The following is a 57,425-nucleotide window of genomic DNA, read 5'->3' as shown; positions in this document are numbered from 1 at the left end:
AGTGAGGTGGAAGAGCCGCACCAGGCCCTCCTGGGTGATCCGCTTGGGGACCTGGGACAAGGCGCAATGTATGGTGGCCAGGACCACCCGAAATTCGCCCCCGGCCAGCATCATGGCAAACTCGGGGGTCTGGGTTTTCTCCGCCAAAAGTTCGGTGTGGCCCGGATAGTCGTAGCCCGACAGCTTCATGGAAATCTTGCTGATGGGCGCGGTGACCAGGCCGGACACTTTTTGCGCCATCGCCAGATCAATGGCAGTGAGGAAATAACCCACCATGGCCTTGCCGGAAGCCGGGGTGGGGCGTCCATATTCCAGGTCGTGAGGCTTCAGTTGGGACAGGGCCATGAGGTCCAGGGTCCCCGACTGAAAGCGCCCAGCCCCCGGACGGTCTGCCAGGTGGATTTTCAGGGCCGGGTCAAGGGCCAGGCGGGCCCGTTCCAAGGCGGGCAGGTCGCCGATGACGAGGGGTCGGCATACCTGGTAAATCCCGGAGTCAGCCAGGGTCTTGACGATGATTTCCGGCCCCACTCCCACCGGATCACCCATGGTCAGGGCCAGAATTGGTCTTGCAAGCGAATCAGTCATGGCGTTATGAAGGTCCTTTCCCGGCAAGGCGCTGCACCTCAATGTGGACTTTATCATCCTTGAGGGTGACCTTGAGGTAGTGATAGAAGTAATGCTGGGGATCGGTGCCATATAACGGCGCTCCGGCCCCGGCGGTTATGGTATATGGGACACCGTCCCAATTGCCCGCAAAGTAGCTGTGAATATGACCCGCAAAGACGTGAGTGACGTGATAGCGCCGAAACAGGGCAGCCAGCCGGCGTCCGGTATTCTCCGATAGGGCGTGGTGATTCTCGCCTCCCCGGGGGTCAAAGAGGGGGATATGGAGAAATACCAGGCGGGTTTTATAGCCCTGGGATTTTTTGAGTTCACTTTCCAGCCAGCGCCATTGCGCTTCGCCTAATCCGGTTTTCTCTGCGTCATTGACGACGATGAAATAGTTGTCTTTGATCTGAAAGGCATAGTGATCAGGTCCGAAGATCCGCCGGTAAAGGCGGGCGCCATGTTCTTTTTCCAAGTCGTGGTTGCCCAGCACCGTGAGGAGGGGCAGGCGCAGGTTTTGGCGGACCTGGTCCAGAAAATTGCGAAAGTTGTCCACGGTTCCGGTCTCTACCAGGTCGCCCAGATCGATGGCGAAGGCCAGGCTCGGATCGCGGTTCATCCGTTGGAGAATTTGTTGAAAGACCGGGGGATTGCCGCGGTTGTCTCCCAGGACCGCGAAAGTCAGGCTGTCGCCTGGAGGAACCTGGATCCGTTTTAGATTGCTCAGGTTCCAATCTTGAGCGGGCAATCCAGCATCGGCCCCTAGCCCTGCACCCACCCAGGCCAGAAGCAACAGGATAACCAACGCGAAAGTGAAAGCGGGTAGTTTCTCCAGGCGTCCCTTACGAAGGTTCATCAAGTTGTCCTTAGTCGTCGGTCTTGGCCAGGTTTTGACTTTTTTTCATGTAATCTTCAAGGGTAGTATGGCACAATAAACATTACCTAAAAATATGACGAGAGTTGAGGTCCGTGTCAATGACAGAACCGGATAAAGGGTGGTTGGCGGAAATAAAACTTGGTTTTATCGGCGTTGGCAACATGGGCGGGGCTATCATTCAGGGGCTGGTGGGGGGCGGCCGCGTGGCCCCGGAGAATCTGATCTGCTACGATCCGGACCCGGGCCGCCAGGCCCAGATGGCTGGGCTGGGGGTGGAGGCTGCCCTGGATAACGCTGAAGTGATGCACTCGCCGGTGGTGGTCCTGGCGGTCAAGCCTCAAATATTGCCTGCCGTTTTGGCCGGAGTCAAAGAATTTGCCCGGCCCTGGCATCTCATCATTTCCATTGCTGCGGGAGTCCCCCTGAAAGTCCTGGAAGAAACTTTTCCTGAATCCCGGGTAATTAGAGTCATGCCCAATACCCCCACTCTGGTGAGCGCGGGGATGGCAGCCCTGGCCCCGGGGAGCCGCGCGACCCCGGACGATCTAGCCCTGGCTCTGGAGCTCTTCCAGGCTATGGGGCAGGCCGTAGTGGTAGAAGAAAGACTCATGGACGCGGTCACGGGCTTAAGCGGCAGCGGCCCGGCCTTCGTGGCTATCTTCATCGAGGCCCTGGCGGACGGCGGCGTGAAGATGGGTCTGCCCCGGCCTCTGGCCCACACCATGGCGGTGCAGACCGTCCTGGGGACGGCAAAACTCTGCCTGGAAGAAGACCTTCACCCCGCTAAACTCAAGGACATGGTGACCTCCCCGGGAGGTACCACCATCGCCGGACTCCACGCCCTGGAATCGGGTGGCTTCCGGGGTTTGATCATGGACGCGGTAAGCGCCGCCGCGGCCCGGTCGAAGGAGCTGGGGAAAGGATAATTGAGGCGAGGGGGAAAGCGCGGGTCCCCTTTGCCCCATCTTCCAAAAACCTAACGCCAGGTCTTAATCAGCCGCAGGTGAACATCCACGGCAGGGGCGCTGTGGGTGAGAGCGCCCATGGAGATAAAGTTAACCCCGGTAGCCGCCACGTGCGGTAGGCGGTCTTTGGTCATGGAACCGGAGGCTTCAAGAATTGCTCGGCCTCGGGTCAGTTCCACGGCTTGTTGAAGGGTGGCGTCGTCCATGTTGTCCAGCAAGATGAGGTCGGCGCCCGCGTCCAAGGCTTCTTTAAGCCCCTCCAGGTCGGTCACTTCCACTTCGATCTTGAGCAGGTGATGGGCCCGCTCCCGGGCTTGACGGACTGCCGCACTGATGGAGCCTACCGCGGTTAAGTGGTTGTTTTTAATGAGCACGCCGTCATAGAGGCCGAAGCGATGGTTATGGCCGCCGCCCAGGCGCACGGCGAATTTCTCAAGGACGCGCCAGCCCGGGGTGGTCTTGCGGGTGTCCACCAGACAGGCACCGGTTACCTGGGCCACCATGTTCCGGGTGAAAGTGGCGATGCCCGAGAGGCGCTGGAGAAAATTGAGGGCCACCCGCTCGCCGGTGAGGATCGTGGCCACGGGGCCGGTGAGGCGGGCCAGGACCGTCCCTTTGGACACTTCCTGACCGTCAGCTATTATAGGTTCGAATACCAGCGTCGCATCCAGCTTACGAAAAACTTGGGCGGCGACCGGGAGGCCAGCGACCACCAGAGTTTCCTTGGCCCGGATATGGGCTTCGCCCATTAATTCCAAGGGCACGAGGGCCAGGGTGGTGACATCTCCGGGGCCCAAATCTTCTTCCAGGGCCAGGTCGATGAGGCGGTCAAGGTGAGGCGAAAACATCATAGTTAGCATCCCATTAAAATTTTAATGGCTTTACCGTCAGCGTTGTTCCGGGCTAATTAGCAAAGGCGAATCCCGCGTGGTTTTGTACCATCATATATGTCCAGATCAGTCATCATCCTCACAAAACGAGATAACGCACGGCGCGTCAAGCTCGGGTTTGGAGGTGACGTCGATGGGATCATAGGTAGCGAAGCAGTCGCTGGTGCATTCCTGATGGTCTTCATCCCAGAAATTGCAGCGTTCCCGGACGCAGGGGCCTATACCGGGGAGAGGGCAGATGGGGATAGTGTCGTTTATCATTTTCCAGTTCTCATAGGATGCCACCGCAGAGATTAATCTGCCAGACCCTCAAATAGATGATAGTCTATTCCAGGATTTTTCCCCAAAATCTTATATCCATAAGAAGATAATGGCAAACTGTATGTCTCGGACCCTGATTCCCGTGGGGATTTTGGTTTTTGAACATTCTCTTATCTGTGTCATCATTTTTGCTATGAACAAATTTTTTGATCCCGCCCCCGCCTCGAACTAAAGACAGGGGCCTTTGAGCCGGGGCGGTTTAAGCTTAAAGGCAGGACAAACTAAGGGTCTTCCTTTAACATGATGTGGTGGTAGTGCAACTAGATATAATTATAAAGAATTACTGGACAAAGCTTTATAAAACAATTAAAAATTAATTTAATATAACGCATGATAGAATTATAGGGAGCACTGCATATGGACCAGGGAGGGGGTTTCAGCCATACACATTCAGATACCGGGCAGGTGGAGCGTCTGATGGCCTGCATCGAATTCTCCAAGGTTCTGGCCAGCGTCTATGACATGGAGACCCTCCTCACCGCAGTGCTGGAGCGCATCAATGCTATCATCCCCGCAAAGAATTGGTCGTTGCTCCTCATCGATCCCAAGACCGGGGAGCTTTACTTTGCGGTGGTGGTGGGCGTAGCCCCCGATGCGGTGAAGCATATCCGCCTGAAGCCGGGAGAGGGGATCGCCGGAGCCGTGGTCCAAACGGGGCAACCGATCTTCATCCCGGACGTCAACCGGGATCCCCGGTTTTGCGATCGGGTGGACTCCCTGACCGGCTTCGACACCCGGTCCATCATCGCCCAGCCTCTGGTCGTGCGGGGAGAAGTGATTGGCGTCTTTGAAGTGATCAATGTGGAAGACGAGAGATTTTTCCGGGAAAAATACCTGCACCACCTCACTATCCTGGCGGACTACGTAGCCATTGCCGTGGATAACGTGCACAATCTGCAGAAGCTCAAAACACGCACCTATATCGACGAGGTCACGGGCTTTTATAACACCCGCTATCTTATCCAAAAGATGGACCACCTCATTCCCCAACTCCAAGACCAGAAGGAGCATTTCTCTTTGGTCTTCCTGGACTTGGACAATTTTAAGACTGTGGTGGATGAGCACGGACATCTGCGGGGAACCAAGATTCTGTCGGAGATCGCCTGGGTGTTGCACAAGGAGTTGGGACCGGACGACAGCCTGGTGCGGTACGGCGGGGATGAGTTTATCATTCTCCTGCCTCGACGCTCCCAGCCGGAGGCTTTGGAGATCACCCATCGGCTACGCCACACACTCAACAATACGGCTTTTCTGCAGGATGAGGGACTCGGCATCAGGGTCACAGCCAGTTACGGCATTGCCACCCTGCCGGACGACGCCCAAGACCGGGAGACGTTGCTTGTTATCGCCGACCGGGCTCTGTTCGGTAGTAAGGGACAGGGCCGGGACCGCATCATGCTGGGCCGGGATTTGGCGCCGGTGAAAGAGTAAGGATCACAGGCGGGACGCCTGTGCTACCGGGGGGTGTTGTTGGAGCGACTGGGCCGGGCGCCTATCTGGCCTATTAATTGCGACCTGCCATTACCCCTCTATCCACATCCCAGAATTTTTGCCATTGAATTGCCGTGGGAGGTCAACGAGTCTCTATACCTACCTGATATTATTCAATATTGTCTTTTTTTGCTATGTTATGCCGAGCGCAAAGGATTTGAATATTTTCTGCTACCAGCGAAGACCCGCCCTTGGAGTAAGGAATGATATGGTCGAAATGCAAATTATCTTGACTGCCACATTTGACACATCTTCCTTTATCTCGCTTCCAGACTTCCAACTTTACCGATGTAGGAATTAGCCGATTATGGTCGATGTCCTTAAGATCGGTAATGTTCGAGACAAAATCTTCATCAGCCAATTCTAGTTTGAATTTGAATACCTGTCGATTATTGCTTGTCTCTTGCCAGGCATCGGTTAATTTAAAGCCCCCATTATAAACCCAGATGCCAGGTTTGATCTTTTCATATACTTTAACAAGTTCTGCTTGAACTCCCTGCTTCTTATGTCTTTGAGCTGCTTCGTAAAAAAGGCCGTTCTGGGTTAAACCGCCGCCAGGGTTTCTTTTGGGTTGATCCACTGATTTTGGTTTCGGACCGTCCCTAAAGGATGGAATATCGTGCCCTTCGTAAATCAAGATGTTTCCATTTTCTTCTATACGATCTGCATAAGGGGCACCTGTCCTTAAACTCATCAGGATTACGCTCAAGCCGCCCCTTAAATGGAAGTTCATACCTCTTTGGAGATTTACGTCTTCCTTTCGGCACATTTCCAAATAAGAAATTACATCACCTGGTTGGAACATTTGAAAAGCACCCATGTTACACGGGCTGAAGGTCCCGGCTTCCCCTTATGCGGGTTGTGTAGGGGTTTGGAGGAGGGCAGGGGACGTTGGCTACCTAGCCCTCCCCCAAGAACATCATCCCATCAATTCTCTAATCCGTTCCCGGTGGGTTTTGAGTTTGGTGAGTTTTTCGGTCCAGCCTGCGAGTTTTTCTTTTTCTTTGGCCACCACTTCCACAGGGGCCTTGGCCAGGAAGTCTTCATTGCTCAGTTTGCGTTGGGCCTGGTCCAGGTCTTTGTTGAGTTTCTGTAGTTCCTTTTCGAGGCGGCGCGCTTCTTCGGCGAAGTCGATGATGCCAGTGAGCGGCATGAAGATGTCCACCTGGTCCACCACAGCCTTGGCTGCGGCCGCGGGGGGGCCGCCGTCGGCGTTGCAGTGGAGTTCCTGGACCCGGGCCAGGATTTTGATGGCCTGCTGGTGGCGGCTTAAGGCTTCAACCGCACTGGTCTCGGGGCTGTGGAGGAAGACATCGACCTGGGTGGCCGGGGGCACGTTCATTTCGCCCCGGATGTTGCGGATGGCGGTGATGGTGGCCATGACGAGATTCATTTCCACTTCGGCCTTGGGGTTGCCGAGGGCGGGGTCCGGTTGGGGGTAGGGGGCCACCATGACGCTGCCCTCTTCCCCGGGGAGTTTTTGCCAGATTTCTTCAGTAATAAATGGCACAAAGGGGTGCAGGAGGCGCAGGACGGCGCTGAGCACCTTGAGCAAGACGGATTGGCAGCGGGTTCGGGTGGCCGGGTCGTCTTTATCGTAGAGTTGGGGTTTGATGAGTTCCAGGTACCAGTCGCAGAACTCGTGCCAGATAAACTGGTAGAGTACGTTGGCCGCCTGGTCGAAGGCATAGGAGTCGAGGGACGTCCGGGTCTCGGTGATGACCTGCTGGAGGCGGCTCATGATCCAGGCTTCGACGGTGCTCAGAGGTTGATTGTCGGCCGCGGCCGCGGATGCAGCGTCGAAGCCCTCCAGATTCATGAGGGTGAAGCGGCAGGCGTTCCAGATTTTGTTGGCGAAGTTGCGGTAGCCGGCGATGCGCTCTTCGGACAGCCTAACGTCCCGCCCCATGGCGGCAAACGCGGCCAGGGAAAAGCGGAAGGCGTCGGTGCCGTATTTGTCCATGAGCTCCAGAGGATCGATGACGTTGCCCTTGGATTTGCTCATTTTCTGGCCTTCCGGGTCCCGTACCAGGGCGTGGATGTAGACCTCGTGGAAGGGGACCTCGTTCATGAAGTGAATCCCCATCATCATCATCCGGGCCACCCAGAAAAAGAGGATATCGAAAGCGGTGATCAGGACGGTAGTGGGATAAAAGAGTTTGAGTTCCGGGGTGGCGTCCGGCCAGCCCAGTGTGGAAAAAGGCCAGAGGGCGGAGGAAAACCAGGTGTCCAGGACGTCGGTTTCCTGGACCAGTTCGCCGCCGCAGGGGCAAGCCGCGGGGTCTTCCCGGCTGACAATGACCTGGCCGCAAGCGGAGCAGGTCCAGGCCGGGATGCGGTGGCCCCACCAGATCTGCCGGGAGATGCACCAATCCCGGATATTGGTCATCCAATCGTAATAGCTTTTGTCCCAGTTGGGGGGGAGCAGGCGGGTGCGGCCGTCTTCTACTGCGGCTACGGCTGCGTCCGCCAGGGTTTTGACGGCCACGAACCACTGCTTGGAGATCAGGGGCTCCACCACAGCCTTGCAGCGGTAGCAGTGGCCCACGGGGACGGTGTAAGGCTCGACTTTGGCCAGGAGGCCGGCGGCTTTCAAGTCTTTGAGGATCTGCTCCCGGCAGGAAAAGCGGTCCATGCCCACGTATTTGCCGGCAGCCGGGGTCATCTTGCCGGCTTCGTCGATGACTTTGATTGCGGGGAGATCATGGCGCCGGGCCACCTCGAAGTCGTTGAAGTCGTGGGCCGGGGTGATCTTCAGGGCGCCGGTGCCGAAATCCAGGGCGACATAGGAATCGGTGATGACCGGGATAGTGCGTTTCAATATCGGGAGGCTCAGGGTGGCGCCGTGGAACTTCCGGTAGCGCTTGTCCTCGGGGTTGACGGCCACCGCGGTGTCCCCCAGGAGGGTCTCGGGGCGGGTGGTAGCTACCGTGATGTACCCCTCACCGTTGGCCAGGGGGTACTTGATGTGGTAAAGATGGCCGTCATGGGGGTCGTGCTCCACCTCCAGGTCGGCCAGGGCGGTCTGGCAGCGGGGGCACCAGTTGATGATATAATCGCCCTTGTAGATCAGGCCTTCTTCATAGAGGCGCACGAAGACCTCCCGAACCGCCCGGGAAAGCCCAGAGTCCATGGTGAAGCGCTCCCGGCTCCAGTCGCAGGAGCAGCCCAGGCGCTTGAGCTGGGTGATGATCTGCCCGCCGGACTTAGCCTTCCACTCCCAGACCCGCTTGATAAAAGCCTCCCGGCCCAGGGCGTGACGGTCCTTGCCTTCCGCGGCGAGTTGCCGCTCCACCACGTTTTGGGTGGCGATGCCGGCGTGGTCGGTGCCGGGCATCCACAGGGCGTCGAAGCCGTCCATGCGCTTGAACCGGACCAGGATGTCTTGAAGCGTGTTGTTGAGGGCGTGGCCCATGTGCAGGACGCCGGTGACGTTGGGCGGCGGGATGACGATGCTAAAGCCGGGCTTGGCGCCGTCGGCCTTGGCATGAAAAAACCCTTGCTCTTCCCAATACTTATACCATCTCTCTTCGATCCGCTGGGGATCGTAGACTTTTTCCAGAATTTCGGCCATGGATGTACCTTGTTTGTGGGAAAGATGTTGGGGGAGGAGGCTAAGGGCTCCCACAGGCGAGACGCCTGTGCCACTTGCCCTTACCCCCTCCCCCAAGCCCCCACCCCCAATCCCATAAGGGTGAAGGCAGAGTAGACTAACTATTGAATATCATTACCATCTAACATGAAGGCGACAAGTTGTCAAGAGAATTGGGGTGCGTTTGTCCAGCCGGTCACTGACAAATACAGGAACCTGAATGAAGCAAGATATGAATGAGGGGAAATTCGTGGAATATGAAAAAAACCAGGCAGGAACTATAACCTGCCTGGTTCAAGATAATGCGAGGGAAAATCAGGCCCTTTTAAACTTGAACCGCCAACCGGCCAAGCCAAAAAGTCCAGAGCCGAATAGGAGCAGGGCACCAGGCACCGGCACATACGTGGATCCGTATACACTGACAATCAAATCAAAATCAATTGTTGCACTGCCATTTCCACGCCACAGGTGAAAATCGTCAGGAAACGGGGAAAAGTCATCCCAGGTAACCGGGATGTCTATCGATGTGCCAAAGCTGTAAACTCCACTGGGTGAAAACTCTCCACCGTGCAGCAGCAGATCGGTATCGGCGAACGCGAAAAGAAAGCCATGAAAGGTATCATCCTGCCGGACGATGATCCTCCAAGTGGCGTCCGTAAAGGGCAGAGGTCCGGTCTGGTCTAAGCTGCATTTATTAAAAATAGGATTTGCTAAGATATAACTAAGAGGAACGGTTACCGAGTCTGGGCCTTTATTTGCCAGAGTTCCCCTGGTATCCCAATAGACGGTAAAACTACTGGGAATGGTGATTTCCTTATCAAAAGAACCTGGAACACTGGGGGTATATAACAGGTCGCCAGCAACCGGGTCAAAAAAATAGCGATACAACCCAGGACCTACACTACCGGCCCAGTCTCCCGTATCCGGACAATAAATATCATAATGAAAACTTATTTGGCTTGCTTGAGCCCATGATCCCCAGCAGATTGCCAAAGCCAGGACCAAACCTAGAATAATTCCTTTATTCCTCTTCATAGCGCTTCCTCCTTGATAGTTAAAAAGTTTGGATTGGTTTAATTCTCCTGCCGAACCATCTGGAATAAACAAATTTATTTACAATATAGCTTAAATATTGTTTTAGAGAGAAGTCAACAAAGAATGAGCCTATGCCCAAAAAAATATCAGATGCCCAATATGGCATGAATGGACCATTCAGATGAAATTGACAATGCCTCAGAAGTTTGGTATGACCAAGTGGTCATGAATGAAGAATCGGCCTTTTCGACCTTTCGGCATTTGCCGGCGGATAAACAGGAGCGGGTGCTGGACGCGGCCCTGGCGGAGTTTGCCGAGCAGGGGTATCAGGCGGCCTCGCTGAACCGCGTGGTGGCAAAGGCGGGCATCGCCAAGGGGTCGCTCTACCAGTATTTTCCCAACAAAGAAGGGATTTTTAACTACATCTTCCGGCACGCCCTCAAGGTAGTGCGGCGCACCCTCACGAGCGTCAAGGAAGAGACCCTGGAAGAGAATTTTTTCGTCCGGCTGGAGAGGTCCTTGCTGGCCGGAGTGCGCTTTTCCCGGGAGCACCCCAGAGTTTTCAGCCTCTATCTCAAAATTCAGTTTGATAAGAACATGCCTTTCCGGGATGAGTTCCTGGCAGCGGTGCGGCGCCACGCCGCGGAATATTTCGCCTCCCTGGTGCGCCGGGCCCAAGCCCGGGGGGAATTGCGCCCCGGCGTCCCCAAAGACGCCCTGCTCTTTCTCCTGGACGCCATGTTCGACCGGTTTCTCCAGGCCGTGGCGGTGCCGGCCTTAGACGTTACCCTGGACCTGCACCAGGCAACCGATGAGGTTATTCATAAACACGTCAGGGAACTTATAAGCCTCCTGCGGGAAGGGTTGATGGCGTAGGGATCAGCTTCGTAGGGGCGGACCTGCGTGTCCGCCCGAGGCAAAGGCGCACACCTAGGTGCGCCCCTACGAAAATAAATATTTTTTTTCGGCATCATATGACCAGTCGGTCATAAAGGAGGAGCGATGAATATGCCAGGCATCCAGGACCCGGCCTTGCAGCCCATTTATGAGAAGGTGGCAGCAAAGCAGCGCCTGAGTCGGGAAGATGGCTACACCCTGTTCGGAAGCTTTGATCTGCTGGGGGTGGGGCGCCTGGCCCAGATGGTGCGGGAGCGCCTCCACGGCAACAAAGCCTATTACATTTATAACCAGCACATCAACTACTCCAACATCTGCGTCAATGGCTGCAAGTTCTGCGCGTTCGGGCGCAAGGCTGGGGAGGCCGGGGCCTACGAGATGAGCCTCCCGGAAATCTTTATTAAGGTGGAAGAGCGAGCCCACGAGCCGATCACGGAAATTCATATTGTGGGCGGCTGCCATCCCGACCTGCCTTTTACCTATTATCTGGACATGCTCAAAGGGATCAAGGCCCGGCGGCCGGAGGTGCACCTCCAGGCCTTCACCGCGGTGGAGGTGGCCCACCTGGCCCAAAAGGCCGAGATGAGCGTGGCCGATACCCTGTCGGCGCTCAAAGACGCAGGTCTGGGGTCGCTGCCCGGTGGTGGCGCCGAGGTCTTTAGTCCCCGGGTGCGATCCAGCCTCTGCCCGGAAAAGCTTTCTCCTGAGGGCTGGGTTGAGGTGGCCCAGGCGGCGCACCGGCTGGACCTGAACACCAATGCCACCATGCTCTACGGCCACATGGAGAGCGTGGCGGAACGGGTGGACCATCTCGTCAGATTGCGAGAAGCGCAGGACGAGACCGGGGGTTTCCTGGCCTTTATCCCTCTGGCCTTCCACCCGGCCAACACGGGCTTAAGCGAGCTCACCGGCCCCAGCGCCATCGACGATCTTAAGACTTTGGCCATATCCCGCCTCATGCTGGACAACTTCCCCCACATCAAGGCCTTCTGGGTGATGCTGGGGCCCAAGTTGTCTCAAATATCTCTGTGTTTCGGGGTGGACGACGTGGACGGGACGGTGATGGAAGAGCGCATTACTCACATGGCCGGGGCCCAGACCCCCCAGGGCCTGACCCGCACGCAGTTACAAGCCATGATCCGAGAGGCGGGCTGCGAGCCGGTAGAACGGGATACGCTGTATCGGGTGATCGCCGCATGAGTGGTGGCTGCGATACTCTGACGGAAAAGCTGGCGGTAGGGGCGCGTCTGGTTTTTTCCGAGGCCTGCCGGCTGTGGGACCTGGATCTCCTGGAACTGGGGAACTGGGCGGATCGGGTCCGTTTTCGTCTCAACCCAGAGCCCCGGGTCACCTACGTCATCGACCGCAATATCAACTATACCAATATCTGTGTTTCAGCCTGCCGGTTTTGCGCCTTTTTCCGGTCGCCGGGGGCAGCGGGCGGCTATGTGCTGGACTGGGACGTTCTTTCGGCCAAGCTCTCGGAACTCAAGGACCACGGGGGGAGCGGCGTTCTGCTCCAGGGTGGTCTCAACCCCGACTTGCCGTTAAGTTATTACCTGGAACTCGTGAGCTTTATAAAAAATTCGGGTCTGGCCGTGCATGGCTTTTCTCCCCCGGAGATTTTCTTTCTGGCAGAACAAACCGGCCTAAGTTTGACAGACCTGATCCGGCGCCTGATGAACGCGGGGTTAAGCTCCATACCCGGTGGCGGGGCCGAAATCCTGGTGGACCGGGTGCGACGGCAGGTTTCGCCTAATAAATGTGGAAGTTCGCAGTGGCTGGAGGTCATGGCCGCGGCCCACCGGCAGGGCTTGAAGACCAGCGCCACCATGATGTTCGGGCACCTGGAGACCCGGGCGGAACGGGTGGAGCATCTCTTCCGGATTCGAGACCTTCAGGACGACACCGGCGGCTTCACCGCGTTCATCCCCTGGACCTATCAGCCCGGGGGCACGGATCTCAAGGGCGAAACCAAGGGCGCGGTGGAATACTTGAAAACGCTGGCCATTTCCCGCCTGGTACTGGACAACGTACCCCATCTTCAGGTTTCCTGGGTGACCCAGGGACCCAAGGTTGCCCAGGTGGCGCTGAAGTTCGGGGCCGATGATTTCGGCTCCACCATGCTGGAAGAAAATGTGGTGGCCGCCACGGGCGTGGGCTTCCGTTTGCAGCGAGAGGAAATCGAAACCTTGATCCGCCAGGCGGGGTATGAGCCGCAGGTGCGGGATCATCGCTACCACTTGTTACCAGAATGAAATTGCTCAAGCTCTCCCCCAAGATGCCCGCCAAAGTGAAAGTTGCGGTGATTGGCAGGGTGGCTGCCCACCGGCCCTTCGTGGCCCGCGGTCTCCAATGTCTGGGCACCGAGGTTTACCAGACTCCCTATGGGGCCAGCCGACCGGTTCATTTTTTCGCCCACGAAGGCCTAAGCTTCGCGGTCCTTTCCCGGCACGGCGAGGCGGGATACGAGGTTTCGGCGCCGTTTATCAATGCCCGGGCCAATCTCTATGCCTTGAAGGCCCTGGGGGTGGAAAAGATCCTGGCCTGGGTGGCGCCGGGATCGCTCAGGGAAGAGATGGCTCCGGGAGATCTGGTGGTGCCCCACGATGTACTGGATGAAGGCAAGAGCGGGCCGCATACTTTCTATTCCGGAGTGGGCTGGGGCTTCATCCGGCACAACCCGGTGTTCTGCCCGGAACTCAGGGTCGCGCTGTTGGGGGTGTTGGCGGGGATGCCATTCACGGTGCACGACCGGGCGGTCTATGTGGCCACCACCGGGCCGCGCCTGGAAACCGCGGCGGAAGTCCGCAAATTTGCTCTCCTGGGCGGCGACCTGGTGGGCCAGACTCTGGTTCCCGAAGTTTTTCTAGCCCGGGAACTGGAGTTGTGCTACGTGGGCCTCAACTACGTGGTGAATTATGCCGAAGGGCTGGTGGACCGCCCTTACCAGCCGGGGGTGCTCTTTGAAGGGCTGGCCACCGCCGAGGAGGTGGACAAGGTGCGGGCGGTGGAGGCGGCTTTCCCGGAATTGATCTTGCGGATTCTGCCGGCTTTGGCTGGTACGGCGCAGCATTGCCCTTGCCCGCGTCTCATGGAACGTTATCGCCTGAGGGGCGACATCAATGGGGATTGGCGCACCTGGGTGAGATAAACTAAGGGCGGGTTTAAAACCCCTCCCCTGCAATAGCGACCAATGCCAGTGATATAAAGAAATTTTATAGAGAACTTAAATGGTAATGAGTGCCATGATCGCGCATGTAAGTAAATGGGTCCTGCCGGTGGATCAGCCTCCTATCCGGGATGGAGCGGTGGTGGTGGAAGGTGACCGGATTTTCGCGTTGGGTCCGGCGGCCGAAGTTTTGCGCGGCTTCAAGGGCCTGATCTGTGAACACGGTGAGGGGGCGATTGTGCCCGGCGTGGTGAACAGCCATGTCCACCTGGAGTTTTCCGCTCTGGCCGGACGGGTGCCGCCCCAGGTGCGCTGGGAGGACTGGCTGGCCGCGACCCTGTCGGCATACGGCGAACTCGCGCCGGTTGAGGTGGAGGCCGGCATCGGCCGCGCCCTTGACGCCCTGCGGTCCAGCGGCACGGCCTTAGTTGGGGAGGTAACCAACACCGGGGCGTCCTGGCCATTTCTTAAAGCCGGTCCTCTCTCCTATCACCTGTTCTATGAGTGCCTGGGGTTCCACCTGGTGGAGCAGTTTTACCTGCCTGAGGTTTTTCCCTTTTTCGGCCAGCCTGAGGTTAGGGCCACGGCTTGTATTTCCGCCGCGGCCCATGCCCCCTATTCCGTGTCCGCCACCCTGTTTAAGGCCGTGGATGCCTGGAACGCCGAACGTCTTGGGCCGCAGATGGTGCATCTGGCCGAATCCCGGGCGGAACTCGACTTCCTGACCGGCGGCAACGGCTTCTTCGAGGGCCTGTTGAGGCAACGGGGACGCTGGGTCCCGGAATTTCAAGCCCCCGGGGTGAGCCCACCAACTTACCTCAACAGCCTGGAATTTTTGGGGTCCCGGACCCTGGCGGTTCATGGGGCCTGGCTCTCCGCCGCGGATTGCGATCTTTTAGCCGCTACCGGGACCTGGCTGGTACTGTGCCCCCGAGCCAACCGCTACACCGGCGCGGGGATGCCACCGGTGCCGGACCTAATCCAAGCCGGGGTGAACATGGCCCTGGGCACCGATTCCCTGGCCGGCAACTGGGACCTGAATCTCTTTGGGGAAATGCTCTGGCTGCATCAAAACTTTCCGGCGTATCCCGGTGACTTGTGGCTGCGCCTAGGGACCTTGAACGGCGCCCAGTCCCTGGGACGGGCGCAAGAATTGGGCAGTCTCACTCCCGGCAAAAAAGCCGCCTTCGGGTTCATCCCCTTGCAGGGCAGGGGGGATTTTTGGAGTGAACTCTTTACCGCCGGGGCGGCCGGGAAGTGGCGCTGGCTGGGGTGATGAAAGGTGTCAGGTGTCAGGTTTCAGGTTTCAGAACGGACACAAACTACGAAATGGCCGGCACGGAGCCCCGCCCCGCCAAAAACAAGTTAGACGGTGGGGCGGCCGTCCCTGGCCGCCAACCAGAACCAACTATTAGGGAGATACCAACATGACGGCCAAGGCTCGTTTGGGGCGCATTGCGTATCTGAACGTGCTCCCCATCTATTTTGCCATGGAGCATCTGTTTGGCGAAAACGGCTTCCATTTGGTGCGGGGCACCCCGGCGGAGCTGAACGCGTTGATGCGCCGAGGCGAAGTGGACCTGGGCTCCATCTCCGCCATGGAGTACGGCCGCGCTTTTAAGGATTATTTGTTGCTTCCGGATTTGTCCATCAGTTCTAAAGGGGCGGTGGGCAGCGTGCTGCTGTTTAGCCGGGTGCCGTTTAACCGCCTGGACGCGCGTCTTATTCGGGTCAGCGCGGCGTCGGCCAGCGGCGCGGCGTTGGTCAAGGTCCTGATGGCCAAGCTCTTTAAGGTGCAGCCGCGCTACCAGACTGGTCAATTGGCCGATGCTTCCCGGGAGGAATGCGCTGCGGTTATGGCCATCGGCGATGAGGCCTTGGCGCTGAAAGCTGCCGGCGTCATGCCGTTTGAGCTGGACCTGGGGGAGGCCTGGCAAGAGCTTACCGGCCTGCCCTTCGTGTTTGGGGTCTGGGCCGTGCGCCGGGACTTTGCCGGGACTCAGCCCGCGGCCACCGCGGCCCTGCATCGGCTCTTGCTACGGTCCCGAGATTGGGGCCTGGGGTCTTTGACGGAGTTGAGCCGCATCGCCGCGGCTCCCTTCGGCATGAGCCCGGTCAAAGTTCTGGCCTATTTTCGTCAACTCAATTTTTTCCTGAGCCCGGAACATGAAGAAGGCCTGGCGACATTTTTCCATTATTTGTATAACTTGGGTGAACTGGCTGAGGAACCGCAGTTGGAATACTTTCGCAATGAGCAATAATTCATAGGGCGTGCCGTGCACGCCGTTTAGACGGCCATCGGCCGCCCTATGTGTTGCTGCTGAAAGCTGACAGCTAGACCCGAAGGGGAATCCATGGGTTATCGGAATTTGCAGGATTTCATTGCCCGGTTGGAGAAGGCCGGTGAGTTAGTGCGCATCAAGGAGCCGGTGAGCCCGTATTTGGAGATCACCGAGATCACCGACCGGGTGAGCAAGCAAGGGGGGCCGGCCCTGTTGTTCGAAGCGGTGCAGGGTTACGGAATGCCGGTGCTGATGAACGCCTTCGGGTCCATGCGACGCATGTGTCTGGCGTTGGAGGTGGAGTCTCTGAATGACATTTCAGCGGACCTTTTGAGCTTCATGGAGGCGGAAGCTAACACCTTGATGAAGAAGCTCAAACTGATTCCCAAGCTGGCGCGGCTGGGCCGAATGTTCCCCAAGGAGGTCAGCAAGGCCCCGTGCCAGGAAGTTGTTCTGCGAGGCGAGGACGCGGACCTGACCAAGATACCGGTTTTGACCTGTTGGCCCGAGGACGGCGGCCCATTTATCACACTCCCGGTTGTCTTTACGCACCACCCGGAGACCGGGCGGCGCAACGTGGGGATGTACCGCCTCCAGGTCTATGACGCCCTGACCACCGGTATGCACTGGCATGCCCATAAGGGCGGGGCGCAGCATTACCGGTTGGCGGAGGCCAAAGGCGAGGTTTTGCCGGTGGCGGTTGCCATCGGGCCCGACCCCGCGGTGACTTATGCGGCCACCGCGCCTTTGCCCGAAGATATTGATGAGATTCTCTTTGCCGGGTTTTTGCGGGGGGAGCCCGTGGAAATGGTGCCGTGCGTGACCCAGCCCTTGTCGGTGCCGGCGGAATCTCAGGTCGTCCTGGAAGGGTACGTGGAACCGGGAGAGCGGCGGGTGGAAGGCCCGTTTGGCGACCATACCGGCTACTACTCCCTGGCGGACGACTATCCGGTGTTCCACCTCACCGCCATCACTCAGAGACGGAACCCCATTTATCCCGCCACCATCGTGGGCCGCCCGCCCATGGAAGACTGCTTCATGGCCAAGGCCACGGAACGTATTTTCTTCCCGCTGATGCAGAAGACCCTACCGGAGATGGTGGACATGAACCTGCCGGTGGAGGGAGTTTTTCACAACCTGGCCTTTATTTCGATAGACAAGCGCTATCCCGGCCACGCCCGCAAGGTGATCCACGCCATCTGGGGAATGGGGCAGATGATGTTCACGAAAATTATCGTGGTGTTCGATAAGGAAATAGACGTGCAAGACCTGTCCCAGGTGCTGTGGCGGCTGGGGAACAACGTGGACCCGCGGCGGGACGTGGTGTTCGCTGATGGTCCGGTGGATGCGTTGGACCATGCTTCGCCACTGCCCCGCTACGGCTCCAAGATGGGGATCGACGCCACGCGGAAATGGCCCGAAGAAGGCTTTACCCGGCCTTGGCCCAAGGTGATCCACATGGACCCGGAGGTCAAGCGCCGGGTGGACGAACTGTGGCCCAAACTGGGCTTAACCTGAGGATGAAAATATCTCACGCAAAGACGCCAAGGCGGAAAGGCGCAAGATGAATCGCTACGTCATCGCCATCACCGGAGCGTCCGGTATGATCTATGCCAGGGAGCTTTTGGCCTATTTCGCTACCCGCTCGGACCTGGAACTGCACGCGGTGATTTCCGGGGCCGGGGAGCAGGTATTGAACCTGGAATTGGGGATGAGCCCGACTGACCTGGCGCCCGGGGCCACGTGGCACCGTGTGGACGACTTTACTTCGGGGTTGGCCAGCGGCTCGTTCCGGTCCCGGGCCATGGTGGTGATCCCTTGCTCCATGGGGTCGTTGGGGGCCATCGCCCAGGGAGTGGGACGCAACTTGATTCACCGGGCCGGTGAGGTTTTCCTAAAAGAGCGGCGACCCCTGATTCTGGTGGTACGGGAGACGCCTTTGAGTCTCATCCACCTGAAGAATCTGACCCGGGCGGCTGAGGCAGGGGCCACCATCTTCCCGGCTTGCCCCGGGTTTTATCATCGTCCGCAAGACCTTACGGACCTGGCTCGCCAGTTTGCTGGGCGCATCCTGGATCACCTGGGGCTCCCGCACCAGTTGACCCGTCGCTGGGGAGAGGGTTGAAGGGCCAGGGGTTAGGGGTTAGTGAATAGAGAAGAGTACGTCATGGTGCGGTTATTACGTAATATTTCCGAACTTCTGGAAATGATCAAGATCGGCCACAGCGTTCTGGCCCTACCCTTCGCCTTCATGGGGGCCATCCTGGCGGCGAGGGGTTTGCCTGATGGCCGGACCATTTTCTATATCCTGGCCGCCATGGTGGCAGCCCGGAGCGCGGCCATGGCGTTCAATCGCCTGGCGGATGCCCGGTTCGACGCCGCCAATCCCCGCACTGCCGACCGGGCTCTGCCCGCGGGCAAGATCAGCCGGCGGGCCACCATCCTGTTCATCGTGGTGAGCGCGGTCATTTTCATGGGGGCCGCGGCCCAACTCAACCGGGTCTGTTTCGCCTTGTCGCCCGTGGCTCTCCTGGTGATCCTGGGATATTCTTACACCAAAAGGTATACCGCCGCGTCCCATCTGGTGCTCGGACTGAGCCTGGGCCTGGCTCCGGTGGGAGGCTGGCTGGCAGTCCGGGCTGATCCAAGTTTGGCAGTACTGGTTCTCGCCGGCGCGGTGCTCTTTTGGGTGGCGGGATTCGATATCCTTTATGCCTTGCAAGACGAGGACTTTGACCGGCGGGTGGGGCTGTTTTCATTGCCGGCCCGGGTGGGGCAAACCTGGGCCCGACGCCTGGCAGCTCTCTGCCACCTGCTGGCGGCCCTGGGCTTTGCCCTCACCGGTCGGCTGGCCGGCTTGAGTCCCATCTATACGGGGGCTGTGGTGGTGAGCGCCGTAATCCTCCTGGTCCAACACCTAATGTTGAGCCTTCGAGAGCCGCTAAGGTTGCCGCCGGCGTTCTTTACTCTCAACGGATTGGTAGGAATCGGGTTGGGACTGGCCACCTGGATCAGCCTGCTCGTTTAAAGAAGAATTTTTCTACGATTGTCAAGATTTTCTCCTTGACAAAGAATTTTCTTGCAACTTATAATGGAGTCGCCCTCATTGGGGGAGAAGAAGGGGTCTTGAATAGGAGTGGAAGGAGGGGCATAGGGTAAAATAACTTCGGCCGATTCAAGATCGCTAACCGTGGTAAAAAAAATTAGGGGGGGATTAAGCATGAAGAAAAGAACTTGTGTAGTGGGTGTGGCAGTGCTGTTGGCTGCCCTGCTGGCAATGGCAGGAGTAGCGCAGTCTGCCATGTGGGTCGGCGCGGAACTCGGGGCTAATTTCCCAGCAAACTCAAATATCACAGTGAATGGTTTTGACACTGGGGGCACTGCCTTCCATCCCACGGTGATCGGTGGGGCTACCATCGGCTATGACTTTGTCAATGCCGGCTTTGGCGCTTATGCCTGGCCCGATTGGATGAAGTACTTCACTCTCCTCACGGACATCACCTACAACAAGCTGCAAATGGCTACAGGCCGCGATGCAAGCGGTATAGGTGCCTTCGCACCCGGCGGCAGCCAGATCGAAGCTTCTGCTTTGGCTTGGACGTGGATGCTCATGGCCCATTACGGCTTCTTGCCCGATTCCGAGATTCCGACGGGCCGGGTGAATCCTTATGTTGGCGTAGGTCCTGCCGTTGTGTGGACTACCCTTGATGGCGATACCTCGGGTTTTTCCAGTGCTACGTCCACGAATATCGCCCTGGTAGCGGAAGCTGGTATCCGGTGGATGTGCTTTAAGCAAGTTTCCGTCGACACCGCCTACCGTTTCCGCTATCTCGAGCCCTCTTGGGATGCAGGCAATGTGACGATCAAGGCTCCGCTCTATATGCACACTTTTTTGGTTCGGGCCAACTATCACTTCTAACCCTATACATCATTACTGCCTATAAGGCGGCCTTCGGGCCGCCTTTTTTATGCCGTGCCGGATGCATGGCGTGATCATGCCTATCCATTTTGACTCGCCCCTTTCCTTAAAAACACAACGGCCTTGTCGACTCCGGTCCAAAGATGATATGGTGAGGCGGATCGCCTGACGGCGCAGAACGAGATTGATTCTAAAGGGTTTTTACTACAATCTGATGTTCTTCCAACAATTGATCAACGGCTTGACCACCGGCAGCGTCTATGCCCTCATCGCCCTGGGCTATACCATGATCTATGGTATTTTGGGTTTGATCAATTTTGCCCAAGGTGAAATCTACATGTGCGGCGCCTTTGTAACGGTGCTGCTCCTGGCGACAGGCGAAGTCAATTTTTTCCTGGCCTTTGCCTTGGGAATGGGGGCGGCTGCACTTCTGGGCGTGGTGTTGGAGAGAGTGGCATTTCGACCTTTACGGGGCTACCATCCCCTGGTGCCCCTCATCAGTGCCATCGGCGCTTCCATTTTTCTCCAGAGTCTGGCCCTGCTATTGTTCGGTCCCAATGACCGGCCTTTTCCCATCCAATTTGCCTTTAGCACCATCAAAATCGCCGGGTTGCCGGTATCCACCCTGCAAATAGCCATCCTGGCCGCAGCCCTGGCCTTCATGGTGCTGCTAATTGTCTTCGTACGTTACACCACTTACGGCAAGGCCATCGTGGCCTGCGCTCTGGATAGGGACACGGCCCGGCTTATGGGCATCAACGTGGATCGCATGGTCTCCCTGACTTTTCTGTTGGGCTCCGCCTTAAGCGGCGCTGCGGGCATCATGATGGCCATCTATTACAATGCCACTTATCCCCGCATGGGGCTCCTGCCCGGCCTCAAGGCCTTCAGCGCTGCCATCCTGGGGGGAGTGGGCAATATTCCGGGGGCCATTCTGGGGGGCTTGCTGCTGGGAGTGGCCGAGAGCCTGGGCGCGGCCTATATCTCCTCGGGTTTCAAGGATGCCATCGCTTTTGCCATCCTCATCCTGGTGCTCCTGCTCCGGCCCCAGGGGATATTGCGAGGTCGGGGGGACTGAGATGACCGCGTATGTGCTGCATCTGGCCATTATCGCCGGCATCTACATTATCTTGACGGTCAGCATTAACCTGATCATCGGTTATGCCGGCCAGGTTTCCTTGGGCCATGCGGCCTTCTATGGCATCGGAGCATATGCTTCGGCTTTGGTATCATTGAACTGGCACTTCCCGTTTGCCGCCGCGGCTTTGGCCGCAATGCTGGTAGCCGGGGTGTGTGGGCTGGCCCTGGGATTGCCCACTCTCAGACTCAAGGAGGATTATCTGGCCATCGTCACCCTGGGGTTCGGGGTCATTGTGGACCTGATCTTTCTTAACCTGGGAATTACCGGCGGCCCGGACGGCTTACCGGGGATTCCTCCACCCAGCTTTTTCGGACTGAGTTTTAGGCAGCCCTGGCTTTACCTGGTTCTGGTGATCGTCACCGTCATTCTGGTTCTCATTGCCACCTACCGCCTGGTGGATTCCTATCATGGCCGGGCGCTTAGGGCCATTAGGGACCATGAAATCACCGCCCAGGTTATGGGGATCAATACCCCGGCCTATAAGGTCTTTATTTTTACCCTGGCTGCGGCCTTGGCCGGGTTGGCCGGGTCGTTGTACGCCCACTACATCACCTTTATCAATCCCGAGACCTTCGGCCTCCATACCTCGATCCTCATCCTCACCATGGTGGTGCTGGGAGGCATGGGGTCCATTTTAGGCTCGGTACTGGGCGCGGTGATCCTGACGATTCTTCCGGAGTTACTGCGGGAGGTCCACGCCTATCAGGATCTGGTTTACGGGGGGCTCTTGGTGGTCTTGCTCATCTGGCGTCCCGAGGGCATCCTGGGCCGGGGAAAGCTAAGCCTAAAGTTTTTGAAGAAAGAAGGATGAGATAGTTGCCAGTGGCCAGTAGTCAGTTGCCAGTGTGGCTCTTTTCCAACTGACTACCGGCAACTGGCCACTGACCACTGAACATGCTGACCTTAAAAAGCCTCCAGGCCGGTTATGGCCGCGTTCCCGTGCTCAAGGGCATCTCTCTCCACGTGCGCGCCGGCGAGGTGGTAACCCTCATCGGCGGTAACGGCGCCGGCAAGACCACCACCCTGCGGGCCATCTCCGGGTTGTTGCCACCCCGGAAAGGGACGGTGGAGTTCGATGGCCAGGACCTTACCCGCATGCCCGCCGAGCGCATCGTTACCCTGGGCCTGGCCCTGGTGCCGGAAGGACGCCGGGTCTTTACCTCCCTGAGCGTCACCGCCAACCTGGAACTAGGGGCCTATCACCGCCGGGACAAAGGGGAGGTGCGCCGGGACCTGGAAGCAATGCGCCAGCGTTTCCCTATCCTCAAGGAGCGGGCTCACCAGGCCGCGGGCACCTTGAGCGGCGGGGAGCAGCAGATCTTGGCCATCGGTCGGGCTCTGATGGCCCGTCCCCGGCTCCTCATGCTGGACGAGCCTTCCATGGGGCTGGCTCCCCGGATGGTTACTCAGGTCTACGAGATCCTGGCGGAACTCAAAGCCGCGGGCACCACCATCCTCCTGGTGGAACAGAATGCCCGGGCGGCCCTGAAGGTGGCCGACCGGGGCTATGTCCTGGAGACCGGCCGCATCATCCTGGACGGCACCGCCGCGGAACTCAGGGAAGACCCGGAAGTGCAGCGGGCCTATTTGGGCAAGGGCTATAAAGAAGTGTGGGAATAAAAGAAGGGAGAAAAGGGGAGAAGGGCAAAAGGCGAAAAAGGGAAAAATACCGGTGGCACAGGCTTTCCAGCCTGTGCGGATGCCGGCCGAAACCTGCGGCTATTTTTTAGGGCACAAGGGACCACCACAAATGATCCAGGAAAAGGCAATAGTTAAAAATACAGGGGTATTAACGCTTTACTTTTCCTCTTTCGCCTCTTCGCCTTTTCGCCTTTTCCCCCCAGGTCTTCACTATGCTTGAAGTCAACGGTCTCAGTAAAGCCTTCGGCGGCGTCCAGGCCGTGCACAACGTCTCTTTCGAGGTGGCCGCAGGAGAGATCGTCGGCTTGATCGGCCCCAACGGCGCTGGCAAGACCACCTGTTTTAATCTCATCAGCGGGCTTTTGCCCCCTAGCTCCGGAGTGGTCCGGTTATCCGGCAAGAATATGGTGGGTCTGCCCCCCTACCGCCGGGCCGGATTGGGTCTGGCCCGCACCTTCCAGAATATCCAACTTTTCGGGGGTATGACGGTGCTGGACAACGTTCTCACGGGCTTTCATCTCCATCAGCAGGTGGGAGTCCTTATGGCCCTCTTGCCCTTATCTAAAGTCAAGCGGGCTCAGTCCGAAAACCGGCAACAAGCTCTGGATCTCTTGGATTTGGTGGGCCTGGGTGGCAAGGAAGACGAACCCGCCGAGTCCCTGGCTTATGGCGATCAGCGGCGGCTGGAAATTGCCCGAGCCTTAGCCCAGGCGCCCGCGCTTCTGCTCATGGACGAACCCGCGGCTGGCCTCAATCCCCGGGAGACCGAAGACCTCATGGCCCTGATGGAGAAGCTGCGCTCCCGGGGCATAACGCTTTTGGTCATCGAACACGATATGACTTTGGTCATGGGCCTGTGCCACCGGATTGTGGTCCTGGACCACGGCCAGGTCATCGCCGCGGGCATACCCCAGGACATCCGCCGGGACCCCCGGGTTGTTGAGGCCTACCTGGGGAGGGAAGAGGAATAGCCAGGCAGGTAGGGCGGGAAAGCGGAGCGCATCCCGCCTTTGGTAATTTTCTATCTATAAACTATAGAGAAAACGGGGGCGAAGCCCATGGCGATCTTCGATAGAGAGGCGGAACAGATGGCGCGGGAGGAATTGGTGCAACTGCAACTGGAGCGGCTCCAGGCCACCCTTACCCGGGTCTATAAGAACGTCAAATTCTACAAGAAGAAGTTCGACGACCTGGGTTTCCTGCCCGAGGACTGTCAGTCCCTGGATGATCTGGCTCGCCTCCCCTTCACCACGCGCCACGATCTGGCCCGGGCTTATCCTTACGAGATGTTTGCGGTGCCGCTGAGGGAAGTGGTGCGCATCCACTCCTCCACCGGTAGCCCCGGCAACCCCATTGTCATGGGCTATACCGCCCGGGATTTGCGCCACTGGGCCAACCTCTCGGCCCGCATCCTCACTAATGCGGGGGTGGACCGGGAAGACGTGGTCCAGGTGACCTTGAGCTACAGCCTCCTCACCAGCGCCTTTGGCATCCATTACGGGGTGGAGCTTCTGGGGGCCTCGGTGATTCCCAGCGGCCCCGGCTTCACCGCCCGCCAGGTTCAGGTCATGCGGGATTACCGCACCACTGTCCTGGTCTCCACGCCGTCTTACGCCCTGGTGTTGGCCGACGAAATGGAGGCCATGGGGGTTGACCCCAAAAGCCTCCATCTTAAGCTGGCGCTGTTGGCCGGGGAGCCCTGGACCGAGGCCATGCGGGCCGAAATCGAGTCCCGCCTCTATACCGCGGCCCTGGACCATTACGCCCTGTCCGAAGCCATGGGTCCCGGCGTGGCGGGAGAGTGCGCCGAGCGCTCTCTGCCGGGCATGCACGTCAGCGAGGACCACTTTCTGCCCCAGGTTATCGACCCGGTGACCGGCGCTCTGCTTCCTCCCGGCGAACTGGGGGAACTGGTCATCACCACCCTCACCCGGGAAGCCACCCCCCTGGTGCGTTTCCGCACCGGCGATCTGGTGCGCCTGTTTTACGAGCCCTGCCCCTGCGGCCGGAGCCTGGCCCGCATGAGCCGCATCGAGGGCCGGGCCGACGAAGTGGTCATCGTCAAGGGGACCAACATCTTTCCCAACCGGGTGGGGCAGGTGCTGGCCGCCCTCCAGGGGGAGGAACCCGCCTATCAACTAGTGGTGGGCCGGGAGGGGCACCTGGACTACCTGGAGGTGCGCATTGAGGTCCGGGAAGAATTGTTCTTCGATAAAATGACCAAACAACGGGAGATGTTGCAACAGATCGCCCACAAGCTGGCCCAGGGCATCGGCGTCCAGCCCCGGGTAAAACTGGTGGAACCGGGATCCCTCAATCGGGAGGCCGAGACCTCGCCGCTGGTAATTGATTTGCGGTAGGGAGTTTGTTAGCATGTGATTTTAGGAAGATAAGTCGGGATAAGACGATTTTTCAAATAAGTTGCAATCGCATTTAAGCAACCTTTTGGCTTTTCCGAATAAGGAATCATGCGACCAATTAAGATTCTTTTGATAGGGTTTCTTCAACTTATGATACTGGCCGGCTGTGCCCATGTGCCGGCGCCGACGGTCAGCCTGGAACAGTCGTTGGGGCAGCAGAAAACCTTTGATTATCAGGGCGTCAGGATCAATTACTTTGAGGCGGGGCAGGGGCCGCCCATCATTCTTTTGCATGGCTTTGGGGGCTGTTCCTACTCCTGGCGTTTCCTGGCTCCGGCGTTGGCTCAGGATCACCGGGTTTTTGCCGTTGACCTCAAAGGCTACGGCCTGTCGGACAAGCCCGAGGACGGCAAGTATGCGGTGAGCGACCAGGCTGATATGGTAACAGCTTTCATCCGCAGCCAGGACTTGCACGATGTGGTCATCATGGGCCATTCCATGGGCGGTGGGGTGACCCTCATGACCTACCTGAAGGTGCGGGAGGACCAACCTGCAAGGATCAAGAGCCTGGTGCTCGTAGACAGCGCGGGCTACCCCCAAAAGATGCCCTGGTTTATCTGGCTGGCCAAGGCGCCCGTCCTCGGTTCGGTGGGAGGTAAGTTGGTCTCGCCCCGGTTCGCCGCCGCCCTGGTGCTGAAAAAATGTTATTATTATGATGATAAGATTACCGAAGAGCAGATCGATACCTATGCCTACTACGGCAGCCTGCCGGGGGCCCGGGAGGCCGTGGTGCAGACCGCTAAGCAGATTGTCCCGGATGACATCGACGCCCTCGTCGCCCAGTACAAGACCATCAGCGTGCCAGTCCTGGTTATCTGGGGCGAAGAAGACGAGGTGGTGCCGCTGTCAGTAGGGAAGAATTTCAAACGGGATATTCCCAACTCCGAGCTGGTCATCCTGCCCAAATGCGGCCATATGCCGCCGGAAGAGGAGCCGGCCGCGACCACGAGGCTGGTCAAGGAATTTCTTAGAAAATAGCGTTCAATATTTTATTGTAAAACAAGGGCTGCCCTCACAAGAAAAAATGAAAAAACCTGGTGGCACAGGCGTCTCGCCTGTGCAATCCTTTAAAATTACTATAAGAACCCTGCCACACTGGCAGCACCCCGGCAGTGTCTATTTCCTTACCTGGCGTTGTAGAAAGGGCGAAGTCCTTTCTCCCGAGGAACGGACCATTACTTTGGAGTCGCTTCAGCATTGGGATGGCCTCAAATGGACTTTATATGCCGCGGTGGTCATGCCTGACCATGTGCATACCTTAGTTCAACCGCTGGCTTTACCTCAAAGCGGCGGGGTTTATGACCTGGCGGAGATTATTCATAGTGTCAAAAGCTTCAGTGTTCACCAAATTAATCGACTCAGGGGCAGCCGCGGGTCTCTCTGGCAGGATGAGCGCTATGATCGCATTGTTCGGGATGAGCCTGAATTATTGGAGAAATGGCAGTATATTATGAATAATCCAGTAAAGCGGGAATTGGCCGAAAGGTCGGAGGATTATCCCTGGCTCTATATCAAGAATGAATAAAAGGTGCACAGGCGAGACGCCTGTGCCACCAAAACTTCAATAATTTGAGGAATTATGCGACCTTCCTGGGATGAATATTTTATGCTCATCGCTAAGCTGGTGAGCACGCGCAGCACCTGCAACTCCCGGCCCACGGGCGCGGTGTTGGTGAAGGATAAGCAAATCCTGGCCACGGGCTATAACGGCTCCATGCCTGGGGCGCCCCACTGCTCCGATCAGATTATGGCGGATGGAAGCCCCTATTGCCATCGTCGGGCCTTGAATATCGCCGATATGGACAAGTATAACTATTGCCGGGCCTCCCACGCCGAGGCCAACGCCATCGCTCAGGCGGCGCGCTACGGTGTGGCCATCAAGGGCGCAACCCTCTACGTCACCTTGCAGCCTTGTTTCGTGTGTCTTAAGCTCTTGGCCACGGCCCAAATCAGGCGGGTTTACTTCGAACTGGCCTATGGGTCCAAGGATAAGGCTCGCGACCAATTTTGGGAACAGGCGGTGGCCGAGGCGGATCTAGAAGTCTTTGAGCAATTATCCATAACGCCCGTAGCCTTGCATTTCATCATGCCCAGCCTTGAGGGCATCACTTCCCGGCGGCGCCTGGCTGCCACCGCGGCAGCGGAGGCGCCGGAGTTCGTGGGCGCGGTGGAATCGGAGTAGGGTCAACATGGCGTTGTAGGGGCGGATTTGAAACCCACCCCTAAAGTGATAAATCCGGGCAGAATCAAGAAATTTATTGCAATTTATTGAAAATTCAGGCATTAATGGGTAACATGCTGGAATCAAAAGGTTTACTAATCAATTCTTAATCTCAGCGCTATGGCCAAAAGCGAAACGCCTAACAATAAAAAGAAGACCAACTCTCGGAAGCCTAAGGCTCCGCCTGCGCCCAAAGTTGCGACCGCGCCCGAGGTTTCCTGGCAGCGGCGGCTGGGCCAGGAGATGGCGGCCTTGTTGTTGTTGGGGTTGGCGGGGTTTTTCCTCTTGGCCCTGGCGAGTCGCTCTCCGGTGGACCCCCAGGGGCTGGTTGCCATGTGGAAAGTCGCGGCGGTGCATAATGCCGCGGGAAAAGCCGGAGCCCTGCTGGCCGCTTACCTCATCTGGGGGCTGGGGCTGGCCTCGTTCTTTTTGCCGCTAATGCTCCTGGGTCTGGCCTGGCAGTCCCATAATGAGGGCCTGGAGGATCTGGGCTGGCCCCAAACCGTTTCGGGCCTGGGGGGGCTGTTGGCCGCAGCGGGACTGCTATCCCTTGGGTGGCCGGCGGTCAGATGGGGGGGCGAGTTGATCTATGGCGGCGGCGGTCTGGGCAAGTTCATTGCCGGGACTCTGTTGTCCGCTCTCAATCCGGCTGGGGCTGCCCTGGCCCTGGGGTTGGCCTTGCTCATGGGGGTTATGGGAGCAACCCGCTTGTCTTTTGTAGGGCTCATGGCCCTGCTGGGCCAAATGCTGCGATCGGCCTGGGGTTTGGTCTGGCCCCGGGCGGAGGAGGAGGAGTTTCCGGAGGCGCCGCCTTACACCCCCCGCCGGCCCAAAGTGGGGCGGCAGATCATTACCCAAAACGCGACTCAGACCGGAGGCGATGAAGTGCCGGTGGTGACGCCGTCGGTCTCGGGGTCGCCAGCTTCCACCCCGGAGACGCCCGCCAAGCCCCGGAAAGCCGCAGCTAACGGTGTCTTCACCCTGCCGGGTCTGGACCTTTTGGACCCATCGCCCCCCTGGAACCACCAAGTGCAAGAAAACGCCATGCTGGCCCAGGCGCAAAAGTTGGAAGACACGCTGCGCTCTTTCGGGGTGGATGGCCGGGTGACCGCGATCATGACTGGCCCGGTGGTGAGCCGCTTTGAGTACGAACCGGCCCTGGGGGTCAAGATCAGCAAGATCACCGGGCTAGCGGATGATTTGGCCCTGGCCCTGAAGGCCCTGTCCATCCGGATCGTGGCGCCGGTGCCGGGCAAAGGAGTCTTGGGCATCGAGGTGCCCAACCCCAAGCGCCAGGTGGTAGCTCTGCGGGAGATTTTGGCGGACGGCACCTACCAGAAATCCGCCTCCCGGCTGACTTTGGCCCTGGGCAAAGACATTATGGGGACCCCGGTTGTCACCGATCTGGCCAAGATGCCCCATCTGCTCATCGCCGGAGCCACCGGCAGCGGCAAGAGCGTAGGGCTCAACGCCATGATCCTGAGCATCCTCTTCAAGGCAACCCCTCAGGAGGTGAGGTTCCTGATGGTGGACCCCAAGCGCATCGAGCTCTCCATGTACGAGCGCATCCCGCACTTGCTCCACCCGGTGGTGTTCAACCCCAAGGAGGCCACCACCGCCTTGCATTGGGCCGTGGGGGAGATGGAGCGGCGCTACGCCCTGCTGAGCGATTTGAGCGTGCGCAACATCGAGGGCTACAACCAGAAGGCCGGGGTCAAGAAGCCGGACCCCCGCATCGAGGAAGGCATCCTGCCCCGCTCTTTGCCGTATCTGGTTATCGTCATCGATGAACTGGCGGATCTGATGCTGGTATCATCCCGGGACACGGAAGAATACTTGATCCGACTGGCCCAGAAGGCCCGGGCCTCGGGAATCCACCTGATCGTGGCCACTCAGCGGCCCTCTGTGGACGTCATCACGGGTCTTATCAAGGCCAATTTCCCTACCCGCGTCTCTTACCAGGTCTCGGCCCGGGCTGATTCCCGGGTCATCCTGGACGCCATGGGGGCTGAACGCCTTTTGGGCAAGGGCGACCTTCTATTCATGCCACCGGGCACCTCCCGCTTGAAGCGCATCCACGGGCCCTATGTCTCCGACGAGGAAGTGAGCCGGGTGGCGGAATACTTGAAGGCCCAAGGAGCGCCGGATTATGAGGCCGGGATTACGGATTTGAAGGAGCACGAAGAAGAGATCGCTGAAAACGGCGATAAGGACGAAAAATACGCCGACGCGGTAGAACTGGTAGCTGAGACCCGGAACGCCTCTATTTCCATGCTGCAGCGGCGGCTGCGGGTGGGTTACAACCGGGCGGCCCGCATGATCGAAACCATGGAGAAAGAAGGCCTCATCGGCCCCTCTGACGGCATCAAGGCCCGAGAGGTTTATGTGCCGCGGCGGTGAGGAACGTTTGATTTAAATGGGTCAGGGTTTATCAAGAACAGAGGCTGGCCCGGAGGCCCCCCCACCTGTGACGACAAGTGTAGGGTAAGCGCTAACCCGTCTGGCTGGGGCTCACCGGAATTTTAAAGGTCAGTTGAGTGCCTTGGCCTTCCTGGCTTTTAATTTCAAGAACGCCTCCCATCATATGCACCCGCTCCTCCATGGCCATCAATCCGAGGCCACGGCTGGCGGGATCGCGGCCCCAAACCTCCTCGACTTTGAAGCCCTTGCCGTTGTCCGCGATCAAAAAGGAAACCTGACCAGCCTCTACCTTGATAACGATCCAGAGGCTCGAGGCCTGGGCGTATTTGCCGATATTAGTCAGGGACTCCTGGAAGATCCGGTAGATGTTAATCTGGGCTTCCCGGGATAAGAGTTGATCGATGACATCTGTCTGTTCAACTTCGGCTTGAACACCGTAAAGGCGGGAAAAATCCCGGATGAGGCGATTTAAAGCCAAGGCTAATCCCAAATCCCTCACCATGGTTGGACTCAAGTCGCGAGCCAGGCGCCGGACTTCATCCACCAATTGATCGAATTGGCCGGTCAGCTTAAGGCATTCCTGCTTGAGAACAGCTTGCTCCTGAGGCAGCTGCTTTTCGATGTAGCCGGCCTGGAGCTTCATGACCAGTAATGACTGCCCCAGTTCATCGTGTAATTCCCGGGAGATGCGTTCGCGCTCGCGTTCCTGGGCGGTCAAGAGCTGGGAGGCCAGGTAGCGCAAGTTTTGCTCCGACTCCCGCAATTTCTCATCCGCCTGCTTGCGCTCTGTGATGTCCAGTCCAAGGGTCAAGACCAGCAGATCGTCATCGACGCAGAAGGGATAGTTGTGGACTTCATAGGTGCGGCCATTCAGGGGAGAGGTCCATTCCCCTTGTTGAGGAGTTTTGGTCTTAAAAACCTCGATGGCCTTGCAATGCTCACATGGTTCGCTTCTGCTCCAAAGAACCTCGTAACAGTGCCTATTCGCCGGTTCACCAAAGGTATCGGAGAAACGGCGGTTGGCAAAAGGGATGCTGAAGTCGGCTTTCTTCAGGTAAACATACGCGGGCAGGCTATTGAGAACGGCATAGAGCTTTTTCCGTTCAGCTTCCAGGGCCAGCTCGGCCTGCTTGCGCTGGGTGGCGTAACGTATGGCGCGCAACAGTTGGTTGGAGTCGATTTCATCTTTAAAGAGATAATCCTGGGCTCCCTGTCGCACCGCAGTGAGGGCCAAGGTTATATCAGCCAGGCCGGACAAGACCACGAAGGGCATATGGGGCGCCTGGGCGTGCGCTTTGATGAAGGTGTCTAGCCCTGAGCTGTCGGGCAAGCCCAAATCCAGCAAGACCAGGTCGAACGTGTCCCGCCTCAACCGCTCCAGCCCATCGGCAAGCAGGGACACCCACTCTACGGTAAGATCCTCAGCCCGGGCGTCGGCCAACATCTCTTTGAAAAGGCGAGCGTCACCCGGATTATCCTCCACCAGGAGGATTTTAAAAGGGGCTTTGATCATTTCGCTTACCTCGGAGGCAGCATGACCACCGTCAACCAGAAGTTTTCGATGGACTTTACTACCTCGAGAAACTGATCGAGGTCTACCGGCTTGGTGATATAGCAGTTGGCGTGCAGGTTATAGCTCTTCAAAATGTCCTGTTCAGCCTGGGAGACCGTCAGGATGACCACGGGGATACGTCTCAACTCGGGGTCTTCTTTGATCTCCGCCAAGACCTCCCGGCCATTTTTCTTGGGAAGGTTCAGGTCTAAAAGGACCAGGTCCGGACGGGGCGCCTCGGCATAAGGCCCTTGCCTCCGGAGGTAAGCCATGGCCTCTACCCCGTCCTCCACGGTGTGGAAGTTGTTCCGAACCTTGGCCTCTTTGAGGGCTTCTACGGTCAGACGGACGTCGCCGGGATTATCTTCCACCATCAAGATTTCAATGGGCCTGCAGGCTGCTTTAGGAATTCCCTTCATTACTGTTTCCCCTTCGGAATGCTGAAATAAAACGTGGAGCCGTTGCCGGACTGCGATTGCACCCAAATGCGGCCCCCGTGGCGCTCCACAATCTTTTTGCAAATGGCCAAGCCGATACCGGTGCCGGGATACTCCGAGCGTTGATGCAACCGCTGAAAGATCGAAAATATGCGCTCCTGGTGCTCCGGTGCAATGCCTATACCGTTATCTTTGACGGCGAAAACCCATTCAGTTCCTTTTTGCTTAGCCGAGACCTGAATCTGTGGCGGCTCGGCGCCTCGAAACTTAATGGCGTTGGCCACCAGGTTTTGGAATAGCTGCATGAGCTGCATCTCGTCCCCCTCAACCGTGGGTAAGGGGTCCTGGAATATGATGGCGCCGCTGTCCTCTATGGCTTTTGCCAGGTTATCCCGGGTTTGTCTAAAGACGATATTGCAATCGGTGAATTGAAAAGATTTAGCCCGGGTCCCCACCCGGGAGTAAGCCAGTAAATCGTTGATCAACCGCTGCATACGGGTGGCGCCGTCCACGGCGAAGCCGATAAACTCGTCGGCGTCCTGATCGAGTTTGCCCCGGTAACGTTTCCCCAGGAGTTGCGTGAAGCTCGCCACCATCCGCAGAGGTTCCTGGAGGTCATGGGAGGCGACGTAGGCAAACTGCTCCAATTCCGCATTGGAGCGTGTCAGTTCTTCGGCATACTGAGCCAACTGCCGTTCGGCTTTCCGGCGCTCGTCTAATTCCACGGATAAGTGGACATTGGCATCCCGCAGTTCCATCGTGCGCTGGGTTACTTGAATCTCCAAGTCGTCTTTGGCTCGACGGAGGGTTTCGGTAGCCTGTTTGATGGCTTGAAACAAGGGAGAAATCGATAACACCCCGGCCAGCATGAGGGCGGAAATAGCCAGCGCGAAGATGGAATCCAGAAGATCTAAGGAGCTAATAAACCCGTCAGGGTTCCCGGACAGCAAATCCCAGAGCGAGAGCGACCGCCGGATGGCCATGAGACAAAAAGCGCCAGCGATCAGAATCCATGAAGTCCATTTGCCGGTAACGCGAATTAACTTCAGAGCAAAAATCGCTGCAGCGAATTGGAAGAGAACCGCAATTGCCTGGAGTACGCTAGAGGCAAGGAAGGTCAGGTTCATTATTAAATGTTACTATTGGATTTGTAATTAAAAACTATCACAATAAGACAAACGCCATAATGGCTATTTTTTTGTTTAGATAACGAATCTTTTAACATAATTTGATATCTTTTCCAAGTTTCTTATCTGGAGGCCTCCAGAATTGTATTGTCAACCGGTAATATTTAAATGGTTGACAATTGCCCGGTGCTGGGCGATTATTTCCTGGATGAACTATTCTGAATGGGAAGAGATTTTCGGCCTCGAAGGGCCGGAGTTGTGGGCCGGGCTGGCGGAGGCCGGACGGGTCCGGGAGCGGCGTTGCGGGCGGCAGGTCAGTTTCTGCGTCATTATTAATGCCAAGTCCGGGATGTGCTCCGAGGACTGCGCCTTTTGCTCCCAGTCGGCCAGGGCGGCGAGCCGGGTGCCCCACTATCCGCTGCTCTCCCGGGAAGAATTGGTAGATGCGGCAGAGCAAGCGGCTGCGTCGGGCGCGTCCCGGTTCTCCCTGGTGACCGCGGGCCGCGGCCTCCTGTCGCCCCGGGACCGGAGCGCTGTTCTGGCCGCGGTGGCGGCTATCAAGGCGGCCGTTCCCATTAGGGTCTGCGCCTCCCTGGGTATTGTAGACCGGGGTTTTCTGGCGGAATTAAAAGCTGCGGGGCTATACCGTTTTCACCACAACCTGGAAAGCGCCGAGTCATTTTTCCCATCGATTTGCACTACCCACAGTTTTGCCGAGCGCGTAGCCACCATCGAGGCGGCTAAAGCAGCCGGCTTGTCCGTGTGCTCCGGGGGGATTTTCGGGTTGGGAGAGACCCTGGCCCAGCGCTGGGAGATGGCCCAGATCCTTAAGAATCTGTCCGTGGACGCCATTCCCCTCAATTTTCTCCACCCCTTGCCCGGCACGCCTCTGGCGCAGCGCCCCTTGCTGGCCCCCTTGGAGGCCCTGAAGATTGTGATGGCATTTCGTCTCTTCTTCCCGGAGCGCTCGCTGATCATCTGCGGCGGCCGCCAGATGACCCTCCGGTCGCTCGCGCCGCTATTGTTCGCAGCCGGGGCCGACGCCCTGATGACTGGAGACTACCTGACCACGAAGGGACGCATGCCGGATGAGGACCGGCAGATGCTAATGGATTTGGGGTTGGAGTTGGTACAAGAAACGGGGTAAAAGGAAAAAGGGGAAAAAAACGACCCGGAGAGAAGAGGTTTTTTACCTTCCCTTTTCGCCTTTTCCCCCTTAATCATTCTCGATTTTCTGGCAAAAATACTATGAAATTGCCAATCTTACCTAAAGTTAAAGGCATGTTTATCACCGGCACCGATACCGATGTGGGTAAGACCTGGGTGGCCGCGGGGCTCACCGCAATACTTAAGGAACGGGGTCTAAATGCCGTTTACTTCAAACCTATCCAGAGCGGCTGCCCCATACAGGAAGGACGTCTAATCCCCACGGATGCCCGCTTGGCCCGAGAGGTGGCCGGGTTGACCGAGCCCCTGGAAGTCCTCACCCCCATCAGCCTGCGGCTGCCCCTGGCGCCGGGCGTGGCTGCGGCCCAGGCCGGGGTGGAGGTGGGCCTGGAGCGGATTGCAGCGGGTATCCGGGATCTGGCGTCACGCTACGAATTTCTGGTGGTGGAAGGCGCCGGCGGGCTCTACGTTCCCCTCATCGGCACCCACTTTCTGGTCCTGGATCTGATCCAGTGGCTGGGTTTGCCCCTGGCGGTGGTGGCCAAATCCGGCCTGGGGACCATCAACCACACCGTGTTGACCGTCAAGGCGGCGCTGGCGGCCGGTATCAAGGTTGCGGGGGTGATCCTCAACCGTTATCCCGAGAAGCCTGGTCTGGCGGAAGAGACCAACCCCGGGGTGATTGCGGCGCTCAGCGGGGTGCCGATTCTGGGCCGACTACCGGAGGTCCCGGACCTGGAACAGGCGACGGGACGGCAAGCGTTTTTGGATGCACTGCGGCCTATTGCCGAACAACTCATTATGAATTACGCGTTCGAAAAATAGTATGGAAGGATTAACCCAAGAACTGGACGCTTTAGAGGCCCGGTCGCTAAGGCGGCGCTTACGGGTGGTGGATGACGTGCTGCCCGGGGGCAAAGTGCGGGTGGCCGGGCAGATCCTCCTCAATTTATCGTCCAATGATTATCTGGGCCTGGCCCAGGATCCCCGACTCATCAACGCGGCCCAGGCGGCCGCGGCGCAGTGGGGCGCGGGGGCCGGGGCCTCCCGCCTGGTGGTGGGCCATTTAGCCTTGCACGAAGCAGTTGAAGCCCGCCTCGCGGCCTTTAAAGGCACAGAAGCCGCAGTGATTTTTCCCACCGGCTACATGGCCAATGTGGGGACCATCGCCGCGCTCATGGGGCCGGGGGATGTTATTTTTAGCGATCGGCTCAACCACGCCAGCATTTATGACGGCATCAAGCTGTCCGGGGCCACATTGCAGCGGTTTCCCCACCGTGACCTGAACAGCCTGGAGCAGTTGCTACAACAGGCCGGCGCAGCCCGGCGGCGCTTGATCATCACCGACTCGGTCTTCTCTGTGGATGGCGACATCGCGCCGCTCAACGGTCTGGTGGCCCTGAAGGCGCGGTACGGGGCCTGGCTGATGATCGATGAAGCCCATGCCACCGGGGTCCTGGGAATGAGGGGTGCGGGGTTGGCCGAGGCCCTAAGCCTTACCCGGGAAGTGGATATTCACATGGGCACGTTTTCCAAGGCCCTGGGCTCCCAAGGCGGCTACGTGGCCGGGGACCGCCGCCTGGTGGACTACCTCCACAACCGGGCCCGGTCGTTCATCTATTCCACCGCCCTGGCACCTATGGTGCTAGGGGCCATTGACCAAGCCCTGAAGATCGTGGCACAGGAGCCGGAGCGCCGGCTATATCTTGTGCGGGAATCCGAGGCCTTTCGTCAAAGTTTGCTCTTGGCGGGCCTGGATCTGCTAGGGAGTGAAACTCAAATTATCCCGGTGCTGGTGGGAGAAAACGACCGCACCCTGGATTTTGCCGCGGCCCTAAAGGACCAGGGTCTCATGGCCGTGGCCCTGCGGCCTCCCACGGTGCCCCCAGGCCGGGCTCGGGTGCGCTTTTCTTTGTCCGCAGGCCATTCCCGGGAAGACTTGTTCCGAGCCCGGGAGACCATCGTGGCCACGGCGAGGGACTTTGGGTTGGGGTCATGACCACGCTGGTCTTGTTTCACGGGTGGGGGGCAACCGGCGACGTTTGGCAACCACAGGTAGCATACTTCCGAGACCGGGCGACGGTCCTGACGCCCACTATCCCGGTCTGGGAACCAGACTGGTTATCCGAATATTTAAGCGAATTGCCCCTGAAGGAGTGCGTGCTGGTGGGCTGGTCTCTGGGAGGCATGCTGCTTTTGGAGGCGCTCAGTGGGAGCCGTGGCGACCCTATCGGAGGGCTGGTCTTAGTGGGGGTGGCCCCGGTTTTTACCCGGCGGCCGGATTATCCCTGGGGGCAGCCCCCCGCGGTGGTGCGGGCCATGCGCCGGGGCGTTAAGGACAACCCCCGGCAGGTGTTGGCTGAGTTTGCCAAGCAATGCCTGGCTCCGGGGGAGGCTGGTTACAGTTCCCAGGCGCTGGCAGCGTTTGCCTCCCCGCCTGCTGACGAGACCCTGACGACAGGTCTCGACTATTTGTTGACCCACGATCTCCGGCCCCTGCTCCCCGGTTTGCCCCCGGGAACGGTCATCATTCAGGGGCAGGAGGACCGTATCGTGTCTCCGGCCCAGGGGCTCGTCCTGCGGGACCAGCATTCCAAAGCCAGGTTATATGATCTGCCCGGCGTTGGGCATCTCCCCTTTTTAACCCAGGCGGCGGCGTTTAATAGGATAATTGAGGAATGCTTGAACGAAGTGAACTGACGATGCAGTCTGAATTGGGGCCGGCTCTCTTCCTACGTGAAAGTGTGGAAGTCAAGCACGGCATCAGACGCAACTTTGCCCGGCGCGCGCGGTCCTATGACCGGCACGCCTGCATGCAACGCCTCATGGCCCAACGACTGGTGGCGGTGACGCGTGAGGTGATAGGCCGGGCCCGGCGCATTCTGGAGATCGGCTGCGGCACCGGCTACCTCACCCAACTGCTGCGCCAGGCCAATCAGGAGGCCCGGTTGGTCGCCCTCGACCTGGATGCGTCCTTGGTGGAGACGGCCCGGCGGCGCCTTAAAGCGGCTGCCGGAGTGGAATGGCTGGTGGCAGACGGGGAAGTACCGCTCCGCGGCGAATACGACCTGATCATCGCCAATGCCACCTTCCAATGGTTCACCCGCCCGGCGGAAACGCTGGCCAACTACTATCGAAGCCTCGCTCCCGGTGGCATCCTGTCTTTCTCCACCCTGGGACCCGGGACTTTTCAGGAACTCGCGGGGGCCTTGGGCCAGGCCGCGGAAAGCCTTAAGCTTTTGAACTCCCTTAAGATTCCGGCTCAGGACTTTGGCGACCGCGCCACCTGGTCGGACCTCTTGTCTCGGGCCGGATTTCGCCAGGTGCAATTGTCCCGGGAAATGGTCACCACGAGCTTTCCGTCGGTACGAGAGTTCCTTAAAGCCCTCCAGGCCACGGGAGCCACCAACCCCCGGCCGTTGCCCTTTTCGCCCCGCCTGTTGCATGCAATGATCGCGGCGTATCAGGCCGTCTACAGCAAAAACGGCGCTATCCCGGTAAGCTACGAAATGATCTGGGCAGTGGCCCAGAAATAGTTGCCCTAGGCCAGTGACCGGTAAAAGTGCCTGAATCTCCAGCGACTGATGCTAATCATCGCCTCAAATTATTCCTTACAATGGCTGGACCCAGATGGCCTGGGGACCTTGGTCCCCGGACTCCTGGGCGAATTTTACCGCCATGCCCGGTGCCAGATTGCTGAACTTGCCTTTCTTCAGGGCATGGGCATGAAAGTAGACCTCCAGGCCGTCATCGGTTTCGATAAAGCCATAATCGTCTTCAGGGAAGAGGCGCACCACCCGGCCGCGCTCGGCGACTTCTTCGTGAGTTTTAACTTTTTGCTGAACCAATTCGGAGTGCTCCCGGAGGCGGCGGTCCAGGGCGTCGAAGGCTTCCACCACCAGGGGCATGACCATGTCGCCTTGGCGCATCAGCGTGATGGTGTCGCCTGGCACGTTGACCACCAGATGGACTTCAAAGGCGCCGAGGCGATGATGGGACGTTCCGATAATTTCAACCCTGGCATGAAGAATGGGGTCATGGTAATGCTGCTGTAGACGGGCTAATTCTGCTTCAATTTTTGCCCGCCACTCGGGCAGAATTTCAACCTGACGGCCTTCGATGTGGATATCCTGCATGGCTACCCTCCTGGACAATTCAAACTGTTAACTTTCTGTTAAGGTTTATGGGGCTGCTTGTCAATGGAGGGAGCCGACAGGGGGAGATTCGCGGCTTTAGGGTGCTACGGTCAGGGACTACTGGGTGCCGATAAAAAACGGCCGGAAGGCCGACTCGTCCCGGCTTAAGGCCTGGCGCAGTTTCCCCAGCATGATCTCCCGGTCGTCCGGTAGCTGCCCTGCTACGTCCAGATAGTTGGTGTAATGGTCACTGGTCACGACTATGGGGATGGCGATCTGCGAAATCAGGGCCAAGGTTTCGGCCAGCACTTGATGGGGGTTGAGCATCTGAAAGCGACCGGCCTGCACCTCTTCGAGCAGGGGAGTGTTTACTTTGGGGACAAAAGTCCGGAGGCGCACCACATCCGGCTGCATCTCGTTGATGACCCGGGCGGTTTGTTGGGCGTGGGACTCGGTCCGCTTTTGGCCGCCGATCCCTAAGATGACATAAGCGTTGATTTCAATCCCCGCGGCCCGGGCCAACTGCCCTGCTGCGATGTGGTCTGTCGCGGTGGCGCCCTTTCTTATCCGGGTCAGGATGGCGTCATCACCGCTTTCCACCCCCACGTGTATCCGCCCTAAGCCGGCCCGAGCCAGGGTGTTGAGCTGATCGGCCCCTTTGTGGTGAATATAGTGGGAAGAGCCGTAAACCGTGATCCTTTGGAGGTGAGGGAAGCGGGTGTAGCTGTATCGGCAAATTTCCGCCAGGCTGGCCGTGGGCATGGCGATGGTGTTGCCCGCAGGGAAAAACAAGGTACGCACCCGCGAGTCACAATCTGCGGCGGCCTCATCCAGGTCTGCTTTGATCGCCGCCACCGGCCTCACCTTGAATTTGATCCCGCTCTTATACACCATACAAAAGGTGCAGAGGTTGTGGGGGCAGCCCACGGTGGCCTGGATAAGCAGACTGTCGGCTTCGCTGGGGGGGCGGTAAATAGGGCCTTCGTAGCGCATGGAAGTGGCTCGGTTGCCTGTAAGAAAAATTTGCTGCAAATTAATTATACCACATCCGGCCTCGGGGTTTGCTCTCGGCATGGGGTGTCAGGTGCAGGGGGGCTTTTCCTGATTATGTTCTGGGCACCTTAAGGGTTTAATGGTAATATGAATACGTATAAACCAAGTTAGGTGTAAGCAATCGTGGAAGTCAGGCACGAATCCATCATATGCTCCGGCTGCGGCTGTCTCTGCGATGACCTGGATGTCACCCTGGAAGGGGACCGGATCGTTGAGGTCGGCAACGTCTGCCTCTGGGGCGTGAGCCGTTTCTTCCACGCCAAGAAATTCCATCCCAAAAAAGATCGTTATCGGCTTAAAGAGCCCCAGATCCGCCATCAAGGGCGCCGGCAAACGGTGTCTTATGAAGCAGCCCTGGTCGAGGCGGCCCGGTTGCTCAGCCGGGCAAAGCGGCCGCTGATTTATGGGCTGACCAATTCCGGCTCTTGGGCTCAGGAGGCCGCGCTCAAACTGGCCCGGAGCATGCGGGCTCGATTGGAACCGGCGGATTTAGCCTTCAAAGCTCCCTATTATCAGAGTATTCAACGGCACGGTGTTACGTGGGCTCCCCTGGAAGTCATTCGGGATGAGGCCGACGCGGTGCTGTTTTGGGGCGCCAACCCCATCCACTCCGTCCCCCGACACGTGGTGCGCCATGCCGTTTTTGCCCGGGGCCGCTTTACCGAACGGGGCGTTGAAGACCGGCAGGTGGCGGCGGTGGATATCTATAAGACCGAGTTGACCAGGTTTACCCCCCTGTTCATCAAGATTCAACCGGGTCAGGAACTGGACCTGGTCCAAGGCATCGCCGGTACCTTGACCGGGGAGCCGGTCCCCAGTCCCCCGATTAAGGGAACCCGGCGGCTGGCCCAGTTCCTGGCCAAGGCCACCTGCGGGGTCATTTTTTGCGGCCGGGGAGTCAGTTACGGCCCGGCTGAAGAACTCTTCGACCGGCTGGCCCGCTTGGTGGGCTTCCTCAACCAAGCGAGACGGTTCTTCCTGTTCCCCCTTTCCGGCGACTTCAATTCCAGCGGGCTCTACCACCTGTTGCTCAATGAGGTCGGCCAGGCCGGGGCGCCCGATTTCGGGCCGACCGAGGTGGCGACTCATTTTACCCCGGTGGATTTCCGGGAGGTGGACGCGGTCCTGGTTACCGGCGCGGATTTATTGTGGTTTTTGCCGGCGGAGCAGGTGGAGGACTTGAAACGGCGCCAGGTGCCCATTGTGGCCGTAAGCCCCTTTGCCAATCGGACCACCGGCCAGGCGGCGGTCATTTTGCCGTCGGCGCTGACGGGCATTGAGACCGCGGAGGTGGCTTATCGGATGGACGGGTTGCCTCTGGTCCTCAAGCAGGTGGCGCCCTCGGGGTTGCCTGCGGACCACCAGGTGCTCACCGACCTGGAACGGTTGATCGGGGCGCAGTGACCGCTGTGAGGCGAGTCTTGGGAGGGCGTGCCGGCTGTGCTGAGATGGCGGCCACGGGCCGCCCTATAACGATTCCATGAATTTCATTATGCCGAACTTTCGATTTGGAATGTAGCCATGCGCCTTAAAATTGCGGGGGGCCGCCTCTATGATCCAGCCTGCGACTGGGATGGCGAAGTGGGGGACCTCTACATTGAGGCCGGCCGCCTGGTGCCGCCGCTGCTTGAGGTGGACCGGGTGATCGAAGCTCGGGGTCAGGTGGTAACGCCTGCGGGCATCGAACTCCGGGGTCAGGTGGCAACGTACGGCCTGGACTTTTTGCGCTTAAGCGTTGGTGCGCCGTCCCTGGCGGAAGTGGGGGAGAGCTACGCTCTCCTGGGGTATACTCACGTCCACGAGCCGTTTTTGACGCCCTGGACCGCGGGTTACGTCCAACGCCAGTTGGCGGCTCTGCCCGTGGTGGACACTTCCGCCTCTTTGGTCGTCAACCTGCGGGAGTTGGATTTATATTTGGACTCCCGGGAGCGTTTGGCGGAAGTGGGAGAAACCCTCCAGTTTTTGCTGGACGCGACCCGTTCCCTTAATTTCCGGGTGGTTGAGCCCTTTGTCCGGTATCGGCAGGATTTTTATGCCCACCGTGCCATCAAAACGGAAAAGGCCCTGGCTATTCTGGCCGACCTGGCCCGCCTAACCGGGCAGCCCCTGGCTCTGGAAGCCTCCCCCGAGGTGCTGCGGACCGGGCTGCCGGAGCCCCAGGCTTTTCATCTGGCTGCACTGGGTTCGGCTTTGACGGACGATGAGCTGGTTTCGGCCGCTCTGGCCCAGCTAGAGGCAGGCGCTACCGGGGATCTCGGCCTCATGCTCCCAAGCCGCGTGGCCGGGCAAACCCCGGTGCCGGTCCGGATAGACCTGGGGTGGTTTAACCCCCTGGACCTTAACCCGCCGGTGGATGAGCCTGCGGCCAAAAGGGCCCTGGCCCTGGCCTTGTGCTGCCAGGGCTCCCAGGTGGCTTTTTCCGGGGCAAATTCAACGCAGGCGCCGGTGGCCGAATACCCCCGGCTGTTCTCCTGGCTGTGGGACCACGCAACGCGCCGCCGGGACTGGGTTGATGACTTGGGGGCACGGGGCCATACGCTGTCCGAGTGGATCTGGGCCACCCGTACTCTGCCTGCCCGGCTGTTGGGTTTGGAGGATCGGGGCCGGCTGAGCGTGGGAGCCCGTGCCGACGTGGCCATCTATGACCTGCCGTCGTATGCCCATCCCGGCCAGTGGCAGCAATACCTGGGCCGCTGTCGCACCTTGCTCAAGGCGGGGGAAGTGGTGGTAGACAACTTTTGCCTGGTGAACCCGGAGGTGGCCAGGGCTACCTATTACCGCCAAACGGATGCTGAGGTCACGACAATTATAAAGGAAATCAGTCAGTTTCAGAGTTGCCGGTGGGAAAATCTCTGGGTCGTAGAAGGGCTGGGCGGACCCTGGGTGGGGGTTTAAAAACGGTTTTCAGTTTTTGGTTTTTGGTTAAGAGAAAGTGCAAAACCATGGCCACGGTAGAAGAGATCCTTGAATTTTTGCCCGGCAGCGATTGTCGGCAGTGCGGGGCAAGCTGCGCCGAGTTCGCCGGGTTCCTGGTGAATCGGGAACTGGCCCCGGAAAACTGTCCGGTCCTCCATGAGCCCGATTATGCCGGCTTCATCGAAGCTCTGCATGAACTTTTGGGGCCTGCGACCCCGGGGATGCGCATCGACCCGGAAAAGTGCAACGGCTGTGGGATTTGCGTGACCATGTGTGAGTTCCATTTGGGGAACTGCGACGCGGCCCGCCTGGGCAAAGGCCCCCGGCCCCGGGATAAGGTGGTCTTTCGCATGATCAACGGCGCTGCCGTGGTGGTGCACCAGGAACTCTGCACCCGGCTGATCCAGGCGGCGGAGAAATGCAGCAAATGTGCGGAGTATTGTCCCACTGAGGCGATTACGTTGTTTTAGATAGCTGTCAGCGATCAGGCGAAGGCAAGGCTCATTAAGTAAGCAGCTGTCAAGTGACCGTGAAATTCATTGTTGCTCTGAATTCCAATCTCATTTTAGTAGCTGAAGGCTGACCGCTGAAAGCTGAAGGCTTTTTATGACCGAACCCGTACACCTTCAGGATCTGGACCCCCGGTTTAAAGACGAGGTGGCCGCCGAACCCGGCTGTCAGCACCTCCTGCGCTGCTTTTCGTGCGGGGTCTGCACCGCGACCTGTCCGGTGAGCGAACTGACGCCCGGGTTCAGCCCCAGCCAGATCATCCGCCAGGTGCTCTATGGCCAGCGCGAGGCCCTGCTGAGTTCAGCGGCTCTCTGGCACTGTGCCCGCTGCGCCCGGTGTTCTTTCCAGTGCCCCCAGGACGTGCGATTTCTGGATATCATCCAGGGCTTGCGCAACCTGGCGGTCCGGGACGGGAGAGTCAGCCTTGCCCGGGTGGCCCAATTGGAACGGGGCGAACGGCTGATGGCCGAACTCAGACAGCGCCTTATCGGCGAACTTTTATCCGGGGATGAAGAATTGGAGGCCGAAGACGCGCTTAAGCGGTTAACGAAAGATGTGGTTCAAGGCCGGATTATTTCCAAATGATCATAGAGGGATCGTCCAATCAGGGTGTCGATCCCAAGAAAGCTCGGGCACATTGGTCCGACCCGACTGGGAAATAGCGATTGTCTAGGGAGCAGGCGCGGGCGATGGCCTCTACACGGCCATTAGATCGAGTGGCCCACCCCCGGGTGCTGGTGGTGGGCGGCGGCATAGCCGGCATGCAGGCGGCCTTGGAGGTGGCGGCTGCGGGGCTGCCGGTGACCCTGACGGAAGCGGGACCCACCATCGGCGGTCTCATGGCGCAGTTGGATAAGACCTTCCCCACCAACGACTGCGCCATGTGCATCCTGTCGCCTAAGATGCTGGAGATCGCCCGCCACCCCCTGATCAAGATTGAGACCTCCACCCGGGTCTTGCAGGTCCGGGGCCAGGCCGGGGATTTTCAGGCCCTGTTGAGTCGCCGGCCCCGGTTCGTGGACGTGAGCCGATGTTCCGGCTGCGGCGACTGCACCCGGGTCTGTCCGGCCAAGCTCCCGGACCCGTATAATCTCGGGCTCAGCCAGACCAAGGCCATTCACGTGCCCTTTCCCCAGGCCATTCCTCAGGCGGCGTATATTGCCCCGGAGGCCTGCCGGGTCTTTCAGGGGAAGAAGTGCGAGGCCTGTGTCAAGGTCTGCCAGGCCGGGGCCATTAATCTGAAAGAGGCGGCGGCGGAATGGACGGAGTCCGTGGGGGCCATCATTGTGGCCCTGGGCGCGGTCCCGGCGTCGGCCGGCGAGTTTCCCGGCGCTGGCCATCCCGACGTGGTGACCAGCCTGGAGTTCGAGCGGCTGCTCAGCGCCACCGGCCCCCAGGGCGGCAAATTGCTGCGGCCGTCGGATCAGAGCCCGCCCCGTCGGATAGCCTTTATCCAGTGTGTGGGGTCCCGGGACCCCCAGGCCGGCGTCAGTTATTGTTCCAGCTTATGCTGCATGGCCAGTCTCAAGGAGGCCATGGTGGCCCGGGAGATCAGCGCTCCGGGGCTTACCTCCACCATCTTTTACATGGATATTCGGGCCCAAGGCAAAGGGTATGAGGGTTACCTGGAGCAAGCCCGGGAGCGCGGCGTCAATCTGGTGCGCTCCCGGGTTACTGCGGTGATCCCCCAGGCTGATGGCGGGGTGCAGGTGCGCTACACTGATGCCAGAGGCAGGCCCCAGGAGCAGCCCTTCGATATGGCGGTCTTAGCCATAGGGCTCAGGCCCGGCCTTAAAATGCCAACCTCCGTCCGGCGCCTGGGGTTGGAAGTAAATGAGCATGGCTTCATTGCCGCCTCGCCGTTACTGCCGGTGAGCACCACCCGGCCGGGAGTCCTGGTGTGCGGCACGGCCCGGGAACCCATGGACATCCCCGAATCCGTGACTACAGCAAGCGCCGCGGCTGCGGCGGCCTCGCGCCTGTTGACCATCGCCCATCGTACCTGGGCGCCCAAAGCCAAGCCGGTTCCCAGCCTGGCAACGGATTTTCCTCCCCGGATCGGGGTTTTTCTCTGTCATTGCGGCACCAATATTGCCAAAACCATTGACCTGGCCAAACTGGCTAAAGCTGTGGCCGGGCTGCCCGGGGTTGCCCATGTGGAGGATAACCTGTTTTCCTGTGCGGTGGAATCCACCGGCCGGATGCGGGAGACTATCCGGGAGAAGGGCCTCAACCGGGTGGTGGTAGCCGCGTGCAGTCCCAGGACCCACGAAGGGGTCTTCCGGGATGTTCTGGCGGGTGCAGACCTGAACCCAGGCTACTTCACCATGGCCAATATCCGGGAGCAGTGCGCCTGGGTCCATCAGGGGGACCCGGAGGCGGCCCTGGCCAAGGCCGCCGGTCTGATCGCCATGGCAGTAGGCCGGGCGGCAAGGCTTACGCCCATCCAGCCCCAGAGCATTCCCGTGACGCCCCGGGCCCTGGTGCTGGGGGGCGGGGTGGCCGGCATGAGCGCAGCGCTGACCCTGGCGGACCAGGGGTTTCACACTTACCTGGTGGAGCGGGAAAATACCTTGGGAGGCCTGGCCCGGAATCTGTTTTTTACCCTGGAAGGCTCGGACCCCCAAGAATTTCTCCATGAAATGCAGGCCACGGTATATAGCCACCCCAACATCGAGGTCCATATCCAGACCGAACTGACCCAGGTCAAAGGACATGTGGGGCAGTTTAAAAGCACCGTGCGCCGCTTCACCATGAACGGCTACCAGGAGCGGGAACTGGCCCACGGCGTCATCGTGGTGGCCACGGGCGGCCGGGAATATAAGCCCCTGGGGCGATTTCTCTACGGGGAGGATCCCCGGGTGCTCTCGCAGCGGGAGTTAGAGGGGAAGATTAATTTTTGCGATCTGGATCTCCCCAAGGTGCGGCAGGTGGTGATGATCCAGTGCGTGGGGTCGCGGGAACCCGAGCACCCCGATTGCAGCCGCCTGTGCTGCTCCCAGGCTCTCAAGAACGCCCTGCTCCTCAAAGACCGCTATCCCCTGATGGAAATCATCGTGCTGTATCGGGACATCCGGGCTTACGGTTTCCGGGAAAATTATTACGTCAAGGCCAAGGAGAAGGGAGTGCGGTTTATTCCCTTCGAGGCGGCGCGGCCGCCCTGGCTCACCGCAGCCAAACGGCGGCCCCTGACAGTCTGGGTGACCGATGAGCTTTTGGGGCAGGAGTTGCCCCTGGCGGCGGACCTGGTGATCCTGAGTACAGGCATGGAACCAGCGGCGGGAAGCGAAGCTGTGGCCCGGCAACTCCGAGTTTCCCAAACCCTATCCGGGTGGTTCCAGGAGGCTCACCAGAAACTGAGGCCGGTGGATTCAGCCACCGAGGGGGTGTTTCTTTGCGGAGTGGCCCACTATCCCAAGAGTCTGGGAGAAACCGTGGCTCAGGCCCAGGCCGCAGCGATCCGGGCCGCGGGGATTCTGTTCCAGACGGAGTTGTTGGCCAGCGAGGTGGTGGCCATGATCACCCCGGAGCAATGCCGGCGCTGCCTGACCTGCGTCGGAATTTGCCCCTTTGGCGCGGTGCAGCTTGCCGATGGCAAGCCCGAAGTGCGCCCCGAGCTCTGCCGGGGCTGCGGTATCTGTGCCGCGGAGTGTCCAGCGGGGGTTATTACGATGAGCCGGGACACCGACCCGGAATTGACGGCCCAGATCGAGGCGGTGATTAATGTTCGGCAAATTTTTCTAGAGTAGTAAACTATTATGAAGGTTTATGCAGTTTGTCGGCAGCACTGGGAGGCGCGGGTTTTAAGCTCGCCCAACAGAAGCTGACAGCTTAAAGCTCTTGCAGGAGAAAGGTTATGAGAGAGAGTTATTGCGGTTTGTGTGATGATTGCCAACTGGGCAATCCTGGGCTGTTGGAGACGGTTTCCCGACTGAAACGGTACTTGGACCAGGTCCGGGCCAATGTCTGGGTTCACTGCTTCCCGGGACCGGAGGGTTTCAATTTGCCGGAATTCCGGAAAGGGCTGGAGTGGTTTCTGACCCACAGGGAGTGCCCCGGCTGCAAAAACGGGCAGGGCCTGTGTGACTGTCCCATCCGAGTCTGCGCCCAGGGCCGGAATCTGGAGCACTGTTATGAGTGCCCGGACCTGGAGACTTGCGACAAATACGACCTGCTCCTGGTCCAGTTCCCGGATGTGAAGATCAACTTGCGCCGCCGTCAGTTGAAGTTCAAGGCGAGGGAGTATCACCGGAAGCTGGAAGAGAAAAAATAAGGGAAAAAGGCGAAAAAGGGGAAAAGGCTAAGAGGGGGAAAAGCAAGATATTTGCATCGATGCATAGCTCTTGCTGGGGAGTCCAGAAATTAAAATCCTTGGTGGCACAGGCGTCTCGCCTGTGTAAGCGCAGTCTTAAAACCAATGGCTACCAATGATAGATAATCTTGATTCTGTAAAAGACCATTCAAAACAGTAACTAAAAGTGATATGCAACCCCGGGTCATCAAACGCGAAACCGACGCCTTCCTGGAATTGACGCTGAGGCTCTTCGTCGATACGGTGGAGTTGCGTCTGGACAAGGGGCTGTGCATCAAGTGCGACATCTGCGCCAAAGTCTGCCCCCGGGAGGCGGTGACGATTATCCCCCGGGAAGGCGATCTGGACATTACCATCGACCCCCGCCTTTGCCTGATGTGCGAAATCTGCGCCCATTTCTGCCCGGTGGCCGCGGTGATATTAAGTTACAACGGCGAAGTCAAGACCATCATGGCGGACCACCAGGGGTTGGCGCCGTTTCTCCCCAAGATCGACATGGACAAGACCCGCTGCCCCCTGCCGTGCCCGCCGCAGCCGGAGGGGGAGGAGCATTGGTGCCGGCAGCAATTGCAGTTGGTGACTAACGATCTCACGGAATGCCCCAAATACTGCCACAAGTGCCTAACGGCCTGTCCCCGGCAGGCCATCGTGCTGGATGAGGCCGCGGACCAGACCAGGCCTGCGCCAGACCTGTGCTTGCGCTGTACTCAATGCCTGACAGTGTGCGAATTTGAGGCGATCCTGGTCAACCCCCAATTTCGGGGTCGCCTGGTGATTGACGACCACAAGTGCCCGCCGGATTGCGTAAAATGCATTGAGCTCTGCCCCGTGAAGGTTATTATCCGGGAGGGCGACCGAGTCTGGCTGAAGATGGAGAACTGCGCCTATTGCGGGGTCTGCGTCAATATCTGCGATGACGAAGCCATCACCCTGGTACGAGAGGAAGTAGTGGCCGAAGCGGGGGAGTTTTCCCAGGCGTGGAAGTTGGCGGTAGAAAAGTTGGTAAGCCAATAAGATGAGCAAAGAACTCCGCATCGGACTTTACATCTGCCACTGCGGGCACAATATCGCCGGGGTTATCAGCCCTGAGGCCCTGGCGGCGGCGGCTCGGGAGTTGCCGGGGGTGGTGGTCTGCCGGGATCATCTTTACTCTTGCTCCGAGGCGGGCCAACGGGATATCGCCAAGGACATCAGGGAGTATGGCTTGAACCGCATGGTGGTGGCGGCCTGCTCCCCCAAGCTCCATGAGCCCACCTTTCGCCGCCTGCTGGCCGATTGCGGGGTCAATCCCTATCTCTTGGAGATCGTCAACATCCGGGAGCAGTGTTCCTGGGTCCATGCCAAAGAACCGGAGGCCGCGCTAGCAAAGGCCCTGGAACTGATCCGCATGGGGCTGGCCAAGGTGCGGGACGCGGTGCCCTTAGCCGAGCGCCAGGTACCCATGACCCGGGCGGCGTTAGTGATCGGCGGGGGCCCGGCGGGGTTGAGGGCCGCTTTAGACATCGCCCACTCCGGAATCCCGGTGACCCTGGTGGATCGTGCCCCGGTGCTGGGAGGCATGGCCAACCGGCTTTCCAAGACCTTTCCCCGGGGCGACAGCGCCCTTAGCATCATCAATCCCATGATGGTCGCGGTGATGCTCCATCCGGGAATCAGGGTGCTGATTGACAGCGCGGCCACCGGTGTCAGCGGCCACCTGGGCAATTATCGGGTGACGGTTCGCCAGAATCAGCCACGGGTAGCGGATACCTGCGACCGTTGCGGCGCCTGTGCAATAATCTGCCCGGTCAAGGTGCCGGATATGCAGCAGGCGGGACTGTGTCTGAGGTCCGCCGTCTATCTGCCGTCGCCCACGGCCTTTCCGGCACGCTACACAGTGGACCCGGAGGCCTGCGACCGCTGCGGCCTCTGCGTTTCGGCCTGTCCTCAGCACGCCATAGATTTAGAGGCCGCCGGGGAGATTGAACACACCCTGGAAATCGGGGCCATGGTGGTGGCTACGGGCTTTCAGCCCTTTGAGCCCGCGGGCAGCCGTTATGAAGCCTGGGCTGCCCTGCCCCAGGTGATTACCACAGTGGCCCTGGAACGCCTGCTGGCCCCTTCAGGTCCAACGGCGGGGCGGGCGCTGACGCCCGGGACGGCAACTGAACCGCAGGATATCGCCTTTATCCTGTGCGTGGGTTCCCGGGAGGAAGAGGGGAACCAGTATTGCTCCCGGATTTGCTGCCCCACGGCTTTAAAGCAGGCCCTGGAACTGAAGGTCTTGCTGCCTGCCGCCCGCATCCGCGTCTATTACCGGGACCTCCGGACTATCAAGAAGGAGTGGGAGGCTTTGTACACCCGGGCCCGGGAGGCGGGTATCGTGTTTATGCGGAGCCGGGTTAAGGATATCCGGTCGGGTGAGGACGGCGGGGTAATTATCGAGGCGGATCAGGATCTGGGGCAGTGGACCAGCCGGGACCGGGTGGACCTGGCGGTGCTGGCCGTGGGTCTGAGGCCGGGCGACATCACCGCCCTCAAAGAGGTGCTGAAGCTGCCGGTGGGACCCGACGGCTTTTTCATGGAAGCCCATCCCAAGCTGCGCCCCTTGGAAACGGTGCTGGATGGCATCTATCTGGCCGGGGCCTGCCAGGGTCCCAAAGACCTGGCCGAGTCCATTACGCAGGGCTCCGGGGCCGCGGCCAAGGTTCTGGGCCTCATGGCCCACGACACCGTCAGCCTGGACGGCCTGGTGAGCTTTGTTGACCCGGACACGTGCATCGGTTGCGAGAGTTGCTACCAGGAATGTCCGTTCCAGGCTGTGGAAATGGTGGGGGAGGGGAAATCCCGGAAAGCCCGGATCATTGAAGCGGCCTGTAAGGGCTGCGGGGTCTGCGCCGGGGCCTGCCCCAGCGGGGCGATCATTGCCCGGGGCTTTACCGACGAGATGATCCTGGCCCAGATCGACGAGGCCCTGGCGGAAGGACCCGAGGAGAAGATTCTGGCCTTCTGCTGTAGCTGGTGTTCCTATGCCGGAGCGGATTTCGCCGGAGTGTCCCGGCTGCAATACCCACCGGCGGTCAGGATTATCCGCACCATGTGCGCCGGGCGGATACACCCCAAGTTTATCCGCCACGCCTTTGCAAAAGGCGCGGGGCAGGTGCTGGTCTCGGGCTGCCATCCCCCGGGAGACTGCCATTACATAACGGGGAATTTGAGGGCCCAGGCCCGGATCGAGAAACTCAAACCGAAGCTGGCCAAGCAGGGTATCGACCCGGCGCGCCTGCGCCTGGAGTGGATTTCTGCCACGGAAGGCAAGACGTTTCAGCAAATCATCCAGGCGATGGCCGAGCAAATTGGGGGCGAAAAGGCGAAAAGGGAAAAAGGCGAAAAGAGAAAGTCAGATTCGGAAACCGGGATGCTTTGATCCAAAAACCGGGAGGACGACACGATGCCTTTTGTAAACATCAAGATCACCAAGGAAGGCGCCACCGTTGAGCAAAAAGCCGAGCTTATCAAAGGAGTTACCGATTTGCTGGTGAAAGTGCTCAACAAGAACCCCCAAACCACCGTAGTCCTGATTGAGGAGGTGGACATGGATAATTGGGGCATTGGCGGGGAATCCGTGACGGCACGGAGGCGGAAAGCTGATGAGGAAGCAGGTTAAAGGAACTCATGACCCGGCGGAAAATTCTCCTCTGCGCTTGCCCCGATCTCGCCTTTGATGGCCGGGAACTGGCGGGCCGACTGCAGCGGCTGGGGGTCAAAGCTGAACTGGCGCCGCCTCTGTGCGCCCCCGACGGCTTAGCGCGGTTACAGTGTCTGACGACCTCAAAGTCGCTTAACTGGTTAGTGGCTGCTTGCGGTCCGGAAATCCATGCCGGTTTTTTCCAGGGACTGGCCGACAAGGAACCGTTGCCGGTGGTGGATGTGCGGTCCTGCGGCGACCTTGAGTCCGCGGTGGGCGCCCTGACCCTGGCCCTGCAAACCGCGGGACAGCCGATTATTGCTGCAGGACCGGTCTGCCGGGAGGTATTGGTGGTGGGTGGCGGCGTGGGGGGCTGCCAGGCCGCGCTCGATTTGGCCAACGCCGGCTTCAAAGTCTATCTGGCCGAATCTTCACTCTCTATCGGCGGTACCATGGCCCAATTGGACAAGACTTTCCCCACCCTTGATTGCTCTATCTGCATCCTGGGGCCAAAACTGGTGGAGGTGGCGGCCCATCCCAACATCGAGTTGCTCACCTATGCCAGCCTTAACCGCATTGCGGGAGGCGCCGGTGGGTTTGAGGTGGAAGTCACCATCCGGCCCCGCTACGTGAATATGAGCAAGTGCGTGGGGTGCGGGACCTGCACCACCGTCTGCCCGGTGATCGTGCCCAGCCGTTGGAACCTGGGGCTCAAGCCCCGGAAATGCATCCGCATTATTTTTGCCCAGGCGGTGCCTTTGCGGGCCACCATCGAGAAGGATTATTGTATCGACTGTCAGATGTGCGTCCAGGCCTGCGAACATCAGGCTATTAATCTCCTGTATCACCCCAGCCAGCGCCGCCTCACAGTAGGGGCCATCGTGTTGGCCACCGGGGCCAAGCCTTTTGACCCTAGTATTAAGAGCGAATATGGTTACAGCCGCATCCCTGGGGTGGTTACTAACTTGGAGTTCGAGCGTATCGTGTGCGCTACCGGCCCTACGCAGGGGAGCCTGGTGACGCCGATGGGGGAGCCAGTCAAGCGCTTGGCCTTCATCCAGTGCGTGGGGTCCCGGGACCGGCGGTTTTTGCCGTATTGCTCGGGTTACTGCTGCACCGCGTCCATCAAGGAAGCCATGCTGGCCCTGGAACATGAGCCGGAAGCCGAGGTCACCATCTTTTACAACGACATCCGTACCTCCGGCAAAGGCTTTGAAGAGTTGTACCAGCGGGCCCGGGCTGCGGGAGTGCGGTTTATCAAGGGCTTGCCGGGCCGCATCGATGAGGACGAGAAGGGGCGCCCGGTCATCTGTTATGAGGACCAGGAAAGGGGAAGACGGTTGCAGTTAGTGGTGGATATGGCAGTGTTGGCCGTGGGGCTGGAGGCCCCAACAGAGACGCTGCCTTTTGTGGATCAGACCCCGGCCAAAGATGGGTTGGGCTTTTACCAGGAGCGCCACCCGATCCTTCATCCACTGGAATCCACGGTGCCGGGGGTCTTTCTGGCGGGCACCTGCCATGGACCCCGGGACATCGCCGAGACCGTCTGCCAGGGGAGCGGGGTGGCGGCCCGAGTCATCCGCCTGTTGGATGCCCTCACCGGTGGGAATTAAGGTTTGTCTGGCGACTGGTCGGGCGCAGAAGGGGCCCACCGATTCGGGTTGACAGGGTCGAGGCAACTTTATATAGTAAATAATCCGGGTACCCTTCGGGGTTTAATGGGGAAGACGGCTGAGCCGTCGCGGTCCCGCCGCTGTGACCGGGGACGAACCCTGCACAACGCCACTGTTCCGCTGAAGCGGAATGGGAAGGCGCAGGGAGAGGTTGATCCGGGAGCCAGAAGACCTGCCCGGAGGTCTGGAGCCAGTCGTGTGACCAGGGCCCAGGCACCAGAGGTCGCTCTGGACAAGCGGCTTACTCATTAAGGATAAGAAGCTGGGTGCATCCTTAAGTCCATTGGGACTTAAGGATTTTTTTTCGCCTGGTCCCGCGAGCAAGCCTCTCCCGAATCACCTGGATCAGACATTGAAGAGTTTGAAAACATGAAAGTGAGTTCCCTCCCCGTGCCTGACCTGGATCGGGCCGTGGATCTGGCTGAGGCCAGGAGCCGGCATCAGCGGGAGACGCGCCGCTTTGCCGTCGCTCTCATCATTATGAGTCTGGGCCTGATTCTGTCGGCGATCCTGGCGACAGGCATTGGCCGCATGGATGTGGGGTGGGGAACCATCGCGGCGGTGGCGTTGCAGAAGTTGGGTATCCACACGGCCTTGGTGGACCGCACCACCGATGTGGTTATCTGGGACATTCGTCTGTCCCGGGTGGTGCTCTCGGGGCTGGTGGGCGCTGCTTTGGCCACCGCGGGGGTTATCTTTCAAGGCATCCTCTTAAACCCTCTGGCCGATCCCTTTACCATCGGCGTGTCCACCGGCGCGGCCTTCGGGGTGGCGGTCCTGGTTATGGCCGGGGTGGGGGGCAGTTTTCTGGGCCTGAGCCCTTTGCCGCTGGGAGCCCTGTTGGGGGCCATGGGAGCCATGGCTGCGGTTTTGGTACTGTCCCGGGAATCGGGCCGCATCCGCAAGGAGACCCTGATCCTGGCCGGGATCGTGGTGAGCACCTTTCTCTCGGCCCTCATCAGCCTGATCAAGAGCCTGGATGAGGAGTCGCTGTCGGCTATCGTTTTTTGGATCATGGGGAGTTTTTCCGGCCGGGGCTGGATTCACGTGGGGTTTCTGTTGCCTTACCTGGCCGCCGGTCTGTTCCTGGCCGCACTGTATCACCGGGAACTGGACATCCTGGCCCTGGGGGAAGAGCAATCCCACCACCTGGGGGTGGCCGTGTCCAAGGTACGGCTGCACCTCCTGGTGGGTGCGTCGCTCTTGACCGCGGGAGCAGTGTCGGTCTCCGGCGTGATCGGCTTTGTGGGTCTGGTGGTGCCTCACCTTGTCCGGGTACTGGCCGGCCCTTCCCATGGGCGGTTGTTGGCGCTTTCCGCCGTGACTGGCGCCCTGATTTTGATTTGGTCCGATGTCCTGGCCCGGGTACTCCTGAGCAGCGGCCAGGAATTACCGGTGGGGGTTGTTACTGCGCTCTTGGGCGGGCCGTTTTTCTTTTATCTCTTGAAATCCCGGCGTTCCAGGGGGATGTGGTGATTCGGGTTGAGGCGCTGGATTTGGGTTACGAGGACCGTCTGGTCCTGGCGGGCCTGAATTTTCAGGTGAACCGGGGGGAGTTTGTGGGCATTTTGGGCCCCAACGGCAGCGGAAAGTCCACGCTGCTCCACGCCCTTTCGGGCCTGCTTAAGCCGCTCCACGGGCATATTGTCATCAAGTCCGAGGCGTTGGGAGGTTTGCCCAGCCGTCTTAGGGCTCAAATCCTGGCAGTGGTGCCCCAGTCCACCGATGTACGGTTTCCGTTTAGCTGTCTGGAGATCGTGCTCATGGGGCGCTATCCCCATCGGCGCCGCCTGGGAACCCTGACGGACGCGGACCTGGTCCAGGCGCTCCAGTCCATGCGCCGGACCACCACGGTCCACCTCAAAGAACGCACCATCACCGAGGTTTCCGGCGGGGAATGCCAGCGGGTGGTGATCGCCCGGGCCCTGGCCCAGGACCCGGAAATCCTGCTCCTGGATGAGGCTACTTCGTCTCTGGACGTGCGCAAGAAGTTGGAGATTTTCGAGATTCTCAAATACTTGAACGAGACCAGGGGGCTCACGGTGCTCTGCGCCATGCACGACCTGAATCTGGCGGCCCTCTACTGCGAGCGCCTCATGTTCCTCAAGGAGGGCAAGATCGTGGTGGACGGCCCCACGGACCAGGTGTTCACCCCGGAGATCTTGGCGCAGGTCTACGAAACGCCAATGGAGGTAGTGTGGCACCCCGGCCATCAGCGCCCTTACGCAGTGATGCTGCCCCTGTCGCCGGGTGCCGTCAAGGCGGAAGAGGCTGCCGAAACCCGAGAGGCGGCTTTGTCATGAGAGAAAACCTGCTCCTCATCCTCGCCCCTCAAGGGGGAGAAAAAAAATGGGCTGTAGCCTGGGCTTCGTTCTTAAGCTTCCTGGTTCTTTTCCTGCTGGGGCCGTCGCAGAATCTGAGCGCGGCACAGATTACGGATGACCATGGCGCCACCGTGACCCTGGCCGCCCCGCCCCAGCGGATAATTTCTCTATACGGCGGTTTGACGGAAATCTTGAGCGCCCTGGGGGTGGGCAACCACATAGTGGCCTGCACCCAGGGCGACGAAACCATTAAGGGGATCCCCACCGTGGGCACCCATCTCCAGCCCAACGTGGAAATGATCCTGGCCTTAAAGCCCGATCTGGTGGTGCAGGGGGGAGTTGCCAAAGGCATACCGGCTTTAAAAAGGCTGGAGGCGGCCAGCGTGCCGGTGGCCATGTTTGCGCCCCATGATTTTGCCGGCCTGTTCAGCACCATTTCCCGGCTGGGGACCCTGAGCGGCCAAACGGAGGCTGCTGCGGCGTTGAGCCAGTCCCTTCAAACCAAACTCAATGGCGTGGCGCAGCGGGTGGCGGGACTCGCCAACCCCCGGGTTTTTTTCGAAGTAAGGCAACTTAACCTATTGGCCGCGGGGCAGGGCTCCCTGGTGAATGATATCATTACCCGCGCCGGGGGCGAAAACCTGGTCACCAGCCCCCAAAAACTGACCTTGTACAGCCTGGAGGCACTTATCCAGGCCAATCCGGACGTCTATATCATCCAGAAAGGGCCTATGAACCGCAGCCCCGACAATATTTACACCCGGTCTTATTTTCAGGAACTCAAGGCGGTGAAGGCGCACCGGGTGCTGGTGGTGGACGAGAGCCTCTACTCCCGGCCGGGGCCGCGGTCGGCCGAGGCGGTAGAGGAACTGGCCCGGTTTCTCCATCCGGAGGCGTGGGGAAAGCAGTAGCAAGTGGTCAGTGATCAGTGATCAGAGGCCAGAAAAAACGACGGAAACCGGAAATGTTTGAGACACAAACGGCCCAAAGTCCCCCTTTGAAAAAGGGAGATTTAGTCCTGTTACGTTAAGTAATATAAACCTTCCTTAATTCCCCCCTTTTTTAAAGGGGGGTTAGGGGGGATTATTAAATAGTTCCGATATGATAGATGCTATACTTAACGTTTCAGGATTAGGGGGATTTGGCTTTTAAGAGTAGAGTTCTTCTTATGAAAAACCAAACGCGCGGGCTGGTGATAGCCGGGACTCAGAGCGGGGTGGGCAAGACCACCGTCACTCTGGGGCTGCTCGCGGCGCTGCGCCGGCGAGGTTTGGTGGTGCAGCCCTTTAAGGTGGGGCCGGATTTCATTGATCCCGGTCACCACACCAGGGCCGCGGGCCGGGTTTCCCGGAACCTGGACGGCTGGATGTTGAGCCGGGAAACCAACGAGGCGTTGTTTCGCCGCCAGGCCCGGGGCGCCGACTTGGCGGTGGTGGAAGGGGTGATGGGGCTGTTCGACGGCTATGACGGGTTAAGCGATGCCGGGTCCACGGCCCAGATGGCCAAGTGGCTTGGACTGCCGGTCTTGCTGGTGGTGGACGCCCGGGCCATGGCCCGGAGCGCCGCCGCCCTGGTGCACGGGTTCGCCAGCTTCGATCCTGACCTCACCCTGGCAGGGGTGATCTTCAACCGCATCGGCAGTGCGACCCATCTGGATTATTTACAACAGGCCCTATCGTCGTTAAAAGGCGTGCACTGTTTTGGGGGGCTGCCCCGGGACCAGGAACTGGCCATCCCTGAGCGACATTTGGGCCTGGCCACCACCGAGGACCACCCCCTGGAAGATGCTTATTTAAATCACTTGGCGGATTGGCTGGAGGCCCATCTGGACTTAGACGGGCTGCTTAAGGCGTTGCCGCTGCTGGCGCTGCCGGAGGAGCAGACCCGTGAGGCCGTTTCGCCCACGGTGCGCCTGGGGGTTGCCCGGGACCGGGCCTTTTGCTTCTACTACCCCGAAAACCTGGAGTTGCTGACGGACTCGGGGACGGAACTGGTGCCCTTTTCCCCTCTTAACGACCGGGAATTGCCCGGCGGCCTGCACGGCATTTACCTGGGCGGGGGCTACCCGGAGCTTTATGCCGCGCAATTAGCGGCTAATTCAGGTATGCGGCTGGCTATAAGTGAATGTGCCGCCGCCGGGGTCCCTATCTATGCCGAATGCGGCGGGCTCATGTATCTGGCCAGGGAGATTCGTGACTTGGAGGGCCAGGCGCACTCCATGGCCGGAGTGTTTCCTTTTACGGTGCGGATGCTGCCGCGGCTCAAGGCGTTGGGCTACCGGGAAGTGACTCTGGCGGCTGCCGGTCTCCTGGGCCCGGCGGGGACCAAAGCCAGAGGACATGAATTCCATTACTCGGAAATGGTGGGCGAGCCCATTGGGGTGCCCCGCATCTACCGCCTCACATCCCGAAAAGGTGGCGAGCCCGTGGCGGAAGGCTACTGCGAACACAACGTCCTGGCCAGCTATGTTCACCTCCACTTCGCCAGCAATCCCGAGGTGGCCCGAAACCTGGTGGCAAGCTGCCAGGTATATAAAAATTGGTTGAAGGAGGGGGCAAAGGGCGCGAGCCCCTTCCCCCTCCCTCAAACTCCCTCCCTCAACCCCTTATAGGGGGCTGGGAGGGGAGTTTGAGGGGAGGGCGGGGGACCCTCGTCCCCCG

At 59.2% G+C, this 57,425-nt stretch carries 52 protein-coding genes and 1 riboswitch (1 of these 53 running past the window's edge); of the genes, 40 read left to right on the top strand and 12 right to left on the bottom strand.

From position 1 onward, the window contains the following. Together pdxA and WC600_00255 are read right to left on the bottom strand one after the other, a co-directional pair. Nucleotides 1–585, bottom strand: partial view of a 4-hydroxythreonine-4-phosphate dehydrogenase PdxA gene (gene pdxA, locus WC600_00260; GenBank protein MFA4901154.1) — the 5' portion only. It extends 447 nt beyond the left edge of the window; 585 of the gene's 1,032 nt are visible here — the first part of the coding sequence; its start codon is at nt 583–585; its stop codon lies beyond the left edge, outside the window. A 4-nt stretch (nt 586–589) separates the two neighbouring features. Beyond that, on the bottom strand, nt 590–1,462 hold the full coding sequence (locus tag WC600_00255) for a metallophosphoesterase (GenBank protein ID MFA4901153.1): 873 nt from the start codon (nt 1,460–1,462) through the stop codon (nt 590–592). A 119-nt stretch (nt 1,463–1,581) separates the two neighbouring features. On the opposite strand from WC600_00255, the gene proC reads away from it, so the two are divergent. Continuing rightward, complete coding sequence (gene proC, locus WC600_00250; GenBank protein MFA4901152.1) at nt 1,582–2,409, top strand: pyrroline-5-carboxylate reductase; 828 nt, start codon at nt 1,582–1,584, stop codon at nt 2,407–2,409. Nucleotides 2,410–2,459: 50 nt separating this feature from the next. Here the strand turns inward: proC and nadC are convergent, their stop codons facing one another. Further along, the gene (gene nadC / locus WC600_00245) at nt 2,460–3,299 is read right to left on the bottom strand and encodes a carboxylating nicotinate-nucleotide diphosphorylase (GenBank protein MFA4901151.1); all 840 of its coding nucleotides are present in this window, start codon (nt 3,297–3,299) and stop codon (nt 2,460–2,462) included. Between the two features lie 105 nt (nt 3,300–3,404). Beyond that, entirely contained in the window at nt 3,405–3,599 is a 195-nt protein-coding gene (locus tag WC600_00240; GenBank protein ID MFA4901150.1) for a hypothetical protein, read from the bottom strand. Between the two features lie 417 nt (nt 3,600–4,016). Here WC600_00240 and WC600_00235 point away from each other — a divergent pair, with 417 nt between their 5' ends. Next, nucleotides 4,017–5,090: a sensor domain-containing diguanylate cyclase gene (locus WC600_00235; GenBank protein ID MFA4901149.1), complete on the top strand. Its 1,074-nt coding sequence runs from the start codon at nt 4,017–4,019 to the stop codon at nt 5,088–5,090. A gap of 169 nt (nt 5,091–5,259) precedes the next feature. Here the strand turns inward: WC600_00235 and WC600_00230 are convergent, their stop codons facing one another. From WC600_00230 to WC600_00220, 3 genes are all read right to left on the bottom strand, one after another. Next, complete coding sequence (locus tag WC600_00230; protein ID MFA4901148.1) at nt 5,260–5,970, bottom strand: HNH endonuclease; 711 nt, start codon at nt 5,968–5,970, stop codon at nt 5,260–5,262. A gap of 99 nt (nt 5,971–6,069) precedes the next feature. Continuing rightward, the gene (locus WC600_00225) at nt 6,070–8,724 is read right to left on the bottom strand and encodes a valine--tRNA ligase (protein MFA4901147.1); all 2,655 of its coding nucleotides are present in this window, start codon (nt 8,722–8,724) and stop codon (nt 6,070–6,072) included. Nucleotides 8,725–9,057: 333 nt separating this feature from the next. Further along, nucleotides 9,058–9,777: a PEP-CTERM sorting domain-containing protein gene (locus WC600_00220; GenBank protein MFA4901146.1), complete on the bottom strand. Its 720-nt coding sequence runs from the start codon at nt 9,775–9,777 to the stop codon at nt 9,058–9,060. A 225-nt stretch (nt 9,778–10,002) separates the two neighbouring features. Here WC600_00220 and WC600_00215 point away from each other — a divergent pair, with 225 nt between their 5' ends. From WC600_00215 to WC600_00125, 19 genes are all read left to right on the top strand, one after another. Further along, on the top strand, nt 10,003–10,653 hold the full coding sequence (locus WC600_00215; protein ID MFA4901145.1) for a TetR/AcrR family transcriptional regulator: 651 nt from the start codon (nt 10,003–10,005) through the stop codon (nt 10,651–10,653). A 126-nt stretch (nt 10,654–10,779) separates the two neighbouring features. Beyond that, a complete protein-coding gene (gene mqnE, locus WC600_00210; GenBank protein MFA4901144.1) occupies nt 10,780–11,874 on the top strand; it encodes an aminofutalosine synthase MqnE in 1,095 nt (364 codons plus the stop codon). Then, nucleotides 11,871–12,932 (top strand): cyclic dehypoxanthinyl futalosine synthase, encoded by a 1,062-nt coding sequence (gene mqnC, locus WC600_00205; protein MFA4901143.1) that lies wholly within the window; start codon nt 11,871–11,873, stop codon nt 12,930–12,932. Before mqnE ends, mqnC begins: the two co-directional genes overlap by 4 nt. Continuing rightward, nucleotides 12,929–13,828 (top strand): MTAP family purine nucleoside phosphorylase, encoded by a 900-nt coding sequence (locus WC600_00200; GenBank protein MFA4901142.1) that lies wholly within the window; start codon nt 12,929–12,931, stop codon nt 13,826–13,828. The genes mqnC and WC600_00200 overlap by 4 nt, the downstream gene beginning before the upstream one ends. A 94-nt stretch (nt 13,829–13,922) precedes the next feature. Beyond that, nucleotides 13,923–15,122, top strand: coding sequence for an amidohydrolase family protein (locus tag WC600_00195; GenBank protein MFA4901141.1), 1,200 nt, complete (start codon nt 13,923–13,925; stop codon nt 15,120–15,122). Nucleotides 15,123–15,273: 151 nt separating this feature from the next. Next, nucleotides 15,274–16,107 (top strand): menaquinone biosynthesis protein, encoded by an 834-nt coding sequence (locus tag WC600_00190; GenBank protein ID MFA4901140.1) that lies wholly within the window; start codon nt 15,274–15,276, stop codon nt 16,105–16,107. A gap of 93 nt (nt 16,108–16,200) precedes the next feature. Then, on the top strand, nt 16,201–17,646 hold the full coding sequence (locus WC600_00185; protein ID MFA4901139.1) for a menaquinone biosynthesis decarboxylase: 1,446 nt from the start codon (nt 16,201–16,203) through the stop codon (nt 17,644–17,646). A gap of 46 nt (nt 17,647–17,692) precedes the next feature. Next, nucleotides 17,693–18,253: a UbiX family flavin prenyltransferase gene (locus WC600_00180; GenBank protein MFA4901138.1), complete on the top strand. Its 561-nt coding sequence runs from the start codon at nt 17,693–17,695 to the stop codon at nt 18,251–18,253. Nucleotides 18,254–18,274: 21 nt separating this feature from the next. Further along, complete coding sequence (locus tag WC600_00175; protein ID MFA4901137.1) at nt 18,275–19,156, top strand: UbiA-like polyprenyltransferase; 882 nt, start codon at nt 18,275–18,277, stop codon at nt 19,154–19,156. Nucleotides 19,157–19,348: 192 nt separating this feature from the next. After that, a complete protein-coding gene (locus tag WC600_00170; protein MFA4901136.1) occupies nt 19,349–20,047 on the top strand; it encodes an outer membrane beta-barrel protein in 699 nt (232 codons plus the stop codon). A 184-nt stretch (nt 20,048–20,231) separates the two neighbouring features. Next, nucleotides 20,232–21,125, top strand: a complete 894-nt coding sequence (locus WC600_00165) for a branched-chain amino acid ABC transporter permease (GenBank protein ID MFA4901135.1) — start codon at nt 20,232–20,234, stop codon at nt 21,123–21,125. A gap of 1 nt (nt 21,126) precedes the next feature. Beyond that, the gene (locus WC600_00160; protein ID MFA4901134.1) at nt 21,127–21,999 is read left to right on the top strand and encodes a branched-chain amino acid ABC transporter permease; all 873 of its coding nucleotides are present in this window, start codon (nt 21,127–21,129) and stop codon (nt 21,997–21,999) included. An 83-nt stretch (nt 22,000–22,082) separates the two neighbouring features. Then, complete coding sequence (locus WC600_00155; GenBank protein ID MFA4901133.1) at nt 22,083–22,808, top strand: ABC transporter ATP-binding protein; 726 nt, start codon at nt 22,083–22,085, stop codon at nt 22,806–22,808. Between the two features lie 233 nt (nt 22,809–23,041). Continuing rightward, nucleotides 23,042–23,800: an ABC transporter ATP-binding protein gene (locus tag WC600_00150; GenBank protein MFA4901132.1), complete on the top strand. Its 759-nt coding sequence runs from the start codon at nt 23,042–23,044 to the stop codon at nt 23,798–23,800. 87 nt (nt 23,801–23,887) lie between these two features. Next, entirely contained in the window at nt 23,888–25,189 is a 1,302-nt protein-coding gene (locus tag WC600_00145) for a phenylacetate--CoA ligase (protein ID MFA4901131.1), read from the top strand. A gap of 150 nt (nt 25,190–25,339) precedes the next feature. Continuing rightward, nucleotides 25,340–26,227, top strand: coding sequence for an alpha/beta hydrolase (locus tag WC600_00140; protein MFA4901130.1), 888 nt, complete (start codon nt 25,340–25,342; stop codon nt 26,225–26,227). A 46-nt stretch (nt 26,228–26,273) separates the two neighbouring features. Then, entirely contained in the window at nt 26,274–26,774 is a 501-nt protein-coding gene (locus WC600_00135; protein MFA4901129.1) for a transposase, read from the top strand. Nucleotides 26,775–26,828: 54 nt separating this feature from the next. Further along, nucleotides 26,829–27,431 carry a dCMP deaminase family protein gene (locus WC600_00130; protein ID MFA4901128.1) on the top strand — a complete coding sequence of 201 codons (603 nt, stop codon included), beginning with the start codon at nt 26,829–26,831 and terminating at the stop codon, nt 27,429–27,431. Between the two features lie 159 nt (nt 27,432–27,590). Further along, on the top strand, nt 27,591–29,870 hold the full coding sequence (locus tag WC600_00125; protein MFA4901127.1) for a DNA translocase FtsK: 2,280 nt from the start codon (nt 27,591–27,593) through the stop codon (nt 29,868–29,870). 91 nt (nt 29,871–29,961) lie between these two features. On the opposite strand, the gene WC600_00120 is transcribed toward WC600_00125, so the two are convergent. Genes WC600_00120 through WC600_00110 form a run of 3 tightly spaced genes read right to left on the bottom strand, consistent with a single transcriptional unit; the run spans nt 29,962 to nt 32,863 of the window. Then, the gene (locus WC600_00120) at nt 29,962–31,404 is read right to left on the bottom strand and encodes a response regulator (protein MFA4901126.1); all 1,443 of its coding nucleotides are present in this window, start codon (nt 31,402–31,404) and stop codon (nt 29,962–29,964) included. A 5-nt stretch (nt 31,405–31,409) separates the two neighbouring features. Then, nucleotides 31,410–31,862 (bottom strand): response regulator, encoded by a 453-nt coding sequence (locus WC600_00115; GenBank protein MFA4901125.1) that lies wholly within the window; start codon nt 31,860–31,862, stop codon nt 31,410–31,412. After that, on the bottom strand, nt 31,862–32,863 hold the full coding sequence (locus WC600_00110; protein MFA4901124.1) for an ATP-binding protein: 1,002 nt from the start codon (nt 32,861–32,863) through the stop codon (nt 31,862–31,864). The genes WC600_00115 and WC600_00110 overlap by 1 nt, the downstream gene beginning before the upstream one ends. A 352-nt stretch (nt 32,864–33,215) precedes the next feature. On the opposite strand from WC600_00110, the gene bioB reads away from it, so the two are divergent. From bioB to bioC, 5 genes are all read left to right on the top strand, one after another. Beyond that, a complete protein-coding gene (gene bioB, locus WC600_00105; protein MFA4901123.1) occupies nt 33,216–34,154 on the top strand; it encodes a biotin synthase BioB in 939 nt (312 codons plus the stop codon). A 101-nt stretch (nt 34,155–34,255) separates the two neighbouring features. Beyond that, nucleotides 34,256–34,999, top strand: coding sequence for a dethiobiotin synthase (bioD, locus tag WC600_00100; GenBank protein MFA4901122.1), 744 nt, complete (start codon nt 34,256–34,258; stop codon nt 34,997–34,999). 1 nt (nt 35,000) lies between these two features. Beyond that, the gene (gene bioF, locus WC600_00095) at nt 35,001–36,173 is read left to right on the top strand and encodes an 8-amino-7-oxononanoate synthase (protein MFA4901121.1); all 1,173 of its coding nucleotides are present in this window, start codon (nt 35,001–35,003) and stop codon (nt 36,171–36,173) included. Continuing rightward, nucleotides 36,170–36,874 carry an alpha/beta fold hydrolase gene (locus WC600_00090; GenBank protein MFA4901120.1) on the top strand — a complete coding sequence of 235 codons (705 nt, stop codon included), beginning with the start codon at nt 36,170–36,172 and terminating at the stop codon, nt 36,872–36,874. The genes bioF and WC600_00090 overlap by 4 nt, the downstream gene beginning before the upstream one ends. Beyond that, nucleotides 36,853–37,710 (top strand): malonyl-ACP O-methyltransferase BioC, encoded by an 858-nt coding sequence (gene bioC, locus WC600_00085; protein ID MFA4901119.1) that lies wholly within the window; start codon nt 36,853–36,855, stop codon nt 37,708–37,710. Before WC600_00090 ends, bioC begins: the two co-directional genes overlap by 22 nt. Before the next feature lie 75 nt (nt 37,711–37,785). Here bioC and WC600_00080 read toward each other — a convergent pair whose 3' ends face one another. Together WC600_00080 and WC600_00075 are read right to left on the bottom strand one after the other, a co-directional pair. Then, nucleotides 37,786–38,310 (bottom strand): HPF/RaiA family ribosome-associated protein, encoded by a 525-nt coding sequence (locus WC600_00080; protein ID MFA4901118.1) that lies wholly within the window; start codon nt 38,308–38,310, stop codon nt 37,786–37,788. 117 nt (nt 38,311–38,427) lie between these two features. Then, nucleotides 38,428–39,303, bottom strand: a complete 876-nt coding sequence (locus WC600_00075; protein ID MFA4901117.1) for a radical SAM protein — start codon at nt 39,301–39,303, stop codon at nt 38,428–38,430. Between the two features lie 183 nt (nt 39,304–39,486). On the opposite strand from WC600_00075, the gene WC600_00070 reads away from it, so the two are divergent. From WC600_00070 to WC600_00005, 14 genes are all read left to right on the top strand, one after another. Then, nucleotides 39,487–40,767 (top strand): hypothetical protein, encoded by a 1,281-nt coding sequence (locus tag WC600_00070; protein MFA4901116.1) that lies wholly within the window; start codon nt 39,487–39,489, stop codon nt 40,765–40,767. Between the two features lie 117 nt (nt 40,768–40,884). Next, entirely contained in the window at nt 40,885–42,258 is a 1,374-nt protein-coding gene (locus WC600_00065) for an amidohydrolase family protein (protein MFA4901115.1), read from the top strand. A gap of 47 nt (nt 42,259–42,305) precedes the next feature. Continuing rightward, nucleotides 42,306–42,749 (top strand): 4Fe-4S binding protein, encoded by a 444-nt coding sequence (locus WC600_00060; protein MFA4901114.1) that lies wholly within the window; start codon nt 42,306–42,308, stop codon nt 42,747–42,749. Nucleotides 42,750–42,885: 136 nt separating this feature from the next. Next, on the top strand, nt 42,886–43,374 hold the full coding sequence (locus WC600_00055) for a 4Fe-4S dicluster domain-containing protein (GenBank protein MFA4901113.1): 489 nt from the start codon (nt 42,886–42,888) through the stop codon (nt 43,372–43,374). A 104-nt stretch (nt 43,375–43,478) separates the two neighbouring features. Further along, entirely contained in the window at nt 43,479–46,538 is a 3,060-nt protein-coding gene (locus WC600_00050) for an FAD-dependent oxidoreductase (GenBank protein ID MFA4901112.1), read from the top strand. A gap of 107 nt (nt 46,539–46,645) precedes the next feature. Next, complete coding sequence (locus tag WC600_00045; protein ID MFA4901111.1) at nt 46,646–47,062, top strand: DUF3795 domain-containing protein; 417 nt, start codon at nt 46,646–46,648, stop codon at nt 47,060–47,062. 210 nt (nt 47,063–47,272) lie between these two features. Beyond that, complete coding sequence (locus tag WC600_00040) at nt 47,273–48,115, top strand: 4Fe-4S dicluster domain-containing protein (protein MFA4901110.1); 843 nt, start codon at nt 47,273–47,275, stop codon at nt 48,113–48,115. Nucleotide 48,116: 1 nt separating this feature from the next. Continuing rightward, the gene (locus tag WC600_00035) at nt 48,117–50,507 is read left to right on the top strand and encodes a hydrogenase iron-sulfur subunit (protein MFA4901109.1); all 2,391 of its coding nucleotides are present in this window, start codon (nt 48,117–48,119) and stop codon (nt 50,505–50,507) included. A gap of 24 nt (nt 50,508–50,531) precedes the next feature. Further along, entirely contained in the window at nt 50,532–50,747 is a 216-nt protein-coding gene (locus WC600_00030; GenBank protein ID MFA4901108.1) for a 4-oxalocrotonate tautomerase family protein, read from the top strand. A gap of 8 nt (nt 50,748–50,755) precedes the next feature. Then, nucleotides 50,756–52,381 carry a CoB--CoM heterodisulfide reductase iron-sulfur subunit A family protein gene (locus WC600_00025; protein MFA4901107.1) on the top strand — a complete coding sequence of 542 codons (1,626 nt, stop codon included), beginning with the start codon at nt 50,756–50,758 and terminating at the stop codon, nt 52,379–52,381. A gap of 69 nt (nt 52,382–52,450) precedes the next feature. After that, nucleotides 52,451–52,636, top strand: a riboswitch (cobalamin riboswitch). A 174-nt stretch (nt 52,637–52,810) separates the two neighbouring features. Beyond that, a complete protein-coding gene (locus WC600_00020) occupies nt 52,811–53,917 on the top strand; it encodes an iron ABC transporter permease (protein ID MFA4901106.1) in 1,107 nt (368 codons plus the stop codon). Then, nucleotides 53,911–54,744, top strand: coding sequence for an ABC transporter ATP-binding protein (locus WC600_00015; GenBank protein MFA4901105.1), 834 nt, complete (start codon nt 53,911–53,913; stop codon nt 54,742–54,744). Before WC600_00020 ends, WC600_00015 begins: the two co-directional genes overlap by 7 nt. Further along, nucleotides 54,741–55,676: an ABC transporter substrate-binding protein gene (locus tag WC600_00010; GenBank protein MFA4901104.1), complete on the top strand. Its 936-nt coding sequence runs from the start codon at nt 54,741–54,743 to the stop codon at nt 55,674–55,676. Before WC600_00015 ends, WC600_00010 begins: the two co-directional genes overlap by 4 nt. Nucleotides 55,677–55,933: 257 nt before the next feature. Beyond that, nucleotides 55,934–57,376 carry a cobyrinate a,c-diamide synthase gene (locus WC600_00005; protein ID MFA4901103.1) on the top strand — a complete coding sequence of 481 codons (1,443 nt, stop codon included), beginning with the start codon at nt 55,934–55,936 and terminating at the stop codon, nt 57,374–57,376. Nucleotides 57,377–57,425: the final 49 nt, after the last annotated feature.

The organism is Desulfobaccales bacterium (assembly GCA_041648175.1).
Taxonomy (GTDB): Bacteria; Desulfobacterota; Desulfobaccia; order Desulfobaccales; family 0-14-0-80-60-11; genus 0-14-0-80-60-11.
This window is presented reverse-complemented; position numbering and strand designations above follow the sequence as displayed.

Excerpts from the sequence above, each read along its gene's own strand:
- WC600_00055 (MFA4901113.1), top strand. The coding sequence starts at position 42,886 with ATGACCGAACCCGTACACCTTCAGGATCTGGACCCCCGGTTTAAAGAC.
- WC600_00185 (MFA4901139.1), top strand. The coding sequence starts at position 16,201 with ATGGGTTATCGGAATTTGCAGGATTTCATTGCCCGGTTGGAGAAGGCC.
- WC600_00160 (MFA4901134.1), top strand. The coding sequence starts at position 21,127 with ATGACCGCGTATGTGCTGCATCTGGCCATTATCGCCGGCATCTACATT.
- WC600_00090 (MFA4901120.1), top strand. The coding sequence starts at position 36,170 with ATGACCACGCTGGTCTTGTTTCACGGGTGGGGGGCAACCGGCGACGTT.
- WC600_00020 (MFA4901106.1), top strand. The coding sequence starts at position 52,811 with ATGAAAGTGAGTTCCCTCCCCGTGCCTGACCTGGATCGGGCCGTGGAT.
- mqnE (MFA4901144.1), top strand. The coding sequence starts at position 10,780 with ATGAATATGCCAGGCATCCAGGACCCGGCCTTGCAGCCCATTTATGAG.
- WC600_00080 (MFA4901118.1), bottom strand. The coding sequence starts at position 38,310 with ATGCAGGATATCCACATCGAAGGCCGTCAGGTTGAAATTCTGCCCGAG.
- WC600_00255 (MFA4901153.1), bottom strand. The coding sequence starts at position 1,462 with ATGAACCTTCGTAAGGGACGCCTGGAGAAACTACCCGCTTTCACTTTC.
- WC600_00035 (MFA4901109.1), top strand. The coding sequence starts at position 48,117 with ATGAGCAAAGAACTCCGCATCGGACTTTACATCTGCCACTGCGGGCAC.
- WC600_00235 (MFA4901149.1), top strand. The coding sequence starts at position 4,017 with ATGGACCAGGGAGGGGGTTTCAGCCATACACATTCAGATACCGGGCAG.
- WC600_00230 (MFA4901148.1), bottom strand. The coding sequence starts at position 5,970 with ATGGGTGCTTTTCAAATGTTCCAACCAGGTGATGTAATTTCTTATTTG.
- WC600_00135 (MFA4901129.1), top strand. The coding sequence starts at position 26,274 with ATGAAAAAACCTGGTGGCACAGGCGTCTCGCCTGTGCAATCCTTTAAA.
- bioC (MFA4901119.1), top strand. The coding sequence starts at position 36,853 with ATGCTTGAACGAAGTGAACTGACGATGCAGTCTGAATTGGGGCCGGCT.
- WC600_00065 (MFA4901115.1), top strand. The coding sequence starts at position 40,885 with ATGCGCCTTAAAATTGCGGGGGGCCGCCTCTATGATCCAGCCTGCGAC.
- WC600_00170 (MFA4901136.1), top strand. The coding sequence starts at position 19,349 with ATGAAGAAAAGAACTTGTGTAGTGGGTGTGGCAGTGCTGTTGGCTGCC.
- bioF (MFA4901121.1), top strand. The coding sequence starts at position 35,001 with ATGGAAGGATTAACCCAAGAACTGGACGCTTTAGAGGCCCGGTCGCTA.
- WC600_00120 (MFA4901126.1), bottom strand. The coding sequence starts at position 31,404 with ATGATCAAAGCCCCTTTTAAAATCCTCCTGGTGGAGGATAATCCGGGT.
- WC600_00060 (MFA4901114.1), top strand. The coding sequence starts at position 42,306 with ATGGCCACGGTAGAAGAGATCCTTGAATTTTTGCCCGGCAGCGATTGT.
- WC600_00200 (MFA4901142.1), top strand. The coding sequence starts at position 12,929 with ATGAAATTGCTCAAGCTCTCCCCCAAGATGCCCGCCAAAGTGAAAGTT.
- bioD (MFA4901122.1), top strand. The coding sequence starts at position 34,256 with ATGAAATTGCCAATCTTACCTAAAGTTAAAGGCATGTTTATCACCGGC.
- WC600_00010 (MFA4901104.1), top strand. The coding sequence starts at position 54,741 with ATGAGAGAAAACCTGCTCCTCATCCTCGCCCCTCAAGGGGGAGAAAAA.
- WC600_00030 (MFA4901108.1), top strand. The coding sequence starts at position 50,532 with ATGCCTTTTGTAAACATCAAGATCACCAAGGAAGGCGCCACCGTTGAG.
- WC600_00145 (MFA4901131.1), top strand. The coding sequence starts at position 23,888 with ATGGCGATCTTCGATAGAGAGGCGGAACAGATGGCGCGGGAGGAATTG.
- WC600_00040 (MFA4901110.1), top strand. The coding sequence starts at position 47,273 with ATGCAACCCCGGGTCATCAAACGCGAAACCGACGCCTTCCTGGAATTG.
- WC600_00045 (MFA4901111.1), top strand. The coding sequence starts at position 46,646 with ATGAGAGAGAGTTATTGCGGTTTGTGTGATGATTGCCAACTGGGCAAT.
- WC600_00130 (MFA4901128.1), top strand. The coding sequence starts at position 26,829 with ATGCGACCTTCCTGGGATGAATATTTTATGCTCATCGCTAAGCTGGTG.
- WC600_00195 (MFA4901141.1), top strand. The coding sequence starts at position 13,923 with ATGATCGCGCATGTAAGTAAATGGGTCCTGCCGGTGGATCAGCCTCCT.
- proC (MFA4901152.1), top strand. The coding sequence starts at position 1,582 with ATGACAGAACCGGATAAAGGGTGGTTGGCGGAAATAAAACTTGGTTTT.
- WC600_00150 (MFA4901132.1), top strand. The coding sequence starts at position 23,042 with ATGCTTGAAGTCAACGGTCTCAGTAAAGCCTTCGGCGGCGTCCAGGCC.
- mqnC (MFA4901143.1), top strand. The coding sequence starts at position 11,871 with ATGAGTGGTGGCTGCGATACTCTGACGGAAAAGCTGGCGGTAGGGGCG.
- WC600_00215 (MFA4901145.1), top strand. The coding sequence starts at position 10,003 with ATGAATGAAGAATCGGCCTTTTCGACCTTTCGGCATTTGCCGGCGGAT.
- WC600_00125 (MFA4901127.1), top strand. The coding sequence starts at position 27,591 with ATGGCCAAAAGCGAAACGCCTAACAATAAAAAGAAGACCAACTCTCGG.
- bioB (MFA4901123.1), top strand. The coding sequence starts at position 33,216 with ATGAACTATTCTGAATGGGAAGAGATTTTCGGCCTCGAAGGGCCGGAG.
- WC600_00075 (MFA4901117.1), bottom strand. The coding sequence starts at position 39,303 with ATGCGCTACGAAGGCCCTATTTACCGCCCCCCCAGCGAAGCCGACAGT.
- WC600_00110 (MFA4901124.1), bottom strand. The coding sequence starts at position 32,863 with ATGGCCATCCGGCGGTCGCTCTCGCTCTGGGATTTGCTGTCCGGGAAC.
- WC600_00115 (MFA4901125.1), bottom strand. The coding sequence starts at position 31,862 with ATGAAGGGAATTCCTAAAGCAGCCTGCAGGCCCATTGAAATCTTGATG.
- WC600_00220 (MFA4901146.1), bottom strand. The coding sequence starts at position 9,777 with ATGAAGAGGAATAAAGGAATTATTCTAGGTTTGGTCCTGGCTTTGGCA.
- WC600_00190 (MFA4901140.1), top strand. The coding sequence starts at position 15,274 with ATGACGGCCAAGGCTCGTTTGGGGCGCATTGCGTATCTGAACGTGCTC.
- WC600_00225 (MFA4901147.1), bottom strand. The coding sequence starts at position 8,724 with ATGGCCGAAATTCTGGAAAAAGTCTACGATCCCCAGCGGATCGAAGAG.
- nadC (MFA4901151.1), bottom strand. The coding sequence starts at position 3,299 with ATGATGTTTTCGCCTCACCTTGACCGCCTCATCGACCTGGCCCTGGAA.
- WC600_00005 (MFA4901103.1), top strand. The coding sequence starts at position 55,934 with ATGAAAAACCAAACGCGCGGGCTGGTGATAGCCGGGACTCAGAGCGGG.
- WC600_00155 (MFA4901133.1), top strand. The coding sequence starts at position 22,083 with ATGCTGACCTTAAAAAGCCTCCAGGCCGGTTATGGCCGCGTTCCCGTG.
- WC600_00180 (MFA4901138.1), top strand. The coding sequence starts at position 17,693 with ATGAATCGCTACGTCATCGCCATCACCGGAGCGTCCGGTATGATCTAT.
- WC600_00050 (MFA4901112.1), top strand. The coding sequence starts at position 43,479 with ATGGCCTCTACACGGCCATTAGATCGAGTGGCCCACCCCCGGGTGCTG.
- WC600_00240 (MFA4901150.1), bottom strand. The coding sequence starts at position 3,599 with ATGATAAACGACACTATCCCCATCTGCCCTCTCCCCGGTATAGGCCCC.
- WC600_00025 (MFA4901107.1), top strand. The coding sequence starts at position 50,756 with ATGACCCGGCGGAAAATTCTCCTCTGCGCTTGCCCCGATCTCGCCTTT.
- WC600_00140 (MFA4901130.1), top strand. The coding sequence starts at position 25,340 with ATGATACTGGCCGGCTGTGCCCATGTGCCGGCGCCGACGGTCAGCCTG.